This is a genomic window from Marinobacter sp. NSM (assembly GCF_052380025.1).
Taxonomy (GTDB): Bacteria; Pseudomonadota; Gammaproteobacteria; order Pseudomonadales; family Oleiphilaceae; genus Marinobacter.
This window is the reverse complement of sequence record NZ_JBQTCK010000012.1, coordinates 1-41,992: the sequence shown is the minus strand read 5'-3', so window position 1 is coordinate 41,992 and position 41,992 is coordinate 1. Positions and strand designations below refer to the sequence as shown.

General features: G+C 56.6%; 39 protein-coding genes and 1 pseudogene. 20 read left to right on the top strand and 20 right to left on the bottom strand.

Translation table 11 applies throughout. The features are described 5' to 3' along the window. The 7 genes and pseudogenes from ACTZWX_RS17185 to ACTZWX_RS17155 all read left to right on the top strand — a co-directional run. A pseudogene (locus ACTZWX_RS17185) lies at positions 1-1,538 on the top strand (type VI secretion system Vgr family protein); the annotation flags it as partial. Then, positions 1,535-2,332 (top strand): DUF4123 domain-containing protein, encoded by a 798-nt coding sequence (locus tag ACTZWX_RS17180; protein WP_444714949.1) that lies wholly within the window; start codon positions 1,535-1,537, stop codon positions 2,330-2,332. The pseudogene ACTZWX_RS17185 and the gene ACTZWX_RS17180, both read left to right, overlap by 4 nt. Next, on the top strand, positions 2,329-4,446 hold the full coding sequence (locus tag ACTZWX_RS17175) for a LysM peptidoglycan-binding domain-containing protein (protein WP_444714948.1): 2,118 nt from the start codon (positions 2,329-2,331) through the stop codon (positions 4,444-4,446). Before ACTZWX_RS17180 ends, ACTZWX_RS17175 begins: the two co-directional genes overlap by 4 nt. A gap of 13 nt (positions 4,447-4,459) precedes the next feature. Next, entirely contained in the window at positions 4,460-5,398 is a 939-nt protein-coding gene (locus tag ACTZWX_RS17170) for a formylglycine-generating enzyme family protein (RefSeq protein WP_444714947.1), read from the top strand. 127 nt (positions 5,399-5,525) lie between these two features. Beyond that, entirely contained in the window at positions 5,526-6,371 is an 846-nt protein-coding gene (locus tag ACTZWX_RS17165; protein ID WP_444714946.1) for a hypothetical protein, read from the top strand. A gap of 86 nt (positions 6,372-6,457) precedes the next feature. Next, on the top strand, positions 6,458-7,156 hold the full coding sequence (locus tag ACTZWX_RS17160; protein WP_444714945.1) for a DUF3592 domain-containing protein: 699 nt from the start codon (positions 6,458-6,460) through the stop codon (positions 7,154-7,156). Between the two features lie 26 nt (positions 7,157-7,182). Then, positions 7,183-7,794 (top strand): DUF3592 domain-containing protein, encoded by a 612-nt coding sequence (locus ACTZWX_RS17155; RefSeq protein WP_444714944.1) that lies wholly within the window; start codon positions 7,183-7,185, stop codon positions 7,792-7,794. A 140-nt stretch (positions 7,795-7,934) separates the two neighbouring features. On the opposite strand, the gene ACTZWX_RS17150 is transcribed toward ACTZWX_RS17155, so the two are convergent. Continuing rightward, positions 7,935-8,300 carry a thiol-disulfide oxidoreductase DCC family protein gene (locus ACTZWX_RS17150; protein WP_072677803.1) on the bottom strand — a complete coding sequence of 122 codons (366 nt, stop codon included), beginning with the start codon at positions 8,298-8,300 and terminating at the stop codon, positions 7,935-7,937. A gap of 215 nt (positions 8,301-8,515) precedes the next feature. Here ACTZWX_RS17150 and ACTZWX_RS17145 point away from each other — a divergent pair, with 215 nt between their 5' ends. The 3 genes from ACTZWX_RS17145 (at position 8,516) to ACTZWX_RS17135 (ending at position 12,082) form a co-directional block, all read left to right on the top strand. Further along, positions 8,516-9,619 (top strand): AI-2E family transporter, encoded by a 1,104-nt coding sequence (locus tag ACTZWX_RS17145; protein ID WP_444714943.1) that lies wholly within the window; start codon positions 8,516-8,518, stop codon positions 9,617-9,619. Positions 9,620-9,890: 271 nt separating this feature from the next. After that, positions 9,891-11,042 carry an alcohol dehydrogenase catalytic domain-containing protein gene (locus ACTZWX_RS17140; protein WP_444714942.1) on the top strand — a complete coding sequence of 384 codons (1,152 nt, stop codon included), beginning with the start codon at positions 9,891-9,893 and terminating at the stop codon, positions 11,040-11,042. Continuing rightward, a complete protein-coding gene (locus ACTZWX_RS17135; RefSeq protein ID WP_444714941.1) occupies positions 11,039-12,082 on the top strand; it encodes a proline racemase family protein in 1,044 nt (347 codons plus the stop codon). Before ACTZWX_RS17140 ends, ACTZWX_RS17135 begins: the two co-directional genes overlap by 4 nt. 78 nt (positions 12,083-12,160) lie before the next feature. Here the strand turns inward: ACTZWX_RS17135 and ACTZWX_RS17130 are convergent, their stop codons facing one another. Beyond that, complete coding sequence (locus ACTZWX_RS17130; protein ID WP_444714940.1) at positions 12,161-12,790, bottom strand: hypothetical protein; 630 nt, start codon at positions 12,788-12,790, stop codon at positions 12,161-12,163. A 237-nt stretch (positions 12,791-13,027) separates the two neighbouring features. Between ACTZWX_RS17130 and ACTZWX_RS17125 the strand changes: the two genes are divergently transcribed. The 3 genes from ACTZWX_RS17125 to ACTZWX_RS17115 all read left to right on the top strand — a co-directional run bounded on the left by ACTZWX_RS17125 (position 13,028) and on the right by ACTZWX_RS17115 (position 18,002). Continuing rightward, complete coding sequence (locus tag ACTZWX_RS17125) at positions 13,028-13,453, top strand: ion channel (RefSeq protein WP_444714939.1); 426 nt, start codon at positions 13,028-13,030, stop codon at positions 13,451-13,453. Between the two features lie 323 nt (positions 13,454-13,776). Beyond that, positions 13,777-14,901 carry an efflux RND transporter periplasmic adaptor subunit gene (locus ACTZWX_RS17120; RefSeq protein ID WP_444714952.1) on the top strand — a complete coding sequence of 375 codons (1,125 nt, stop codon included), beginning with the start codon at positions 13,777-13,779 and terminating at the stop codon, positions 14,899-14,901. After that, a complete protein-coding gene (locus tag ACTZWX_RS17115; protein ID WP_444714938.1) occupies positions 14,898-18,002 on the top strand; it encodes an efflux RND transporter permease subunit in 3,105 nt (1,034 codons plus the stop codon). Before ACTZWX_RS17120 ends, ACTZWX_RS17115 begins: the two co-directional genes overlap by 4 nt. A gap of 70 nt (positions 18,003-18,072) precedes the next feature. Here the strand turns inward: ACTZWX_RS17115 and ACTZWX_RS17110 are convergent, their stop codons facing one another. From ACTZWX_RS17110 to ACTZWX_RS17095, 4 genes are read right to left on the bottom strand one after another with little or no spacing between them, the layout of a single operon-like run. Then, positions 18,073-18,897 (bottom strand): ABC transporter permease subunit, encoded by an 825-nt coding sequence (locus ACTZWX_RS17110; RefSeq protein WP_444714937.1) that lies wholly within the window; start codon positions 18,895-18,897, stop codon positions 18,073-18,075. Continuing rightward, complete coding sequence (locus ACTZWX_RS17105; protein WP_444714936.1) at positions 18,890-19,819, bottom strand: ABC transporter permease subunit; 930 nt, start codon at positions 19,817-19,819, stop codon at positions 18,890-18,892. Before ACTZWX_RS17105 ends, ACTZWX_RS17110 begins: the two co-directional genes overlap by 8 nt. Before the next feature lie 4 nt (positions 19,820-19,823). Beyond that, positions 19,824-20,906 (bottom strand): polyamine ABC transporter ATP-binding protein, encoded by a 1,083-nt coding sequence (gene potA, locus ACTZWX_RS17100; RefSeq protein ID WP_444714951.1) that lies wholly within the window; start codon positions 20,904-20,906, stop codon positions 19,824-19,826. Positions 20,907-20,944: 38 nt separating this feature from the next. Further along, positions 20,945-22,051: a polyamine ABC transporter substrate-binding protein gene (locus tag ACTZWX_RS17095; protein ID WP_444714935.1), complete on the bottom strand. Its 1,107-nt coding sequence runs from the start codon at positions 22,049-22,051 to the stop codon at positions 20,945-20,947. 266 nt (positions 22,052-22,317) lie between these two features. Here ACTZWX_RS17095 and ACTZWX_RS17090 point away from each other — a divergent pair, with 266 nt between their 5' ends. After that, the gene (locus ACTZWX_RS17090) at positions 22,318-23,283 is read left to right on the top strand and encodes a hypothetical protein (RefSeq protein WP_444714934.1); all 966 of its coding nucleotides are present in this window, start codon (positions 22,318-22,320) and stop codon (positions 23,281-23,283) included. Here ACTZWX_RS17090 and ACTZWX_RS17085 read toward each other — a convergent pair. The 9 genes from ACTZWX_RS17085 to ACTZWX_RS17045 form a co-directional block, all read right to left on the bottom strand. Further along, positions 23,263-24,450 (bottom strand): ABC transporter permease, encoded by a 1,188-nt coding sequence (locus ACTZWX_RS17085; RefSeq protein WP_444714933.1) that lies wholly within the window; start codon positions 24,448-24,450, stop codon positions 23,263-23,265. The two genes, ACTZWX_RS17090 and ACTZWX_RS17085, sit on opposite strands and share 21 nt — an antisense overlap. Beyond that, on the bottom strand, positions 24,450-25,595 hold the full coding sequence (locus ACTZWX_RS17080; RefSeq protein ID WP_444714932.1) for an ABC transporter permease: 1,146 nt from the start codon (positions 25,593-25,595) through the stop codon (positions 24,450-24,452). The genes ACTZWX_RS17085 and ACTZWX_RS17080 overlap by 1 nt, the downstream gene beginning before the upstream one ends. A 25-nt stretch (positions 25,596-25,620) precedes the next feature. Continuing rightward, the gene (locus ACTZWX_RS17075) at positions 25,621-26,598 is read right to left on the bottom strand and encodes an HlyD family secretion protein (RefSeq protein ID WP_444714931.1); all 978 of its coding nucleotides are present in this window, start codon (positions 26,596-26,598) and stop codon (positions 25,621-25,623) included. Beyond that, entirely contained in the window at positions 26,595-28,028 is a 1,434-nt protein-coding gene (locus ACTZWX_RS17070; protein ID WP_444714930.1) for a TolC family protein, read from the bottom strand. The genes ACTZWX_RS17075 and ACTZWX_RS17070 overlap by 4 nt, the downstream gene beginning before the upstream one ends. A 230-nt stretch (positions 28,029-28,258) precedes the next feature. Next, positions 28,259-28,696: a DUF7282 domain-containing protein gene (locus ACTZWX_RS17065; protein ID WP_444714929.1), complete on the bottom strand. Its 438-nt coding sequence runs from the start codon at positions 28,694-28,696 to the stop codon at positions 28,259-28,261. Between the two features lie 104 nt (positions 28,697-28,800). Next, entirely contained in the window at positions 28,801-29,547 is a 747-nt protein-coding gene (locus ACTZWX_RS17060; RefSeq protein WP_444714928.1) for an anti-sigma factor, read from the bottom strand. Beyond that, entirely contained in the window at positions 29,544-30,152 is a 609-nt protein-coding gene (locus ACTZWX_RS17055; RefSeq protein WP_444714927.1) for a sigma-70 family RNA polymerase sigma factor, read from the bottom strand. The genes ACTZWX_RS17060 and ACTZWX_RS17055 overlap by 4 nt, the downstream gene beginning before the upstream one ends. Positions 30,153-30,159: 7 nt before the next feature. Beyond that, positions 30,160-30,693, bottom strand: a complete 534-nt coding sequence (locus ACTZWX_RS17050; protein WP_444714926.1) for a hypothetical protein — start codon at positions 30,691-30,693, stop codon at positions 30,160-30,162. Positions 30,694-30,775: 82 nt separating this feature from the next. Continuing rightward, positions 30,776-31,756 carry an XdhC family protein gene (locus ACTZWX_RS17045; protein ID WP_444714925.1) on the bottom strand — a complete coding sequence of 327 codons (981 nt, stop codon included), beginning with the start codon at positions 31,754-31,756 and terminating at the stop codon, positions 30,776-30,778. 99 nt (positions 31,757-31,855) lie between these two features. Here ACTZWX_RS17045 and ACTZWX_RS17040 point away from each other — a divergent pair, with 99 nt between their 5' ends. Next, positions 31,856-33,328, top strand: coding sequence for an amidohydrolase family protein (locus ACTZWX_RS17040; RefSeq protein ID WP_444714924.1), 1,473 nt, complete (start codon positions 31,856-31,858; stop codon positions 33,326-33,328). Positions 33,329-33,349: 21 nt separating this feature from the next. Here the strand turns inward: ACTZWX_RS17040 and ACTZWX_RS17035 are convergent, their stop codons facing one another. Continuing rightward, positions 33,350-34,270: an AraC family transcriptional regulator gene (locus ACTZWX_RS17035; RefSeq protein ID WP_444714923.1), complete on the bottom strand. Its 921-nt coding sequence runs from the start codon at positions 34,268-34,270 to the stop codon at positions 33,350-33,352. A 115-nt stretch (positions 34,271-34,385) separates the two neighbouring features. On the opposite strand from ACTZWX_RS17035, the gene ACTZWX_RS17030 reads away from it, so the two are divergent. Genes ACTZWX_RS17030 through mmsB form a run of 5 tightly spaced genes read left to right on the top strand, consistent with a single transcriptional unit; the run spans position 34,386 to position 39,900 of the window. Further along, positions 34,386-35,879 (top strand): CoA-acylating methylmalonate-semialdehyde dehydrogenase, encoded by a 1,494-nt coding sequence (locus tag ACTZWX_RS17030; protein WP_444714922.1) that lies wholly within the window; start codon positions 34,386-34,388, stop codon positions 35,877-35,879. Positions 35,880-35,894: 15 nt separating this feature from the next. Continuing rightward, positions 35,895-37,061: an acyl-CoA dehydrogenase family protein gene (locus tag ACTZWX_RS17025; RefSeq protein WP_444714921.1), complete on the top strand. Its 1,167-nt coding sequence runs from the start codon at positions 35,895-35,897 to the stop codon at positions 37,059-37,061. Between the two features lie 29 nt (positions 37,062-37,090). Beyond that, complete coding sequence (locus tag ACTZWX_RS17020) at positions 37,091-37,870, top strand: enoyl-CoA hydratase (protein ID WP_354447485.1); 780 nt, start codon at positions 37,091-37,093, stop codon at positions 37,868-37,870. Positions 37,871-37,884: 14 nt separating this feature from the next. Next, the gene (locus ACTZWX_RS17015) at positions 37,885-38,970 is read left to right on the top strand and encodes an enoyl-CoA hydratase/isomerase family protein (RefSeq protein WP_444714920.1); all 1,086 of its coding nucleotides are present in this window, start codon (positions 37,885-37,887) and stop codon (positions 38,968-38,970) included. Between the two features lie 42 nt (positions 38,971-39,012). Continuing rightward, a complete protein-coding gene (gene mmsB / locus ACTZWX_RS17010; RefSeq protein ID WP_444714919.1) occupies positions 39,013-39,900 on the top strand; it encodes a 3-hydroxyisobutyrate dehydrogenase in 888 nt (295 codons plus the stop codon). Between the two features lie 106 nt (positions 39,901-40,006). Here mmsB and ACTZWX_RS17005 read toward each other — a convergent pair whose 3' ends face one another. The 4 genes from ACTZWX_RS17005 to ACTZWX_RS16990 form a co-directional block, all read right to left on the bottom strand. Beyond that, on the bottom strand, positions 40,007-40,327 hold the full coding sequence (locus ACTZWX_RS17005) for a hypothetical protein (protein WP_444714918.1): 321 nt from the start codon (positions 40,325-40,327) through the stop codon (positions 40,007-40,009). After that, positions 40,312-40,830 carry a hypothetical protein gene (locus tag ACTZWX_RS17000; protein WP_444714917.1) on the bottom strand — a complete coding sequence of 173 codons (519 nt, stop codon included), beginning with the start codon at positions 40,828-40,830 and terminating at the stop codon, positions 40,312-40,314. The genes ACTZWX_RS17005 and ACTZWX_RS17000 overlap by 16 nt, the downstream gene beginning before the upstream one ends. Further along, positions 40,821-41,204, bottom strand: a complete 384-nt coding sequence (locus ACTZWX_RS16995) for an acyltransferase family protein (protein ID WP_444714950.1) — start codon at positions 41,202-41,204, stop codon at positions 40,821-40,823. The genes ACTZWX_RS17000 and ACTZWX_RS16995 overlap by 10 nt, the downstream gene beginning before the upstream one ends. A 73-nt stretch (positions 41,205-41,277) precedes the next feature. Further along, positions 41,278-41,992 (bottom strand): SGNH/GDSL hydrolase family protein (locus ACTZWX_RS16990; RefSeq protein ID WP_444714916.1); only part of this gene is annotated, 715 nt, incomplete at its 5' end.

The following is a 41,992-nucleotide window of genomic DNA, read 5'->3' as shown; positions in this document are numbered from 1 at the left end:
AACTGGACCCGGTCCCCTGCAACACCCGGGCCGGCGGCAGCAGCAAACAAGCCTGTGTGTTCAGCTTCGCCTTCGAAGAGCGCATCAAAGCCGCGTCCGTGGCCATGAAGGACTACACCTTCAAAAACCCCGCCTACGCCCTGATGCACGAGCACAGTGCAGGTGAGGTAAGTCACCTTGAAGATTACCAGCACTACGACTACCCCGGCCGCTACAAAGCTGACGCCAGCGGCCAACCCTTCACCCAGGCCAGATTGGACGCCCTGAGAAACGATGCCTCCCTGGCCAGGGGCGAAAGCAACCGCCCGGACTTCACCCCCGGCGCCAAAGTGGAATTGCAGGAACACGACAGCCAGAGCCTGAACCGGGAATGGCTGCTGACCGCCGTCACCCACACCGGCAAACAGCCCCAGGCCCTGGAAGAAGAGGGTGGCAGCGAACCCACCAGCTACCACAACGACTTCACCGCCATTCCGGCCGATAAAATCTGGCGGCCCCTGTGCGAACACAAACCGATGATGGACGGCCCCCAGATGGCCATCGTCACCGGCCCCGAGGGTGAAGAGATTCACTGCGACCAGTATGGACGAGTGAAAGTAAGGTTCCCGTGGGACCGCTATTCAAAGAACGACGAACACTCCAGCGCCTGGCTACGCGTCGCCCAGGGCTGGGCCGGTGGCCAGTAGGGTTTTATGGCCCTACCCAGAATCGGCAATGAAGTGATTGTGTCCTTCCTGGACGGTGACCCGGACCAGCCCATTATTACCGGCAGGACTTACCACGCCACCAACACACCGCCGTACGCGCTGCCGGAACACAAAACCAGAACCACCCTGAAAACCAAAACCCACAAGGGTGAGGGCAGCAACGAACTCCGGTTTGAAGACGAAGCGGACCAGGAGCAAATCTACGTCCACGCCCAGAAAGACCTGGACCTGCTGACCGAAAACAACCGCACCGAAGTCATCAAGAACGACAGCCACCTGACGGTGGAAAACAACCGCTTCAGCCACACGAAAGGCAACAGCCACCACACCACCGAAGGCGAACACCGCGAGAGCATCGGCGCCGACTACAGCCTCACCGTCAACGGCAGCCACCATAGCAAGCAGGGCAAAAAACAGCTGGTGGAAGCTGGCACCGAAATCCACCACAAGGCCGGTATGAAAATTGTGATTGAAGCCGGCGCTGAGGTGACACTGAAGGCCGGTGGCAGCTTTGTGAGGCTGGACCCGAGTGGGGTGACTATTTCCGGACCGCTGGTGCGGATGAATTCCGGGGGTGGGCCGGGGAGTGGTAGTGGGGTTGGGGTTACGGGGCCGTTGTTGCCCGAGAGGTTGAACGAATTAACGGCCAACGATGAACCTGTGCAGGTGGCGGAAAATGGCACCAGAGCGACAGCGGGGCCTTCTGCAGCCTCGGTGCCCGCGTTGAAGTCCGCAGCTAAAAAGGATGTTGCTCTTGTAAAGCAATGCGGCCGCCAACCGGATGGTTCTTGTGCCATGGAAGCCTGTGCATGTGAGGGCGACATTGCATGATGGGCTTGGATGAGAAGGCCATTGAGCGAGCGTGGATACTGATTGATGGTGCGGTATTTGATGCTCCCAGGTTTATCTATGAATACGATGATCAGCCGGAACTCGAATACCTGTACCTTGGCACACCCCATGAGTCGGTCATCGAGGTGAGCCCCTGCCTTGTAAAGCCTTCGCCATCATCACGAATATGGTCAGAGCAGGTAAGATGGCAAGACCATGCCGTTGTCCTGATGGCAGACGAGATCCTGCCCGTATTGGCCGATCATTTACGAAGCCTGTTGAGCGTCAAGTTGCCTGATGGTGGCTATTCCTACCTCAGGTTCTATTCCCCAAAACAGCTGGTCAGGTTGATGGGAGCGTTCAGTGATCTGGAGCGAGACCAATTCAGTGGCCCGATAACAGACTGGCTGGCGTTCCAAAATAATGGTCAATGGCGGCGATTCAGTGCAGATGGCCAGAGACCAGCCAGGCAGGCTTCTGAGGAAGGCTGGTTTGTTCTTGCTGATCACCATATTGAGGCCCTGGCGGCTATGGCCAAAGACGAGTTCGTGACCCGGTTGGCCCAATACCTTTCCCTAAACGATGCATCCAGGCTGAACGCACTGATTCAGCAGGCCAACTCGTTTGGGTTCCGCACAGAGAAAGACGTAAGCCGATTTGCAGAGCTAGCTGTAGTGCACGGAGAGCGCATTGAGCATCCAGAATTTCAGGCTATTTTGTCCAGTTCTGAATTGCCAGCAGGTATGCGCTTGAGTGAACTGGATAAACGTTTGGCATATGGAGTTGCCCCATGAGTTCCGAGTACACCGTCAAGTCCGGCGACACCCTTAGTGCAATTGCACAGCGACACCAAACAACTTTAAGCAGCCTTCTGAGACTGAATCCGGATATCGACAATCCCGATCGGATCTTTCCTGGGCAGCGGCTCAAACTACCCGCTGCGAACGACGCAAATTTCTCCAGCTGCGAGGTCGGACAGGTTGCTCAGGAACCATCATGTGCAGATGAAATTGTGGAAGTTGTCCATGTCACGGGCTCTGATGAGTTGATCTTGTTGACGGAAGAGGAACTTTCTGAGTGGCTTGAGGAGGAAGAGTTCGTTTGCGGCCCGATGAACGCGTTTTATGCAAGGCTGGACGAGCTCGACGACGGCGACGAGGATTCCGAATTGAATCCGACTGATGGTGAAGGCCAGTCGCTGTCAGAAGTGCAGGAAGAGAAAGAGCGCCTAATTGAAGAACTGGAAGCTCGCTCCGTCCTTACTAACGATATGCAGAGCATACCGCCGATCACTGAGATCAAAAGATTGGCCGGTAATAAACATGTCACGTTTGTGCGCTCTGACAAAATGAAGAATCACCCGCGACGTTATTCCATAGCTGCAAGAGACCGAGCGCGGAGTTATGGATGGTTAACCGAGAATGGTGTTGATCCGGCAAAGCTTCGAGATGCTATTCGAAGTGAGCTGAACATCAAGTTCAACGCAAAATTGTGGGAGCCTGATCAGAATGGTGCCCTCATGACGACATTGAACAAGTTCTACGATGAGGCGTCCTGGTCGATCTGGGGTGATGCCGAGGCAAGACAACAAGCGGTTGACGAAACCGGCTTTGATGCTTCGGCAGAGGCCCAGTTTATGCGCTTTGCCGCGGGTTCAAGTGCTTCTGGTGAGTTTGATCCGAGAAAAGGCAAGGTCCACTTTCAAGCGAAGTTAGAAGGGCAGTTTGCTCTGGCTCAAGGCAAAGTGGGTATAGAGCAGGCATTTCCTGTGAATAATCGGTCGGAAATCCAGATCCCTTACCGGGTTGGCGGTTGGGACGGCGAGCGGAGAATTGCTTCGCTGGGGTATTTTCAGGCGGCGATCATGGCTTCCCTTTCGGGATTTGCCGGTGCCTCAGCACTTGTTGCCGGTAACGTTCATGTATCTACTACCGATGGCCTCCCAACTATAAAAGGAATTGCTGCTAGGCAGAACGGGCAGAAAGCAGAGATAGAAGGTGGTGTATTTGCGGGTGTCCGCGGCGGGTGTGAAGTTGCAGGTGAGCTGCGCTGGAGAGATGTTCTAACTGAAGCGCGAGAGTGGGATAGGCTCTGCAGTATCGGAAAGAAGGTCGAGGCTGCGTTTGGTGCAGGAGCGGAGTTTAATATTCGATTGCACTTCAGTGAAACCACGGGAAAGTTTTATTGCAATGCCCACGCAGGGCTCGTTTTGGGTGCCGGAGCCGCGGGGAGTTTTCTTCTCGAAGTAGAAACACAGAAAATTATGCGTATGCTTCATTTTGTTTATAACGCATTGCTTGATGTGGACTTCAGGTATTTGGAGTTATTTGATCCTGATACGGAAGCGTTCGGTTGGTATAAACGAATGAGTTTGTTCGCATTAGGACGTGGGATCAGTGCTGCTGCGGCAGCTCATGAGTTTGCAACGAGCGTGGTGACCGGGCTTGCAGAGTTTGTGGATGATGTATTCGTTGGACGAAAGCGCGAGCTGGGAGGGGCTGAGCTTGCCCAAAATGTTGTCAATGATCTAGCTCTTAAGGAAGACGCCGTGTTCTTGCATTCCCCTCCTGAAGTCAAAGGCACTGTCTTGGACAATATTCTCTATGATTGGTGGGTTACACCTGATATCTGGAGTAGTAACGATATAAAGATTCAGGCTGTGAGTGAGATCCTTGCTTCATTTCAGAGTTGGCGTGATTTCGAAGAAACGGTATTTCGGATGAATCCTGAGGGTGTTGCCAATCGGGGGGATTTTCAAGAGAACCTTGATCGCCTATTTGAGTTCGTTGGAAAAGGTGAAGCTGATCAGAGGTTATTTATTTATGAGCTGAGGAGTAAAGTCGCGATCGCGGGTAGACCAGTGCAAATGGACCCATTTAATGCCTGTCGAATATGCGGGATAGCTTAGGAGGCTTTGATAGATGTCGGGTGTTGATCCACTAAAAGTAGCTTGTTTGGTAGTAGTGCAAGCGTTTATTTCGGGCTGTGACGAAGATGAAGTGGTGTCCCAAGTCCTAACGCAAGCTATAGATAATCAGGTGTTCGTGCAAGGTGGTGAGTTTGTTCTTGGAGATGTTGGGAAACCTGATGGCACACCTTACGTGACTCTGACAGATCATAGCCGCCCCGTGGTTAACGTTAGGATCGATAGTTACTCGATATCGCGGTTCGAAACGACTTGGGGTGAAATAGCTGTTTATTACGAAGATCTTGAGCGATCTGACCTTTATGCAGACCAATTCAGCTTAAAAAAGTACCTGATGGTTTCGGATGACCCCTTGTCACCGAACTATTACCGGAAGCCCGCCCGAGTACCAAACTACGGAGAGGCTGAGGGGTATTGCGCTTGGCTCGCAGAACGTACCGGGCTGCCTTTTGCTTTGCCTACGGAGGCTCAGTGGGAGTATGCGGCTCGAAGCCGGGGGAGAGAGGTACCCTATGCCACCGATACAGGAGATATCGAGAGGGATCCCTACCTTCGCCGCCCGAAAGAGTATGTTGACCCTTCGACACCGCCTTCTGGCAACACTCTGATGCACTCTTCGCTGAAGTTCGAGCGGCGCCCGGTTGGAAGCTACCCACCAAATCCGCTAGGCCTTTACGACATGACTGGAAACGTAGCGGAATGGACGCAGGATTGGTTTCAAAGCGACTATTACAGGCACGCCCCCAGGGAAAATCCAAAGGGTCCTGATGGTCCGCTCGATACCGAGAGGCCTGAAAAAACCGTAAGGGACTGGGCCGGTGTAGGGGAGCACATTGGCGGTGGGGGCACGGTGTTTGCCCGAAGTGGTCGGCACATTGATTCGTCGGGGAATGGTTTCCGCTGTGTAGTTAACCGCTCTGAGCCTATTAACTGAGTATCGGGGTGCAATACGTTCATGCTGTACGACAAGTAATTCCGACTATAAGCATGTGAGGTATTCAAACTCAAAGGAAGAGCTCAGCACTTTCATAAGAGTTAATAAAACAGGGACGTTACTATTAATGCAGTATATTTCAGCGTTTCTCCCCTTACCCTCAACGCTCCTTCTTCTCAGCTATGTAGCGACAACATTGGCCGGCGGCTCTGGGTATTCTCTTCTGGAAATCGAGAACGGGATCCTGGATGTCGGGTTTTTGATTGTCTTCTTTGTGAGCAGCTTGGCAGGATGGTTGACGGTTGTTTTCAATGTGCCTTTTCGAGATGGAGACCGTATTACTCTCTTGGGTAAAGGCTTGCTGATTGGGCTTCTGACGTGGCCTTTCGAATTTGTCACCCTTTTTTTCGAGGGTAGGATTGTTCTCGCAAGTTGCTTGCTAATGGGTTGGTTCGGTCTAGCTTTTCAGTTACTTCCCGCGCTGAGTGCTGCATGGAATCGCCGGCTGCCGATGTTTGGCGCTCTTGCCGCTGCACTTGCAATCCCGGTTCTTATCAACCCGGCCGTGTGGACCAGCTCCAAATCGACTCCGATTCCCGAGGCTCATTGGGGTGTCTATTACCCAGACTATGCAGTGGAACAGGGAGCAAGTTTTGTAGCCCACTATCACGATCATGAGCGGCGCTTCAACAAACCTGCACGGGTAATTATTTCCAAAACGGGGATGTTCATGGTTAACGTCCTGGGCCGCCCGCTTTCTAACACATTCAGCCATTGTGGGGTTGGAGATCGGTTCCACGTATTTGCCAGTAGTTTCGTGGATGGATGTGGTTCGGATAAAGCGGATATTTCAGGACATACCCTTGAAATAGAGTTTTACGCACCGGGCAAGCTGAGTTGCGTTAACTGCCGTGAGTTCGGTAAGCCAGAACATTGGATGTGGATCGAATCTCTGAAGGATTTCTACGATTAGTCTAATTGTGCGAAAGAAACGGGTCAGGATGCTTGATTCAAGCCGATGTTCAACATAGTCGACAATGAGTTTCAAGGAACGAAAAAATGAAAACCCTGAAAATCCTAAAGTACACTTTTACCCTCATCGGCGTAGCTATGCTGTTCGGCGCTTTTGCTAGCTACAACAGCACCTCCGCCTTTATCGACCGGGCGACCGAAACCAGCGGGATAGTGACTGAGCTTGTATATTCCCGCTCCAGTGATTCCAGCAGCTATTACCCGGTCGTGGCATTTCAGGATGCCAGTGGCCGAGAGATCGTGTTTCAGTCCCGTTCCGGCTCAAACCCTCCCTCCTTCAGGCGCGGTGAGCGAGTTTCTGTGTTGTATGAGCCCTCAGCGCCGGAGAACGCGCAGATCAACGGTTTCTTTTCCCTGTGGGGGCTGTCATTGATCGTTGGCGGGCTCGGCCTGGTGTTTGCGTTGGTCGGTGGCGGGATGGTGCTGTTTGGTGTTCTGAAGGAGCGATCAAAAGCCTATCTGGAACAGCATGGCACCGAAGTACTCGCAAAATTTGCGTCGGTTGAGCAGAACACCAGTCTCACGGTCAACGGCCGGAATCCTTTTCGCATTGTCTGCCAGTGGCAACATCCGCAAACGGGGGAGCTGCATGTGTTCCGAAGCGACAACCTGTGGTTTGATCCCAGCGACCACATCCATCAGGAGACAGTGCCGGTTCTGGTTGATGAATCCAACCTCAAACGTTACTGGGTGAATACGTCATTTCTGCCGAAATTAGCGAGTTAGTCTTTTCGACCCTGACGGAGACCAACATGCGCAGAAAAGGCACCACCGACTGGCCGCTTCTAAGGGCAGCGGTAGAAGATCATCTCGACTTCTTTTTCATGTTGCTGGGCATGGGGCTTGTTTTCGGAATTGTTGGGGGAGGCGTTTTCTACCTGGGCTTTGGCGAGTGGGGTGCCATGATCTTCGGAGCCTTTTTCGCGTTGATAGGTTTGGCCCTGTTCATTTCTTCGTTTGTCACTGCCTACTCAAGCATCAGCTATTACTACGAACAGGCCCTGTTGCGTAAACACGGTGTGGAGGTAGATGGCGTTCTGACCAGAAAAGAGGCGGACTGCCAGTTTCACCAGGAGTATGACAAACACAACCGGCCATTGGGCGAGGGACACTACCAGTGCAATCTGTTGGTTGAGTTTGATTTTCAGTTTAACGGTCGAAATTGCAGTGGCGCTTTCTATCTCAATAAAGCGGAGCTGTTCGACAAACTCAAGGAAGGGGATCCTCTGCCACTGAAAGTTCTGAGGCTTGACCCTTCCGTTCATACGGTTCGTGAGCGGCGCCTCGCGAATATGCTTAAGGGCCGGGAGCCACAGACGCCGTCTCTGATTCCGGAAGGGGCAGAGATCAGCCAGTTGGCGTAGGTGTACTGTCGCTATACCGGTGGACCCTGCTAATCTGGTTAAATGTCGGTAACTCCCGCCAGCCAAAGTAGCTGGCGGGCACTCCCCATCAAAGATTCACTCTCACCAGAAAATTCAATGCCTACTGCAATAAATGTTGTTTACGATGGACCAACGGAGCAGGCGTACTTCTGTTCGAACCGGCGATCAGCCCAGCCTTCATACACCCGTTTTGCGACCGGGTAAACCACTGGCCACAACAGGGGCTTGAGCAACCAGCCAAACGGTGTGTGAGACCATGCACGAACATTGGCCGGCAAGCCGATTACCCATTCCCCGTTCCAGGTCATCAGGTGCAATCGCTTGAGAAGTTCCTCACGCGTTGGTAACTGTGCGTTGTGCGCATTCTGCTCGTGGATATCGGCAAATATCAGATCGCCACGTTGTAACTTCCTGAGCGTGCGGATTTCCTTAGCGCACAGTGGGCAGCGTCCGTCGTAGAAAAGGGTGTCATAACGCGGTGGCATCTGGTTCTCCGGTTCAACTCAGGCTTCGTGCCTTTGTATACGCAGTTGGCAATGCCCCCGGTTCAGTTTTGTGCTTGGGCGAATGGTAATTGTTTGATAATGCAAGCAAGATGCTGGAACGCTACACTAGCAACTCACCCGCAACCCGCCTGTGCGGGCCTAATCGGCGTTGTGGATGACACGGCGCCATCCTGATCTGAAGGTACTGAAACAGCATGGATGATTCCCCAACAGAAAACCGCTCTCCCGAGAACCAGCCCGGGAAGAGTGTGCTGGCTGAGCTCTCTACGCCCATCTATGGCCTGTTTATCCTGGGCATCCTGTATACCCTCTATCTTGCTCACCAGATTATCCTGCCTATTGTTCTGGCCGTACTGACCAGCTTGCTGCTCTCGCCGTTAGTGAAGAAAGCCTATATCAATTGGCGGTTGCCAAAAGTGGTGAGCTCGCTGGTACTGGTGTTGGTTGTGCTTGCAGGTATCGTGGGTATTGGCGCTGCGGTTGCAACCCCGGCCCTTGAGTGGGCCCAGAAAGCACCTGAGGGCATATCCAGGCTGTTGGTGGGTGACAGCGAAATCATGCGCCAGCTCGATAAGGTCAGCCAGTCAGCGGAGCAGGTGGAAAAGTCCGTGGATGAGCTGTCGGAGACCAATCAGTCGAAGCCCACAACAGTGGTTTTGCAAACGGATTCCTGGCGGAGCCAGCTGATGTCCAAAGCCCGTAACGGAGTAGCAGGCCTGGCGTTGGCACTGGCGTTAACCTATTTCCTGTTGGTGAGCGGTGACAGGTTGATCTTTAACTTTGTCAAACAGCTGCCACGGCTGCAGCGCAAGACTGTTCTGAGAATCACCCACGACTCCCAGCAACAGATTGCCCAGTATCTCGCCGTGCTGGGGTTGAGTAACCTATCCGTTGGCGTGCTTACCGGACTCATCTGTTGGGCCATCGGTTTGCCAGACCCAGCCATGTGGGGTCTGATCGCTGGCCTTGCCCGGTTTATCCCATATCTCGGCAATATGCTCACGATTGCGTTGCTGGCAGTGGTTTCCGCCATTACTCTGGATACGCTTTGGATGATGGCCATCGCGCCGCTGAGTTTTATCCTGCTGACCACCATTGTTGGCTTTTTCCTGGAACCCTGGATTCACGGCTTTCGCATGGCCATCAACCCGGTCATCATCTTCGTATCCATCTTCTTCTGGGGCTGGCTCTGGGGCCCGGTGGGCGTTCTGCTGGCGGTGCCGCTCATGACCGTCATTCAGGTAGTCCTCAAACAAATACCCCGACTACGCCCGGTGTACAAAGTGATTGCACGATAAGTGGCGTCAAACTCAACCGCCAGGTTACGAACTACGCTTCCTTTCCAACAAGGTTTAGTCGGCGGGAAGTGGGGCGTGTTTTTCTGGCAGGAAAAAAGATGTTTGAGCGAAGCGAGTTGTTTTTTCCAGAAGAAAAACACGCCCCACCTCCCAGCCCGCCCCCAAACCCAACGGATGGGCAATAAAAGCACGAACCAACGCCCCCTGACACAACCCCAGATCTCTCCTATGCTCTGAAGATCACTAAAACCACCAGAACAGGGAGGAGCCAATGTCCGAGATCCCGGCTTCCATGAAAGCCATGGTCCTCACCGGCCATGGCGGCATCGACAAACTTGAATACCAGAACATACCAGTGCCCAAACCGGCTGCCGGCCAGGTACTGGTGCAGGTAACCGCCACCGCCAAAAACAACACCGATCGCAAAGCCCGGGAAGGACTCTACCCCACCAAAAAAGGCGAGATGACGTCGTTCCAGATGGGGGGCAAACCCACGTTGACGTTTCCGCGTATTCAGGGCGCCGACATCGCCGGTAAGGTTGTGGCGGTGGGCGAGGGCGTCAGTGAAGCCCGTATCGGAGAGCGGGGCCTCCTGGACTTTAACATCTACGCCAACGACCGCACCGATATCAATCTCACTCCGGACTACTATGGTCATGGCGCCGATGGCGGTTATGCCGAATACGTGGCTCTGCCGTCTGAACAGTTTCACAATATCCCCAACCCTGAGCTGGCCGATGCCGAACTAGCGGCCATGGGCATGTGTTCCTACCAGACCGCCTACCACATGCTCACCTCCGCCAACGTTCAGGCCGGTGAGCGGGTGCTGGTGACCGGTGCCAGCGGCGGCGTGGGCACTGCACTGATCCAGCTTTGCCGCATCATCGGCGCTGTCCCTTACGCATTGAGCCAGAAAGACAAAGCCCAACCCCTGCTCGATCTGGGCGCCGAAGCGGTGTTGGATCGTAGCGACATGGGTACCTTTGTAGACCGGGTCAAGAAAGAAACCGGCGGCAAACCCCTCGATGCGGTGATGGATTTGGTGGGCGGCGAAATGACGGACATGTTCATCGACGCCATGATCTTCGACATGAACGCCCGCAGCACCTACCCGCGCATGAGCATCGCAGGAGCCAGTGGCGGCAACATCAGTGAAATTCTCTGGACCCGAATCTACCTGTATCAGGTGCATATTTTCGGGGTATCCCATGGCACCCGTGAAGAAGCAAACCAGCTGATGACCTGGATACGCGATGGCCATCTAAAACCCGTGCTACACGGCGCTTTCAAACTGTCGGAGTTGCACTGGGCGGAGGAGTACTTCGTCAATCGGGGTGGTAATTATCTGGGCAAGATCGTCATCGTGCCGGATGCCCAATGGCCGGTACACGGCCAACCTTTTGCGCTGGAGGCAGGCGGATGAAACCGGAACTCACCATTCAGTTGATGGATACCCACGCCGGCGGCGATGTCAGCCGTATTGTGACCGGTGGCATTACCGCTTTGCCCGGCGATACCGTACGAGCCCAGATGGAATATCTGCGGGATGACGCCGACGGCCTGCGCCGGCTGCTGTTGGAAGAACCCTACGGCATCCCCGAAATGTCTGTCGACTTGCTGGTGCCCGCCACCGATCCGGAAGCGGCCGCCGGATATATCATCATGGAAGTCATGGGCTACCCAATCTACTCCGGTTCTAACACCATCTGCACGGCAACGGCGGTTCTGGAAGCCGGAATCGTCCGCAAACAGGAAGGTAAACAACACTTCAAACTGGAATCCCCCGCCGGCCTGGTGAGCATTGAGGCCACCGTGCATGACGGGGTGGTGGAAGCCATCACCTGCGAAGGCCTGCCCAGTTACATCCACACCCACAACGCCAGTATCAATGTGCCCGGCATCGGCCAGGTCCGCTACAGCGTGGCCTACAGTGGCGGCTTTTACGCCCTGGTCGACGCCAAATCACTGGGCTTCGATCTTACCCTGGACGAAGAACGCCACCTGGCCGAAACCGCCCATGCCATCGTTGAGGCTATCCAAGCTGAACGGGGTTTCTCCCATTACACTCTGGGCGACGTGGGCCCGCTGCCGTTCCTGCACTTCATGGGCCCGGTAGAACAAGTGGCCGAAGGCTACTACCGCTCCCGCTCCGCCACCTACGTGCACCCCGGCGTCATCTGCCGAAGCACCACGGGTACCGGCACCTCGGCGCGGCTGGCGTTGATGAATCTCGAAGGCCGAATCAAACCCGGCGATAAGCTGGAAACCGTCTCTTTGAGAGAGACGGGATTCATCGGTGAATTCACAGCGGTCGAGCAAGAAGGGGAATATGCGGTCGTCAAAAACACCACCACCGGCAAAGCCTATGTCATTGCCAGGTCAGACATTGTGGTGAACTGTGACGACCCGATGGTGGAGTGCAACGGTCTGATTCACATCCTCTCGACAGGAAATGGCTCCTGAACAAGAAAAACATACCTATTGGTCAACCGGAGTTTACGGCAGAGGGGTTCAGGGTCTCGCAGGTGGTCATGTGTTGGCTCATTCAGCGAACGATTTTTGAAGCTCCTGCACCGCGAGGCTGGCAAATTCACGGGTTGCCTGTTTGAGCGATTTTGGATCAATGGTGCTGGAAAACATTTGCCAGATAGCCTCGCCCGACTCCGTATCGAACAGCGTTGTTCTGAGTATGTATTCTGTGGATTCCTCATAATGCTTCGGAATTGTCATGGTTTCCATATAGGTGACGGAAGCAAGAGCGCCGATATTTGTGGTTACGGGATTAAAGACAACTTGGTTGGGCACATAATTAATCTGGCGGTTTTTTCTGACTAGAGAGACGGTTAGAACGCCATCGGCAGTTTGTGCTTGCAAACGCTCTTTTATTGTCTCCCGCAGCGCGTCTGGATCTTCCCAGGGCAGGTTGGGTGCGGAGCCGTATTCGATGGCTTTAAAGCCCGAATTGTTGAGGCGAGTTACCAGCGCAGTCTCCATTGCGGTCCTGTTTAATTCCTTTGGGCTTATAGCCAGTACCAGAACCTTCTCTGGCGACTGAACATTGCCCTGCACCTTCGTGATACTTTTCACTTCCGGACTGGTGGAGCAGCCGGAAAACGCTCCAAAACCAAGAAAAAACATCAGAAAGCTTACCACCAGTTTGGAACTATTCATCTTCATTTCCCCAATTTATAGCCTTTAGGTTGGATGTGCAGCTAGTAGTCTTATACATTATTGAACCATAGCTTCAAGTGAAATAGCTGCTGTTGTCCTTCCGAAATCCGAGACAACACAGGCCACGTCCGTTTTCGGTTCGAAAGGGTTGCGCTCTATTAAGCTCTCTATTCCAGCATCGGATCGTTCAGTGACAGATTCGTTTTTCCTGAAACACACAACAGGCGAACAATAAAGATGACATCGATCCTGGTGCTGACATTTGGCCTGGTGGCTGCGACCGTGCTGATTCATACCGCCTTTTTAACCCTGTCGATGAAATGGCTGTCAGGTCTTAATACTGGGCATGAGCGTAATTTCAATTTCTGGCCGCTTACATGGCTTTTTGTAAGGTTGGTATGGATTCTCCTTGTCAGTCACACGGCCCAGATAGTCATCTGGGCCTGCTTTTATTATTGGGGCGGCGCCATCTCTTATTTTGAATCTGCGGTGTACTTCTCCGGCGTTACTTATACAACTATCGGGTATGGCGATCTGGTGGTTCCGCCACCCTGGCGCATTATCGCGACGGTTGAGGGGCTGACGGGCATTGTCATGTGCAGCCTTTCTGCAGCTTTTTTCTTCTCGGTAATGACCCGTTTATTCCTTGATCGCCAACCTTAATTTGCCAGTGCTTCAACGGAGTCTGCTACGGAGTCAATCGTCCTGACTCAGAACACAGCATACGGAAACAGAACAGCCAATTTTTCTATACTCTGTTTTTGCTTTCAGTTTTGTTTCCCAGATTCGTCTTGTTTAGGTAGGATAAACATTAATTAGCTTTTCAGAAGAGCGAATGATGGGGCCATGCAAAAGCGCGCCCCTCGATCATATCAAAAAGCCCAGATACACAGGCCTTCAGAGAACAACAAGGAAAACCAATGTTGAAAATCCGGCAGCACCAGAAACCTTTCATTATTAATGCCTCATGGTTTTTTGGGCTGTTTGTGTGTGTGTCTTCTATTGTTGGCTGTTCGGAGCCAGTTGAGACGATCCAAAGCGCACCGGTCGCGGTTTCCGTGGTGACGGTAAACAGCTCTGAAGTAAGGCCGTCCCGGGACTTTGTCGCCAGAACCGCCCCCTCCGCGAGGGCAGATATTTCTGCCCGAATCGAGGGGGAAATAATGGAAATCAATTTTAAAGAGGGCGCCCGGGTTCAAAAAAATCAACTGCTGGTTCGTCTGGAGGACAATGTCGCCAGTGCAACCCTCAGTCAGGCTCAAGCGGAGCTGACTGCATCTCGTTCGGAGCTGGCCTCGGCAACCAGAAACCTGGAGCGAGGTAAAGAGGTTTCTGAGAAGGGGTTTCTATCAGCGGCGGATCTGGACAAACTCCAGGATCGTTTCAGCGCTGCTCAAGGGCGCCTGCAAAGTGCAGAAGCCGCTTTGCAGAAAGCCCAAAATAACCTGGGTTATACCGAAATTCGGGCGCCATTCGACGGCTGGATTGGCAAACTTAATTTCGATGTGGGCGCTGTTGTCAGCCCCTCTAGCGGGCCGATTACCGAGGTCTTGGTGACAGACCCCATCTATGTAAGTTTCCAGGTTAACGAGGCGGATTACGTCGGTTATCGCCGCGCCGGGCAAGCCGCTGCCAACCTTGCCGGCAATCTTGGGCTTTACCTGACCTTACCGGACGGACAGCGATATGCTGCCGCTGGCGCCCTGGACTTCGCGGATGTCCAGACTGACGCTTCCACCGGCACCGTTGCCATGCGCGCGGTCTTCCCTAATTCAGCTTCGGTTCTGGTGCCAGGGCTTTATGTCACCCTGCATATTGAGGGCCAGGCCGGTGAAGACCGGATCCTGGTACCCCAGGTCGCTTTGCAGGAAACGCTCGAAGGCAAATTCGTGCTGGTGGTCAATGACCAGGAGCAGGTGGCGCAACGCTTCATCACCACAGGCCCTCGTAGAGGCGCCATGATCGTTGCCGAGACGGGCCTGGAAGTCGGTGACCGGGTCATCGTCGAAGGCACGCAGAAAGTCCGTTCCGGCGCAACTGTGGCACCGCTACAGAAACAGATCGACCCCAAAACAGGCGTACTCACCACTGGTGATGAGGCCGCGAAATGATAAGCAGTGTCTTTATTCAGCGACCGAAGTTTGCGTTTGTCATTTCCATTCTGATAACCCTTGCGGGTCTGCTGGCCCTTCGTGGGCTGCCGGTCAATATGTATCCGGATATGGCGCCACCCCAGATCCAGGTGTCGGCTTCTCTGCCGGGTGCCAGTTCGCAGGTTGTGGAGGAGTCGGTTATCCGACCGATTGAGCAACAGCTCAACGGTGTGGAAGGAATGATCTACATCGAGTCGACCGCATCCAGTGATGGTGCTGCCAAGATAACGCTAACCTTTGAAAGCGGCACTGATACAGATATTGCGCAGGTAAACGTGCAGAACCGTGTTGCACTGGCCGAACCCTTCTTGCCGGATGAAGTTCGGCGGCAGGGTGTGGTTGTCAGAAAACAGGCCGGCAACATGTTGATGGGTATTAACCTCACCTCTGAGCGGCCGGATCTGGACGGTGTTTTTCTCAGTAATTTTGCGTCCAATAATCTGGTCGAGACCCTGGGGCGTGTGCCTGGTGTTGGCTCCGCTGAAGTGATGGGCGCAAAAGATTACAGTATGCGGATCTGGCTGGACCCCCAGCGTATGTCTGCGCTTGATATTACCGTTGCCGAAGTAGCCGCGGCATTGAGGGAACAGAACCAGATTGTGGCTGCCGGCAAGCTGGGGCAGTCGCCAGTGCCCGCTGGTCAGCAATTTGTGTACAGCATACAGAGCAGCGAGCGGCTATCAGACCCGGAGGAATTCGCCCAGACCATTCTGCGCGCAAAACCCGACGGCGGATTTGTGCGCCTGCAGGACATCGGTCGCATCGAGCTGGGTTCTCGCTCCTACGCGTCAACCGCCAAGCTGAACAATCGTGATACCGCATTCGTCGTGATTTATCAGCTACCGGATGCCAACGCACTGGAAGTCGCAGAGAAGGTCAAAAAGGTTGTCAATAGCGCAGCCCCTGCGTTTCCGGACGGTGTAAAGCACAGCATCCTTTTCGACAGCACCGATTTTATCAGCCGCTCCATCGACGAGGTCGTCATCACTCTGTTACAGGCCGTTGGGCTCGTCATACTAGTGGTTTTCCTGTTCCTGCAGAACTGGCGGGCTACCCTTATTCCCAGTATCGCCATTCCGGTCTCGCTCATTGGCACCTTTGCCGTCATGGCGGCACTCGGATATTCCATCAATACCATCACCTTGTTCGGGCTGGTGCTCGCCATCGGCATTGTGGTGGATGATGCCATCGTGGTTATCGAAAACGTTGAACGGCTGCTGAAAGAAGAGAAATTGCCGATTCGCGAGGCGGTCACAAAGGCCATGGCCGAAGTGACTGGCCCGGTCATCGCCACCACGCTGGTTCTTTTGGCGGTGTTTGTACCGGTTGGTTTCATGCCTGGTATCACCGGCGAATTATATAAACAGTTTTCCGTAACCATTTCCGTCGCAGTAATCATTTCATCCATTAACGCCTTAACCCTGAGCCCGGCGCTTTGTGTTGCGTTGTTAGGTCGCAGTGACAGCAAACCCATAAGGTGGTTAAGCCCAGTCGAGAAGGCGATTACCAGCAGCACCAGAGGCTACGACAGATTGGTCACGCAGCTGCTTCGTAAGGGTGCCCTGATGGGGGTGGCATTGGTAGCAATCCTGGTGGCAAGCGCGGGCCTGTTCAAGGCCGTACCCGCTGCCTTTGTGCCACCGGAGGACCAGGGATTCCTGTTTGTGGATGTTCAGTTGCCGGATGCAGCAGCTCTTGAGCGCACAGACGCTGTTCTTGAAAAGGTGACAGAACTGGTTCTGCAGGACCCTGCGGTGACCGACTTTATTACGGTATCGGGGTTTTCCCTGTTGGGGGGCGCAAACTCGAACAATGGTCTCGGTATCGTCACCCTGAAAGACTGGGAGGAGCGTGAAGACAAAGCTCTTGGTCTGAGGCAGGTGATTCCCCGCCTTTCGTCGAGCTTGTGGTCAATTGCGGAAGCGCAAGTCATGGTATTTAATCCTCCTCCTATTCCGGGGCTTGGCACATCCTCAGGTTTCGACTTCCGGCTTCAGGATAACCAGGGAAGGGACGTAGCGGAGCTTTCCCAGGTAATGAACGGACTGATTTTCGAGGCCAACCAACATGAGGCGCTGTCTCGGGTTTACAGCACCTACCGCGCCAATATTCCACAATACCTGCTGCACGTAGACCGAAATAAAGCCAAGGCAATGGGCATCCAGTTGTCAGACATTTTCTCCACCCTTCAGACACAGATGGGCTCTTTGTACGTGAACGACTTCACCCGTTTTGGTAAGAACTACCGGGTATTGTTACAGGCAGAAGGCCGCTACCGACAAGAACCCGAAGACCTCTCCTACTACAGGGTCCGTAATCAGCAGGGTGACATGGTGCCACTTACGACACTGGCTTCCCTTGAACCTGTTCTCGGCCCATCTTCTATCCAGCATTTCAATCTCCAGCGCTCCGTAACCATTTCCGGTGAAGCGGCCCCTGGTTATGCCAGTGGTGATGCAATTCAGGCGATGGAGAGTCTGGCGGAAAGTTTACCTCAGGGTTATGGGTTCAGCTGGGCAGGACAAAGCCTGCAGGAGATACAGGCTGGTAGCCTGGCAGCGGTGATCTTCCTGCTGGCCATAGTGCTCGTCTACCTGTTTCTGGTTGCCCAGTACGAAAGCTGGACCTTGCCATTAGCGGTTATTGGTGCTGTGCCACTGGCCATGTTTGGTGCCATGGGCGGGCTCTGGGTACTGGGTATGGCGAACAACATATACGCCCAGGTGGGCTTGGTACTGTTGATTGGGCTCTCTACCAAAACTGCCATCCTGATCGTGGAGTTTGCCATGCAATTGCGGCAATCCGGCATGCCTACCGCCGAAGCAGCCCAAAAAGCGGCCGTGCTGCGCTTCCGGGCGGTTTTGATGACGGCCCTGTCTTTCGTGCTTGGCGTGCTGCCATTGGTCTTTGCCAGCGGTGCCGGGGCGGCAAGCCGGGTTAGCCTCGGTGTCACAGTTCTTTTTGGTATGGTTTCCGCTACCGTTCTCGGCACGTTGCTGGTGCCATTGTTTTACAAGTGGGTTCAGTCCGTCCGTGACCGCCGCCAAGCGGCGCTATAGTTCGTTGGCACTTCAGTCCGGAAAAGTAGAACGGTCATGATAAGAGCTCTATTTTCAACGCAGCCATCAATCAGCGTGCCTTGTTGTTTTTAGTCAGTTGCGCCCGCCGCATCAGATACCAAGCAATAAAAGCGATCACCGACACTACGGCAATAGTGATCGTCGCCAGAGCGTTGATCTCCGGCGACACTCCCATCCGTACGGATGAAAACACCACCATCGGCAACGTCGTCGCCCCGGGCCCGGAGACAAAGCTGGCAATCACCAGGTCATCCAGAGACAGGGTGAACGCCAGCAGCCAACCCGACACCAGGGCCGGTGCAATCACCGGCAAGGTGATCACAAAGAAGGTCTTCAGCGGCGTACAGCCCAGATCCATGGCGGCTTCCTCAATGGAGAGGTCTACCTCACGCAGCCGCGCGCTCACCACCACCGCCACGTAGGCGCTGCAGAAGGTGGTGTGGGCAATCCAGATGGTGGCCATGCCACGGTCGGTTGGCCAGCCGATCAACTGGGCCATCTGCACAAACAGCAGCAACAGTGACAGACCGGTGATCACTTCCGGCATCACCAGGGGGGCGGTGATCATGCTGGACAGCAGGGTGCGGCCGCGCATCTTCTTGAATCGGGTGATCACAAACGCACACAGGGTGCCCAGGCACACCGCCATGCTGGCGGAGTAGAAGGCGATGCGCAGGCTTATCCACACCGCAGACAGGATTTGCTCGTTGGCGAACAGAGCCCCGTACCACTTGGTGGAAAAACCGGCCCATACGGATACCAGCCGAGAGGCGTTGAACGAGTACACGATCAATACCACCATCGGCAGGTACAAGAACAGCATGCCCAGCACCAGCATGATTTTGGAGAAACCGGGCGCTCTTAGCTTAACCATTTTTTTCCATCTCCCGTGCCTGGAAGCGGTGGAACAGCACGATGGGCACCAGCAGCAGTGCCAGCATCACAATCGCCAGGGCGGAAGCCACCGGCCAGTCGCGGTTGTTGAAGAACTCTTCCCATAGCACCTTGCCGATCATCAGGGTATCGGGCCCGCCCAGCAGTTCCGGAATTACAAACTCGCCCACGGCGGGTATAAACACCAGCATGGAGCCCGCCAGAATGCCGGCCTTGGACAGCGGCAAGGTGATGGCCCAGAAGGTGGTCAGGCTGCGGCAGCCCAGATCCGAGGCCGCCTCCAGCAGGCGCACGTCCAGCTTCACCAGGTTGGTGTAGATGGGCAGGATCATGAACGGCAGGTAGGCGTAGACGATGCCCAGAATCACCGCGAAGTTGGTGTTCAGTATCTTCAATGGCGATTTGATCACCCCCAGCCAAAGCAGAAAATTGTTGAGCAGGCCCTGATTGCCGAGGATGCCCATCCAGGCGTACACCCGAATCAGGAATGAAGTCCAGGACGGCAGCATTACCATCAGCAGGAACACTAGCTGCCAGTGCTTGGGCGCGCGGGCCATGGCATAGGCCATGGGATAGCCGATCAGCAGGCAGAACAGGGTGGCCAGGAAGGCAGTCTTCACCGAGCCCCAGTAGGCGGCCACGTAGAGGCTGTCGGAGACCAGGAACAGGTAGTTGCCGAAATTCACCACCACCGACAGGGTGTTATCTACCCACCGGAACACCGGCTCATAAGGCGGAATCGCCATCACCGCCGAGGTCAGGCTGATTTTTAGCACCAGGGCAAATGGCAGCAGGAAGAACAGCAGCAGCCAGGCGAAAGGCACGCCGAACACCACCCGACGATGGAACAGCACCGCACGCACCCGCTCCACGACCGGGGCGGGAAAGAGCTTTCGATTCATTGCGTCAGTTCCAGAGCAGAATGGGGCTGGAGGCTTCCCAGGACACATAGACCCGGTCGCCCCAGGTGGGCCGCTCACCACGGCGTTCCACGTTGGCCATGGTGGCCTGAACCCGCTTGCCACTGGCCAGCTTCACGTAATAAGACGTGATGTCGCCCAGGTAGGCAATGTTGTCTACGGTACCGCAGCTCCAGTTGGTATCACCCTCGGGTTTCTCCGTGGTCAGGTAGATTTTCTCCGGGCGCAGCGCAATCAGGGTTTCGGTGGTTTCTGCGGGCGTGGTTACGCCCCGGTCAATAAACACCGGTGCATCCAGCAGATCACTGGTGAGTGAAATGCTGTCAGAGTTGTCTTCCAGGATGTTCGACTCAAAGATATTCACTGAGCCGATGAACTCCGCCGTCATCCGGCTGTTCGGGCTCTCGTAGATATCAATGGGTGAGCCCACTTGGGCAATCTGGCCATGAGACATAATAGCAATGCGGCTGGCCATGGTCATGGCTTCTTCCTGGTCGTGGGTGACCATCAGGCAGGTGACGCCCACCTTTTCCAGGATATCCACCAGCTCCAGCTGCATTTCCGTGCGCAGTTTTTTGTCGAGCGCGCCCATGGGCTCGTCCAGCAACAACAGTTTGGGGCGTTTGGCCAGGGATCTGGCCAAGGCCACGCGCTGTTGCTGTCCGCCAGACAACTGTTGTGGCCGGCGCTTGCCGTAGGCTTCCATCTTCACCAGTTTGAGCATGGCCGCTACGCGGTCGGCGATTTCGTTCTTCGGTAGCTTGTCCTGTTTCAGGCCCATGGCAATGTTCTGCTCTACCGTCATGTGCGGGAACAGGGCATAGGATTGGAACATCATGTTGGTGGGCCGCAGGTACGGGGGCAGGGCAGTGATATCCTGGCCGTCCAGCACGATGCGACCGGAATCCGGAGTTTCAAAGCCTGCCAGCATGCGCAATAGGGTGGATTTGCCGGAGCCGGAACCACCCAGCAGAGCAAAGATCTCACCCTTGTGGATGTCCAGGCTCACATCGTCCACCGCCAGGGTGCTGTCAAAGTTCTTGGAAATACCCTTGATGCTGAGAAGCACCTCCGCTTGCGCGGAGGTGCTGTTGGTTACGGCCACCGTCAGCGACCAGACTTCACGCTGGTCCAGGTACGGGTCATCAGGCGCTGGGCGTCCTGGGGCCGACCTTCCATGATGTAGAGATTCTTCATCACGTCATCAGTGGGGTAGATGCTGGTGTCTTCCAGGATTTCCGGATTCACAAACTCGTCTGCCGCCTTGTTCGGGTTGGCGTACCACACGTAGTTGGTGACTTCTGCGATGATCTCCGGGCGCATCAGGAAGTTCATCAGCTTGTGGGCGTTGTCTGCGTTCGGGGCACCGGCCGGAATGGTCATCATGTCAAACCACAGCACCGCACCCTCTTTTGGGATGGTGTAGCGGATGACATTGCCGTTTTTGGCTTCGTCAGCGCGGGCAGCGGCCTGCAGGATGTCGCCGGAATAGCCAGCAGCCACACACAGGTCACCGTTGGCCAGATCGCCAATGTAGCGGGACGAATGGAAGTAGGTGATGTTGGGGCGCACGGCCCGGATCACATCGCCGCCTTTTTTGATGTCGTCTGCGCTGTTGCTGTTAGGGTCCAGGCCAATGTAAGCCATGGCGGCGCGCACCATCTCTTCACCGGAGTCCAGCATGGCAATGCCACAGCCGCCAGCAGCCAGTTTTTTGGTCACTTCCGGATCAAACACCATGGCCCAGGAGTCTACAGGTGCATCGTCACCCAGGATTTTCTGGATGCGGCCTTCGTTGTAGCCATAGCCGTTGGTGCCCCACAAGTAAGGCAGGGAGAACTGGCTGCCCGGGTCGACCTTTTCGAGGTCGTCCATTAGGTCCGGGTTCAGGTTGGCCATATTCCGCAGTTTGCTGTGGTCCAGCGCCACGAAGGCCTTGGCAGTAATCTGCTTGGCTACGTAGTGGTTGGAAGGCACCACCAGGTCATATCCGGAACGGCCAGACAGCAAAGCTGCTTCGAGCACTTCGTTGCTGTCGTAAACGTCGTAGATAACCTTGATGCCGGTCTCTTCCGTGAACTTCGCCAGGGTGTCCTCGGCGATGTAGTCAGACCAGTTATAAACACGCACTTCTCCGGCGGCAAAAACCGAAGAGGCACCCAGAGACAACGCAACAACGGCGGCAAGCGCCTGTGGCTTACACAACTTGAACATTGGATGGTGTCCCTCACTGAAAAGGGATGGATACAAAGCGCGCAGGACGCACGCAGTTCTTGGTGGGATTCGAGCGATTTTTAACACGAGAATCCGGTGCGCGCTACAAAAATTTCAACGTTGGGATTGGGGGTTATACCTATCTGATTTCACTCTTCGCAAACGCCTGGTTCAGTATGCCTTTACCCGGTCTTTACATGGGTTGACGGACACCAAGCGCGGCCTGACGAATAATAGAGGCAAACAACAGGTCGCGGAGTAAAAACATGGAAAAATCGAGGAGGTTGTGGACGGTGGGGTTGCTGACGCTTGCAGCCATAACGCTGTCTGGCTGCAAGGTGAGCGCCACATCCGGGGATCGCTACTACGACCGGGATGAACAGCAGTTTAGCCGTGGCTATTTCCTGGATGCCCGAGACACCGGGCGCTACTTCCCCGGGGGCAGATGGAGCCTGAATGACGAGACGGAAGTGTGCATTGGCGACACACTGTATTTTGAAACGGCGGACCGGCGGGTACGTGTCTACGGCTCGCACGCCTACAGCGAAAATGCCTTTCGTGCCGCCGCCACAGAGGTGAGCACCCGCATAGACGGCGTGCTCAAACGGTTCAGAATGAGCTGGCGGGATTTTGTAGATGAGCGCAGCTCGGCCGTGCCATACCCGGAGAAGGTGATCGCCTGTTTGAGTCCGAGGGTCAGCAACAGCAATCTTGCAGCGGGCACGCTCGCAGCGGTGGCGGTTGCACCCTACCACCGAAGCTGGCCCTATGAGGCCGGGCAGATATTCACCCATGAACTGGCCCACTACGTTCAGGAAAACCTGAGCCGGTACAACGCCGTTGCATCTCTGCTGCCCTACTGGTTTGCGGAAGGCCAGGCCGCCCTGGTGGCCGGCGACCCCGTAGCACCTGCCTACCGGCATTACGACTATGATCCCCTGCGATACGCCACCAGAAACGACGCCAGCAATGTCAGCTACCGTTTCGAACATTACGCACTGGCCTACCGCTATCTTGAGCGGGCCAACGGCGCCCTCGAGATGACGCTGCTACTGGATCTGGTCCAGTTTATGGACTGGACGGGTGATTACCGCGGGGTGATCAGCACGGGTGAATCACGGGCCTTTGTGGAGGCGTTTGATGCCATGGAGCTGGTGGATCATCGGGGGCGGTATTTGAGCTTTGCCCGGTTTCGGGCGGACTACCATTCCCTAGTAGGAGCGGGGGGTTGATTCGGCGTCCATTCGGCTCCTGCTGCGTCTTCTCTCCGACATTGCGAGCAGCAGGATGCCCAGCCCAAAAAACAACGAGAGGCCGAACAGGTACGCAATCTCCGACGTCAGGCTTTGTATTGGGGCTCCCATCTGATTGAGAGAGAGAAATCCTTGAATACCGGGTTTGGCGGGAATCATCATGGTGATTGTGTCTAACCACGCCGGAAGGTTAGACGCCGGCCAGGCAAAACCCGCTGTAAAGACGATGGGCAGCGACGACAGCAGAACAATAACGGTCGTCAGTTCGGGCCTGGGCAAGAGGTAACCGAGCAGGATTGCAAAGAGTGTTGTTGAGGTGAGAAACAACAGGCTAAAACCGATTAATGCGAACTGCGGTGCAGCGTGTGGGACGCCATAAAGCTGAAAGAAAAAGCCGAAATACAAAAGCGCCAGGATCAGGTAGGCGAACACAAACGTTACTAATCTGATCGGAAGTGCCTGCCTGAGCGGGGTTGTGACAAGCCCTGACAACCGGCGGGCCCGATCTTTAACGGTGACCGTGCCGGCTGCAATCAACAGGGTCTGGTGCAGGATCAGAACAAAGACGGCCGGAACAATATAGTTGATGTATCCGCCGGTTGGGTTGAACACCCCATGCGGAGATATCTTGAACGGCATAATTTCACCGGGGATGTTGGCCGGACTGCTGCCTTTTCTGAGGCTACTGATGATCTGAGTTTCAACGGACAAAGTGGTTGTGGCCTTCAGCAAGCCTTCGACGATATTTCCATAAATCAAAAAGTAACTGGCATCGCCGGCGAAGGCGATATTCACCGGGCGCCCGAGATAAACGTCTCGCTCAAAGTTAGCCGGGATGACCAACAGCCCGTGAACGACATCGTTCTCCAACAGGACGGTTGCCTCATCCATGCTTTGTGGGACCGCAGCCACGCGCAACTGGGGCGTTGCGTCGGCCATGCGTATCAATTGCCGGGCGAGCGCTGAGCGGTCCTGATCCAGAACCGCGAGGGCCTGTTGCCCCGGAACGTTCTTCTGGTAGGGCAGCGGGTAAAGCAGTGCGTAGAACAAAATGCCACCGATCATCACCAGCATCACCGATTTGTCGTGGATGATATTCGACAGTTCTGCTTTCCAGGCACCCCACAGACTGGTATTGCGGATCATCAGCTCACCTGCTCTGCAAGTTTGGGGTCGAGCTTTGTCGGAAGTAGCTTCAGCGCTATTGGCAAGACGAAGAGGAAAAGCAGCAACGCAATCAGTGAGTTGAAAATGACAGGCAGGGAGGCGCCGTGGTCGGCAATGTCCACCTGCAATTTGATGTAGTGAGTGGATGGCATCAAGCCTCCCCAGGCCCATGCGATCACGTTCATATCACCTCGGGGGAAGGTAATGCCCATAAATGCAAACGCAGGGGCGAGGTACGCAGCGCTAACACTTATTGCTTTTACCCGGTCCCGAACGAGAGCAACAATGAGGACTGCCATGGCCTGAACGCTGAAGATGGTCAGGGCCAAACCAAGAAGAAGCCAGACGATGTTGCCGGATGGCTGCCAACCCAGAAAGAGACGGAACAGCAAAAGCATCAGCAGCCCCTGGAGCCATAGGAGCAGGCTGACAGGCGCAAGCGCGGCCGTGATCGCTTTGCTCCGCTCAATCAATGGTGCCGGGATGGTTTGTTTTTCGAGTCGCCAGCTTAACGCTAGAACCGTTGAGATAACGATGATGATTTGCCAGAGAGCCGGCGATATTGACGTCACCAGAAAGCGTGCGTAGCTCATGTTGGGGTTATAGAGCGATGTGACTTGTGGGCGCACGGGCACTGCCGAGGTGATGGCTTCAGGGGCGGTCTGGCCATGGCTGATCTTAAGGCCAACACCCGTGCGTGCGGCCAGATCCATGGAGGCGCTTATTAACGATGAATTGATGAATTTGCCGGACAACAGATATTGATTGTTGTAAAAGGCGGTCACCGTAGGGCTGATCGAAAGCCGAAGATCCCGGCCAAAGTTTTCCGGAATGATGACAAGGGCAAGGATCTCCGATTGCTGAAGGGCATCTGCGCCAGCGGACGTCGAGGCGTATGACCTTAACAGGCTCAGGCCCGGGCTTGCGTCCAACTGACGTTCAACCGTATAGGATTCATGACTATGGTCCAGATTGACGACACCGACCGGAAGAGATTGCGGTGTGCCAATCTGGAAGATACTGATCAACAACACGAACAGAACCGGCGGCAGCCATACGACAACCGCAAGCAGCCAGGGTTGCTCCTGCAGAGCTTTCCAGCCAGTTAGATGCTCACGACCCATTGAGCTCTCCGGTCTGTTGCCGAGCTTACGGTGCCATTTCAAGAAGAACGCTCATGCCCGCCCTCAATCCAGCGATTGGCTCCACAGGTTGCATTTCAACCTCGAACGTTCTCATGTCAAATCCGCGCCCTGGCGTTGTTGCACGCCATGTTGCGTAATCTCCGAGAACAGAAATGTGACTGACACGGAATCGTGCGGATTGATCAAGGGCGGGGATTTCCAGGTCAAATTCACTGCCTTCGGTGACTCGGCTGAGTAAATCTTCCCTGACGTTGAACAATGCCCAAGAATCATCAAGATCGGTGACAATAATGACCGGGAAACCCTGGGGAGCAAGCTCTCCTTCGTTCAGCAGCACATTACTGACAATGCCACCTCTGTGGGCCCGCGCCACAGTATCATCCAGCAGTTCAGCAACTTCGTCTCTCAAACTTGAGGTAGCTATTTCACCGGCTTGAGCTGCTGTGCGGGCCTCCTGCCGTGGGCCTGCTTCGGCCAGTTTCAATATCTCAGATGCCGTTACCCGTGTTTTCTCGGCCACCTTCCACAGTGTGAACGTATCGTCGGCTCTTTGCCTGGCAACTAGCCCCTCATCGGCAAGCGCACGAATACGTTCAAAGGTGGTTTTAGCCAGTGCCTCGGCGGCCAGGGCTTTTTCGTACTCGCTGCGAGCTGCGGCAATACGTTCTTCACGCGTGCCGCCCTCAACGGCCTGAGCGAGTGATCGGCTTATGGTTTCAAGCGCTTCTATCTGAGTCAGTTTGGCCTCAAGCTCCGGGCTGTCGATGCGGAAAACCTCAGTGCCTGCCTCTACGCGATCCCCGCGGCGGACGCTAATGTCAGCAACCCGCCCCGGAATTTTGGACGCCACCATATGTTGCCTGGCCTCAATCTGCCCCTGTAACTGGATGGGTGCAGGTGCGTAGGCTTTCCAGAAGACGATGACAATGCCCAACAGGATGACAGCAACGACAAGCGGAATGGCAATTCGTTTTGCATTCACTGAATTTCATCTCCTTCAAGCACGTAGGAAAACATGTTTTCATGCTGTCCGCTCAGGGTCAGCAACTGCGAAAATGCCAGTACGAAACGGAGAGCCGCTGCATCACGACGGGTCTGGGTGGTCGCCAGGAAAGTTTGGGCGTCAATGACATCAAGCGAGCGCCCCAGACCTTCAGCGAATGCGCGTTCCTGCAATCTTAACGTCTGCTCTGCCAGGGCCACGGTCGATGCCAGGTCCCTGTGCTCAGCAAGCGCTTGCCGGGCTTCACGGTAGTTCCGGTCGAGTAGCAACTCCAGCCTTCGTTGAGTGGCCTTTTGCAGTGAATCGACCTCACGAACGGTGTTGTCGGCTGCGCCTACCTTGCCTTTGCGGCCACTGCGATCCATCAGCGCGATTCGGACGCCTACGCCAACCAGCCAATCCGGCGTGAGATCGCTCGCCAAAGAATCGTTCTCGTACACGTTGTAGCTGCCGAACAGAAAAACGTCCGGGCGGTACAGGCCCCGGCTCGCTTCGGCAATGTTCTTTGCCTGGTCATGCTTGGTGGACAGAATCCGCAGGCTCGGGTGTTCGCTTAACCCTGCCTCGAACGTATCCCGCGGAGGTAATTGCGGGAGGGTGAACAGGGGCGTCGTTGGAGCCAGACGGTGCGATTCGACACGGTGCCCGTTATCCTGGAAATCCATATGTATCAACGACGCAAACGCGTTGTGCGCCGTGTCTCTTTGTTCCTCAACCGCTCGGGTGGTAATCCTGGCTCTGTCATAAGCGGCTTCCGCAGCCAGGCGCTCCACGCTGGAAATCTGTGCCTGATCCTCCAGGGCCTTTGCCACATGCAGGTGCCTGGCAAGAGCGCTCTCTACCTGTTGCTGAGTGTTCAACGCCCGCTCCGCCATCACTAAACCGAAGTAGGTCGCAACCAGCTCCGTAAACCGGGCCCGCCGGACTTCCTCCAGGACATGTGATGCTTCGGACTGCTCGAGTTGAAGCAGATTTTTCCTGGCCGTGATTTTTCCGCCGGTATAAATCGGCCACAGAGTGTTTATTGAGCTTCGCGTTATGTTGCGGCTTGTGACGGGTGTCTGGAAAGCTCCCGGGCCGCCAATCAAGTCGATCAGCAATTGCCCTGGTATGGTTTCTGATGCGCTGTTCAGTGGGTTCAGAGACAGCGCATCCAGTTCTATCTGGGAGTCGAGCCGCGTGTAAGACCCCACTAGGTCAACTTGGGGCAGATACAAGCTGTTCGCCGTTGATGCCAGGGCTTCGGCCCGAAGGCTGGCTGACTGATTTGCCGACAGCAGATCGTCGTTTTCGAGAAGTGCTTGCCAGGATTCAGATAAGTTCAGAGAGGACGGTCTGTTCTCACCATACGCGCTGACACTCAAGCAGACAGCTAATATGAACGGCAAAAATGTTACCTTTTCCCGCACGTTGACCTCGTGTTCTGGAGCGAAAGCGGTTTATATCGATGTACGCCAAGTCTAGTCTAATTGCCTTCATGCGTGCTCAGGGTTTTGCGGTTTTTAGGATTTTCTTAAATTTCTTAATCCTGTTGATGACCCCCCGGTGACACAATTACCTCACCATACACTCAGAAACCACCTTGACAGGAGATGCTGCCAGGGTGTTGTTGAAAGACCATCACAAAAGCTTGAATAGACTACTTAGCGGTAATAACCGTCATCACCAGCTTGCCGTCTTTGCGAATGGGGCCATCTTCCTTGGCGCCCAGAGTGTATTCAAAGATACCGGTCTTGCTGCCGCCTTCCTCGTTGTGAATCATCAGCATCAGCTTATCGCCACTGGCCACTTCCTCGGTCAGGATGGCTGCAACGTCCATATTCTTGCCCTTCTGTAGGGGCGCATGGGCCACGACCGGGCCGGGCTTCATGGCCTCGTCGGTGCGGTGAACCACCAGCCAGCCGTTTTCCTCAGTCACCACTTTCTTGGCGGTCACCGTGCCTTCGGAGACAGACTGGTCATCGCCCCAGACACCTACTTTATTGCCATGCTCCATCGCCAGTGCTGAGCCGGATGCCAGTGCACCGGAAACCAGGGCTGCGGTCAGGAATGCGGTGGTTTTGATGTGATTTTTCATTGTGTGCTCCTTAGGTTCGGTTTTACCCATCCATCACCTTGTTTTTGATGGGAGTACAAGCAGCTACGGAGCGGCGCCTGAAAAGTTTCAGGCGCGATCACGATTTAGTTGCGACCTTTGCCTTGGTCGGCAGAAGTGGGGTAAAGGAAGCCGTGAATGGCCGGGCCAGTCGGTTGTCCGGTGGGTGAACCACCCTTTGGCTCCAGGCTGATGCCGAAGGTGGCGCCACGCAGAGTCTCTGGGTCGTAATCACGCAGTGCAGCCTGGTCCAGGGTGAAGTTTTCGCCCATCACGCCCACCGATCGCGGGTTGGGGCCATACTCCTCTGCCACCATCCAGAGCTGGTAAGATTTGTCTGGTTGAGGTTCGGCGGTTACCGGCTGGATATTCAGCTGGCGGCTGTTCAGATCCACGGTCAACAGGAACGCAGGCTGCTCATCGTTGTGTTGGAACGCCGCCACGAAGGATTGGGCTTGCGGCTCGGGCTCCGGCTGAGTCGCCAGCACGGCAACCAGTACCAGCGCCGCTGCCGAAGCAATGGCCGTGCTCCAGCGCCAGCGGGTCAGCTGTTTCCGGAGACTGATCACATTGTCTGGCACCGCACTCGGGGATTTGGGAGCGGATGGTTGCTGCTCGATCGTTCGCTGAATTCGTGCAAACAGCTCGGGGCCGGGCTCTACAGGTTCAACCCCATCAAGCATGCCAGCCAGCCGGGCCTCCCATTGCTGAATTAACGCTTCCAGCTCAGGTTCGCGGGCACGGCGAGCCTGCAAGGCATCCCGCTCTTCTTCTGGCAGAGTTCCCAGAACGAACTCTGCAACCATCATATCCAGGTCGTCACGTTCGCTCATGGTTCAAGACACCTCTTGACCTGTTTCAGGGCTCGGTGCAACCAGGTTTTCACAGTGTTGATCGGCTGGTCAAAATGCCTCGCCAGCTGATCCCGGGACCAACCGTTCAGATACGCCAGACGAACCATGTCCTGGCGATCTTTTTCGAGTTGGTCAATGCAATGGTTCAAGTGCTTTACCGTTTGTTGATCTGAGATTTGTTCATGGGCTGCCGGCGAATGGTCCGCAATACTGTCCAGTTCGTCGCTTGCGGTCTCCCGCCTTGCCGGATGCCGCCGCAGTTCGTCGATAGCGCCGTGCCTGGCAATCGCTGCAAGCCAGGTGATCGGTGAGGAACGTTCCGCATCGAACTGGTCGGCCTTATGCCAGACTTTGACATAGGTGTCGTGAATCACATCATCTGCCCAAGCCCTGTCCTTGAGGATACGCAGCACGGTGGCCAGAAGTTTCGGAGCGGTGGCTTCGTATAACTCGGCAAACGCGTTTCTGTCCTGCTGGGCAACCCGGTGCAGGAGCCGGGTGATACCGGAGCTGCCTTCCTGATCAGTGCTCAGGTAGTCAGTGGCGCCGGGAGGCGCGTCTGGCTGGTGTGAATCAGAGTACATGCGCGCCTCAGTCGGTCTGTTGCGGGGAGCGGGCGTTGGTCCCGATGAACAGGTACACGGAATGTCGGCGGTGGTCTTCTACCCGGTGCAAGGCGACAGCCGGTGCCTTGGCCTCGGCGCTCGTAAACTGAATTCGCTCGCCCGCGGGCTTGCCATCACGCTCCCGAGGGCCCTTTTCGGCCTGCCAATTCGGCCCAAGGCACTCAGACAACTCGCTTGCGGCGCGGGCATGCATGGTTTCCGCAACCTCTTGATCCGGAGCAGCCACTGTGCAGGTGTAGGCAGAGTCTCCGTTGCCCCAGGCCCAGATTTCGCAATGGCCCTTGATCAGTTGCTCTTTTGCCCGGTAGATGGTCACCGAATTGAAATTGCTGCTGCTTCCCCGAAATTCGGCAAAGCCGGTCGGGTAATCTGCCACTATGTTCTGGAGAGTTGCGCAGGGATCTTCTGTACCGCTGGTGACAGGCTGATAAATGCTGCAGCCGGCAAGTGCCGCGCTCGCCATAGTAATAACGAGAGCCGAGGTTGTGTTTCTGACCATCAATCGGTTCCTTCGCTGAATAGGGGGTCAAAGAGCATCTGAGCTTAACTGTAGAAGCGATGCAAAGGCCAGACAAGCAAGATCAAAGTTGTTGGCGCGAGATGCCTTGCCGCACTCGGATAATATCTGCCATCACTGCCAAAGCAATTTCTGCGGGCGTTTTGCTGCCAATATTCAAACCTACGGGCATATGGATCCTGTGGATCTGTTGCTCGGTCAGCCCGCCAATACGCGCCAGCCGTTCCCGCCGCTTTTCCGAAGTTTTCATGGACCCCATCACGCCGATGTAAAACGCCTCGGTTTTGACCGCCTCCATCATGGCGGTATCGTCAATGCGCGGGTCATGGGTGAGAGCGACGACCGCGGTAGCGCGATGGCAGCCCTCACGGGCAATAAACACCGAGGGCAACTCCTGTTGGAGTGTTACGTCCGCCAGGTTGAAGTGCCGAACTTCCTCGGGCCTTGGGTCGCACACAATCACCTCAAAGCCCAGGCTGTGCGCAAAGCTGGCGCAGGCGGTGGCAACCGGTGACAGCCCTGCAATCACCAGCCGGGAGACCGGGCCAACGCGCAATCTCAGTCGGGCCTGGTCAGCCTCCTCGGTAACCCGGGCGCCCAGCTCGCTCTCTGGCTCCAGGCAAATGTCTCCGGTTTCCAGTGAGACCACCCGGGCAACGGGCCCCTCGCCCGATAACGCGGATTGAAGCGCCAGGAAATGTTCGCGTGTAGCGGAGGATGCAGGCCAGTGCTCTATCAGAACATCCAGTACTCCGCCGCAGGGGAGGGTTACGCGGGTATTATCCGGGCTGTCCGGAGCGCCGTAGCGAATGCGATTGATGCGCCCCTTGAAGGCGTTGTCCTGCAAACGGGCCAGGAAATCTTCTTCCACACACCCGCCAGAGAGCGAGCCACAGTGGGCACCATCCTGCCGGGCGATTAGCCAGGAACCCGGCGCTCGGGGCGAGGAACCAAAGGTGCCCACTACCGTACAGAACCAGAAACCATGCCCTTCATCACACCAGTGCAGGGCTTGTTCAACAACTTTACTATCCAGTGGCTGCATGCAGAGATCGCTGTGTAGATGGGTTCAAAGGCGGCCAGGCCGGCTCGCAGCATAGCCCAAATTGTCTATAATCGGGTACAAATCAAAAGGAGCTCTCTGATGCCTGCGATACCCCACGTCGTTAAATTTCATCCGTCGCATCACCACCACGCCCATGGCGCCTGCCAGTGTGGCTCGCCTCTGCTAACACAATTCCATGAACGCATGATGGCGGACATCAGTCGCCGCCGATTCATCGGAGGTATGGCGGGTGTGATGGCGATGTTTGCGGCATTGCACGCCCCGAGCGTACTGAGTCAGCAGCCAAAGGATGATAACCGGCCGATACTGCTGAAAAACCTGAGGTTGTTTGATGGCAGCGGCGGGCCACTGCGTGACGGCGTAGCCATTCGCATTGAGGGTGGCCGAATCCAGGCCCTGGAGACCAACGGTGCAGACGCCGGTGATGCAGAGGTCATTGATTGCGGCGGCCGTGTTGTAATGCCGGGGCTGATTGACGCCCACTGGCACACCACGCTGGCCGGCATCAGCCAGCTGGAAGCCATGACCGCAGACCCGGGCTACGTGCATCTGGTTGCAGCCAAAGAGGCCGAACGCACCCTGATGCGCGGCGTTACCTCGGTTCGAGACGTGGGCGGGCCTTCCTTTGCCCTCAAGCGCGCCATTGACAAGGGCATTGTGGATGGCCCGCGAATTTTCCCCGCCGGTGCCATGATTTCCCAGACCTCCGGCCACGGCGATTTCCGCATGAGACATGAAGTGCCTAGGGGCACAGCCTCGCCCCTGAGTGAGCAGGAAAAACAGGGCGTTGCCGTAATTGCCGATGGCGAGGCCGAGGTACTCCGGCGCACCCGCGAACAGCTGATGCTGGGTGCCTCCCAGATCAAACTGATGGCGGGCGGTGGCGTGGCCTCAACTTACGACCCGCTGGATAGCACCCAGTTTACCGAGCGCGAACTGCGCGCCGCTGTTGAGGCGGCAGAGGATTGGGGCACCTATGTGGCAGTGCATGTATACACATCCAAGGGAATTCAACGATCCCTGCGGGCGGGTGTTAAGTCTATCGAGCATGGCCAGCTGGCCGATGAGGAAAGTGTGCGGATGATGGCGGGTGAGGGCGCCTGGTGGAGCCTGCAACCCTTCCTGCAGGATGAAGATTCTAACGTCTACCCGGATGCCGCGCGTCGCGAGTCACAACGCATGGTGGCCGAGGGCACCGTGCGGGCTTACGAGATGGCTCAACGTTTTGACGTTAAAACTGCCTGGGGCACCGATATCCTGTTCAGCCCACAGAACACCCACAATCAGCTGCGCCATCTGACCAAACTCACGCGCTTCTACGACTCGCTCACCACGCTGGCCATGGCAACTGGCCGCAATGGCGAACTACTCGCCATGTCTGGCCCAAGAAGCCCCTATCAGGGCAAACTCGGCACTCTGGAGCCGGAGGCTCTGGCAGATCTGTTGGTGGTGGATGGCAATCCGGAGCAGGGGCTGAAATTTCTGAATGATCCGAATACCAATCTGCGGCTAATCATGAAGGGCGGGCGAGTCCACAAGAACACTCTGTAGCGCCCCTTTCCCCGGTGGCTATCAATGCCGCGCAGTATGGCGATAGTCACTGGGGGACTTGCCCATCACCTTCTTGAACAACCGGGAAAAGTAATAGGCGTCGTCATAACCCAGCTGCCGGCTGATGTCGGCAAAGCTCTGGCTGGTGGTGTCCAGCAGTTGGCAAGCCAGCTCTACTTTCAGGTGCAGGAAGTGCTGGATTGGTGAGGTGCCGGTTTGTTCCCGGTAACGGGTGGCAAAGTGCGCGGGCGACAGGCCAGACAGCTCCGCCAGCTGTCGCAGTGTTAGCCGCTCCTCCAGGTGTTCCCGCATGAAGTTGTGAATGGTCTCCAGTTCCGCCTGCTGTGCCAGCCCGGTTTCGTCCGCATTCAGGGGCACGGCAGCCAGCAGCTGTCGCAAACGATTACTGGCGTGAATCAGCCCGCGGGCGCGAAAGCCGGTCTGGCGAACCGACAACAGGCCGTTGAAATCCACCAGCAGCCTCGGTTGCCGGCCCAGGTGGCGAACGTGGTTGTTGCCATCAAACCCCATGTAGTTTCTGAACTCCTCGGCCAGTGGACCGGTGTAGTGCACCCAGTGAATGGTCCATGGATTATCCGGCGCGGCGGTGTATCGGTGGCTGGCGCCGGCCGGAAGCAGCAGGAGGTCGCCTGCCTGCACGGTCAGAGGCTCGCCCGCCACATTCAGAAAGGCCTTCCCTTCCGTGCAATAGATCAAAAGATTGTCACGATGGTGTTCCCGGTGCATGTGGTGGCCCGCGGCCCTGCGGTAATGCCCGAAGGCCAGTGGATACAGCTCGCGGGTCAGCGGATGGTGTGCCAATAGCCGAACGATGGGTTCCGGCACCACATAGCGCACGCTGTCTGGCGGTACGGGCCACTGCGAGGTTTGCGTGGTTTTGGGAGGCCTGGAATCGTTGGTCATCGAAAAATAATCCATCATGGGCGAAATTTAGTCAATCACCCTTTGCCGAACCCCGTGCTACGCTCTTTCCATATCCTGCCGGTTCCAGATGGGAAACGGCGCTCCCGCATAACAACAAACAGGGATTATCAGCATGAAGAAGATACCTCAGTACATCGCCGGTGAATTTGCTCAGAGCCAGACCCAGAACTGGATTGACGTCACCAACCCTGCCACCAACGAAGTGATCGCCCAGGTGCCCTGTGCCACCGAAGCCGAAATGCGCCGGGCCATTGATAACGCAGCCGAAGTGTTCAAGAGCTGGAAAGAAACCCCGGTTTCCGAGCGGGCCCGGGTGATGCTGCGTTACCAGGCGCTGCTGAAAGAGCACCATGACGAGATTGCCGAAATCCTGTCCCAGGAAACCGGCAAGACCTTTGACGACGCCAAGGGCGATGTCTGGCGGGGTATTGAAGTGGTGGAGCACGCTGCCAACGTGGCCTCGATGATGATGGGGGAGACCGTTGAGAACGTCGCCCGCGAAGTAGACACCCACTCCTGGATTCAGCCCCTGGGCGTGTGCGCGGGCATCACTCCGTTTAACTTCCCGGCGATGATTCCCCTGTGGATGTTCCCCATGGCTATTGCCTGCGGTAACACCTTTATCCTGAAACCCTCCGAGCAAGACCCGATGACCCCCATGCGCCTGGCTGAACTGTTCGAGCAGGCGGGTGCGCCGAAGGGCGTTCTGCAGGTAGTGCATGGCGCGAAAGAGCAAGTGGATACTCTGCTTACTGACCCGGCCATCAAAGCCATTTCCTTCGTCGGCTCGGTGCCGGTAGGGCGCTACATTTATGAAACCGGCACCAGCCACATGAAGCGCGTACAGAGCTTTGCCGGCGCCAAGAACCACATGGTGATCATGCCGGATGCCGACAAACAGCAAGTGATCAACGCCCTGGTGGGCGCCTCCGTGGGTGCCGCCGGCCAGCGTTGCATGGCGATTTCCGTCGCGGTGTTTGTGGGCGCGGCCCAGGAGTGGATTCCGGAGCTGAAAGAGGCCATGGCCAAAGTCCGCCCCGGTGCCTGGAACGATTCCGGTGCCAGCTACGGCCCGGTCATCAGCCCCAAGGCCAAGGAGCGCATTGAACAACTGATTGCCACCGGCGAGAAGCAGGGTGCGCAACTCCTGTTGGACGGCCGGAACTGCACTGTGGATGGCCTGCCCGATGGCAACTGGGTTGGGCCCACCCTGTTCGGCAACGTGACTCCGGAGATGGACATCTACAAGGAAGAAATCTTCGGTCCCGTGCTGACCTGCATGAATGCCAACGACCTGGGCGAAGCCATCGCGCTGATCAACAACAGCCCCTACGGCAACGGTACCTCCATCTTCACCAATCACGGTGGCGCGGCACGCCGGTTCCAGCACGAGATCGACGTAGGCCAGGTGGGTGTTAACGTACCCATTCCGGTGCCCCTGCCGTTCTTCTCCTTCACCGGTTGGAAAGGTTCGTTCTACGGCGATCAGCATGCCTACGGCAAGCAGGCGGTGCGCTTCTACACCGAAACCAAAACCGTGACATCCCGGTGGTTCTCCAGCGAAGCCACCTCATCCGAGGCGAACTTCTCAATTCAGCTTCGCTAACGGAGGAGCCGGGTAATGGACTTCAATCTGACCGAAGACCAGCTGGCCTTCCGGGATGCCGCCCGTGCCTTCGCCGAGAAATCCATGGCACCGCACGCGGCCCAATGGGATGCCGAACACATCTTTCCGATGGAGGTGATGAAGCAGGCGGGTGAGATGGGCTTTATGGGCATGTACACGCCCGAGGGCCTGGGCGGTATGGGGCTGTCGCGCCTCGACACCTCGGTGATTGTGGAAGAGCTGTCCATGGCTTGCCCCTCTACCGCTGCGTTTATCACCATCCACAACATGGCCACCTGGATGGTGGCCAGTTTTGCCTCGGATGATCTGAAGCAGGCGTTTGTGCCAAAACTGGCCAGCGGCGAATGGCTGGCCAGCTACTGCCTGACCGAACCGGGGGCCGGCTCCGATGCCGCCAGCCTGCGTACTCGCGCGGTGCGTGACGGCGACAGCTATGTGATCAACGGCAGCAAGATGTTTATCTCCGGCGCCGGCGCCACCGATGTGCTGGTACTGATGGCCCGCACCGGCGATGCTGACAGCGGCGCCAAAGGTATCTCGACCTTTGTGATCCCTGCCAATGCCGACGGCATCTCCTACGGTAAGAACGAAGAGAAAATGGGCTGGCACAGTCAGCCGACCCGCCTGGTCACCCTGGAAGAGGTGCGTATTCCTGCCGGCAACCGGGTAGGCGAGGAGGGCGACGGCTTTGCCATTGCCATGAAGGGGCTGGACGGTGGTCGCCTGAACATTGCCACCTGTTCCCTGGGTGGAGCCCAGGCGGCCCTGTTGCGGGCCCGCAATTACATGCATGAGCGCCAGCAATTCGGCAAACCGTTAGCGGCATTCCAGGCCTTGCAGTTCAAGCTGGCGGATATGGCCACCAACCTGGTAGCGGCCCGCCAAATGGTACGGCTGGGGGCCTTCAAGCTGGACAGCGCAGACCCGGAAGCCACCCTGCATTGCGCCATGGCCAAACGCTTCGCCACCGACGCCTGTTTTGACGTAGCCAACGAAGCCCTGCAGCTGCACGGCGGCTATGGTTACATCCGTGAGTACCCGCTGGAACGCTACCTGCGGGATTTGCGGGTGCACCAGATCCTGGAAGGCACCAACGAAATCATGCGCCTGATTATCGCCCGCCGGCTGCTGGAGGATGGCGTGGTAGAAGCCATCCAGTAACCGGCCAGAGACAAAACAAGGAACCGATCATGAGTGACCTGATTCAACTTGAGAAACGCGACCACATTGCCATCCTGACCATCGCCAATCCACCTGCCAACACCTGGACGGCGGATTCCCTGGCAGCGCTGGCGAAACTGGTGGAAGAACTCAACCAGGACCGCAACATCTTTGCCCTGGTGGTTACCGGCCAGGGCGAAAAGTTCTTCTCCGCCGGGGCGGACCTGAAAACCTTTGCCGACGGTGACCGCGCCCGCGCCAACGACATGGCCCAGCGCTTTGGTGAAGCCTTTGCCGCGCTTACCGCTTTCCGGGGCGTCTCTATCGCAGCGATCAACGGCTACGCCATGGGCGGTGGCCTGGAGTGTGCGTTGTCCTGCGATATCCGCATTGCCGAGGAGCACGCCCAGATGGCCCTGCCGGAAGCCAGCGTTGGCCTGTTGCCGTGTGCTGGCGGCACCCAGAACCTGCCCTGGCTGGTGGGTGAAGGCTGGGCCAAGCGCATGATTCTGTGCGGCGAACGGGTGGATGCCCAGAAAGCCCTGCAGATTGGCCTGGTGGAAGAAGTTGTGCCCTCCGGTGAGGGGCTGGCAGCCGCCCTGAAGCTGGCGGAAGGTGCCTGCAAGCAGAGCCCGTCTTCCATTGCCCGCTGCAAACAGCTGGTGATGAGTGCCCGGGATGGTCGCAGCCACAGCGATGGCTGGCGGATGGAGCGGGAACTGTTCGTAGAACTGTTTCACACCGAAGACCAGAAAGAAGGTGTGAATGCCTTCCTCGAGAAGCGCAAACCGGCCTGGAAGAACCAATAACCGTCGAGACTGCTATGAGTGAGCAACCCATTATTTTTGAAGAGTGGACAACCAGCGGTGATGAGCTGATTGCCGTTGCGCGGCTGAACACACCGCGCAACCTCAACTCGTTGTCTATGGAGATGATCCGCCTGCTCAAACCCCAACTGACCCGCTGGGCAGAAGACGAAAGGGTTTGCGCGGTCTGGCTGGAGGCCGAGGGCGACAAGGCTTTCTGCGCTGGCGGAGACATAGTGTCTCTGTACCGCAGCATGACCGAGCCGGGAAAACTCGGCGAGGGCGACCAGTTCTTCACAGAAGAATACGAGCTGGACTACCAGATTCACACTTTCCCGAAACCGATCATTTGCTGGGGCCACGGCATAGTGATGGGCGGTGGCATCGGCCTGATGGTGGGCGCTTCCCACCGGGTGGTTACCGAGCATTCCAAGCTGGCCATGCCGGAAGTCAGCATCGGCCTGTACCCGGATATCGGCGCTGGCTGGTTCCTCAACCGTATGCCCGGGCGTACCGGCTTGTTTCTGGGCCTGACCGGAGCCCGAATGAACGCCGCCGATGCCCTGTATACCGGCATGGCTGACCGGTTTGTAAGCCACGGGCTCAAGGGCCGGGTCATTGAGGCACTGGTGTCTTCGAATTGGCAAGACGCCCCGGCGGCTTCGGTGGTGAACAGCGTGCTCCGGCAGTTTGAGCAACAAAGCCAGGACGCCCTGCCGGAGTCACTCGTGCGCCAGCATTTCAATGAGATACAGCAGGCAACGGATGCGGATAGCCTGGAACAGGTGGTCAGTCGCCTTCAGGAACTTGGCAGCCGGGGTGACTGGCTGGGTAAATCCGTTAAAGGCCTGGCCTCTGCAAGCCCGACGTCGCTGGCCCTGCATTGGCAGCATTATCACCGTAGCCGGCTGCATGGCCTGGCCCAGGTATTGGACAACGAACTGGTCATGGCGAAGCACTGCCTCAGAAAAGGCGAGTTTGCCGAAGGCATCCGCGCCTTGCTGATCGACAAAGACATGCAACCGCGCTGGCGTTATGCGTCGCTGGCGGAAATCAGCAGCGACTGGATAAACGAATTTCTCAGCCAGGAAGCACAGGGCTAACGATTAACTCTTGGCTTCAGTACAACAACAAGGAGAAGCAACATGGCGAAGATTACCTTTATCGGTCTGGGCAACATGGGCGCACCTATGGCCTCTAACCTGCTCAAGGCCGGGCATGATGTGACCGTATTCGATCTGTCACAGCCCGCCGTTGAGGCGCTGGTGGCCGAAGGCGCCAGCACTGCGGATTCCGGCAAGGCTGCGGCTGAGGGTGCGGAATGCATTATTACCATGCTGCCGGCCGGCAAACATGTAGAAGCGGTGTACCTGGGCGACGAGGGCCTGCTCTCAGCCTTGCCGGAAGGCACCCTGGTGATTGATTCCTCCACCATCGCCCCGGAAACCGCCCGTACCGTGGCGGAAACCGCTGCAGCGCGGCGCCTCGCGTTCATCGATGCCCCGGTGTCCGGCGGCGTAGGCGGTGCCAGAGCCGGAACCCTCACCTTCATCTGCGGCGGCGAGGAAGACACCTTCAATCGCGCCAAACCTGTCCTGGAAGGCATGGGTAAAAACATCTTCCACGCGGGCCCCCATGGTGCCGGGCAGGTGGCCAAGATCTGCAACAACATGATGCTGGCCATCCTGATGGCAGGTACCAGCGAGGCCCTGGCTCTGGGCGCCAAGAACGGCCTGGACCCTGCGGTGCTGTCGGAAATCATGAAGCAGAGCTCCGGTGGCAACTGGGCGCTGAACGTGTACAACCCCTGGCCAGGGGTGATGGAGGGCGTGCCGGCATCGCGGGAGTACCAGGGTGGCTTCCTGGTGAACCTGATGACGAAAGACCTGGGCCTGGCGTTTGATAACGCGGTGAAGAACCAGGCGTCTATCCCCATGGGCTCGATGGCACGCAACCTGTTCCAGCTGCATGCGGGGCAGGGCAATGGTGAGCTCGACTTTTCCAGTATCCTCAGGCTTTACAAGGCCGACTGAGCGGCCCTGTTGCGCAAGGCGGTAGCGCTATAAGAATCGGGTTATCGTCCTGGCTGCGGATGCACTCGTAACAGCCAGGACGCTGCCGCAACTCCGAGCAGACCAATCAGGGCGCCGGCAATGCGCCCAGGGCAAGGCTTACGACCAGCCCGGCCATCAGCGAGAAGCCGCCGGCAAGGATGATTCGGGGCCTGGAGGTTGTCACAACGCCTTGCTTGCGCCGCATTTCAAAAGCGACCACCAGCGTGATCACCGGCACCACCAACAGGCTGCAGAGCACAATCCACCACAAGCGCCCCGTCCAGAAGCCGGGTTCACCGGGTAATCCGGCGTCTACAGGCAACCCGAAACGATCACCCAGCCAGGCGGCTGGCAGTTCTGCCAGTTTGTGCCAGAGGTACAGCGGCATGCTCAAGGCGCTGAGCATGGTGACCGCCCCGCTGATTCTGCGCCTGTCCAGCAGCCAACGCCCTGGCCGCTCGAAGAACAAACCGCGCCAACCTGAAGCCACATCACGCCCACCAAGGCCAGGGTGGGAGGCAACATGTTGCTGTCACCATGAAAATCCCGGCCCACCATGCCGATGGGATAACCACTGGCCAGCGCGGCCACCAGCCAGACTGCGCCCAGAACCAGGAAAAACAGACCTGTCCACGCACCCCTGAAGCGGCCCCGCTTCCAGGCAATGCCCAATTGCTGGGGTAACAGCCAAACCAGCACGGCATTGATCCAGCCGATGCCGTCTGCCGAATCCGTTACCCGTTGGCCCAGGCGCAGAATATCCCCCGCTGAGCCGGGCATGGCCCGCACAACATCCACCACCGCGGCAGCCAGAACCAGGCCAACGATTGCACCCAAGAACCAGCGCCTGTCGGCTTCAACGCTCAGGGGCAACAGTGCCTGCACGGCCAGCAGCATGATCAGAAACATAAATGTATGGTGAGCGACTGGTTAAACGGCCCCAACACCCGGCCGCCGGTATAGAGTGAGAGCAGGGCAATCAGGGTAATGGCAGCAAGATACGTCACCGTAGGCCGGGCCAGCGCCAGAGCTCGCCCTGCCCACCAATGCATCTGCCGGTGCCCCTGAGCCATCCGGTGCGCCACACCATCGGCACTGACGGTGGCAGATACAAACACGAACAGAGGCACCACCTGTACAAGCCAGGTGATAAACCCTGATGGCTCCCAGATCTTTAGCAGGTGTTCGGTTTGAGTTTCCAGGCCACCATCAAACCGGGGCAGGGTGGCAATCCAGTGCCCGAATACCACCACCAGCAAGGCACCGGCGCGTAGGGCATCCAGGTACAGGTCACGCTCGGAAGGTGATTTGGTGTGTTTGTCGGATGACGGCGAGGGTTATTTTGCCATGAAACTCCTAAGGAAGGGCTGCCAGGGCTTCCGCGATATAACGGTAGCCTTTAGCCCCGGGATGATAGCCGTCACTGGCCAGCAATTCCGGGTCTGAAATCACAGGGTAGTGAGCGTACGAGAATCGCGCTGGCGCCTCGCTGGCGAGTTTCTTGTACAGGTTATCCAACAACCGCGCCCGCCATCCGATTACCTGCCGCAACGGCGCGGGCAGGGCGGTAAACAGATGCATGGGCGGAACACTCAGCAGCACCAACGGCGCCGGGTAACGTGCACCGAGTAAATCCCGTAACTCCAGTAACTGCTGGCGAAAACGATACCTTGGGGTAAACCCGGTGGTGTCGTTCACCCCCATGCTCAGGATCACCAGGTCTGCCTCTGGCAGGTCCGCCTTTGCTAGCTGCTTGTTCAAGGCACCCAGGCGAATACCGTTCACCCCAAAGGTGTGCCAGGCAATGGTCTGGCCGGTACGCTCATGGATCTGCCTGGCCAATTGGCTGGCCAGCCCTTGCACATGCTTTTCAACGCCCACTCCGGCGGCTGTGGATTCTCCGATCACGAGAACGCGCCTGGCGGCTTCGCCTTCGCCATACTGGCCAGATGGCGAACCGGAGGCCTCCGGTAGCCGAGGAGTGGTTCGCTGGGTGCGCTTACCCTGGTAAAGCAACACCGGAAACAGCAGGGCCGTTGTTAGCCAGAATGGAAGATGCATTGTGTAGATC

What these genes read in the sequence shown, in the direction of transcription:
- ACTZWX_RS17065 (WP_444714929.1), bottom strand. Translation starts at nt 28,696, where the DNA reads ATGAAAAATCACATCAAAACCACCGCATTCCTGACCGCAGCCCTGGTT.
- ACTZWX_RS17090 (WP_444714934.1), top strand. Translation starts at nt 22,318, where the DNA reads ATGGAAAAATCGAGGAGGTTGTGGACGGTGGGGTTGCTGACGCTTGCA.
- ACTZWX_RS17155 (WP_444714944.1), top strand. Translation starts at nt 7,183, where the DNA reads ATGCGCAGAAAAGGCACCACCGACTGGCCGCTTCTAAGGGCAGCGGTA.
- ACTZWX_RS17055 (WP_444714927.1), bottom strand. Translation starts at nt 30,152, where the DNA reads ATGTACTCTGATTCACACCAGCCAGACGCGCCTCCCGGCGCCACTGAC.
- ACTZWX_RS17000 (WP_444714917.1), bottom strand. Translation starts at nt 40,830, where the DNA reads ATGTTTCTGATCATGCTGCTGGCCGTGCAGGCACTGTTGCCCCTGAGC.
- ACTZWX_RS17050 (WP_444714926.1), bottom strand. Translation starts at nt 30,693, where the DNA reads ATGGTCAGAAACACAACCTCGGCTCTCGTTATTACTATGGCGAGCGCG.
- ACTZWX_RS17165 (WP_444714946.1), top strand. Translation starts at nt 5,526, where the DNA reads ATGCAGTATATTTCAGCGTTTCTCCCCTTACCCTCAACGCTCCTTCTT.
- ACTZWX_RS17040 (WP_444714924.1), top strand. Translation starts at nt 31,856, where the DNA reads ATGCCTGCGATACCCCACGTCGTTAAATTTCATCCGTCGCATCACCAC.
- ACTZWX_RS17095 (WP_444714935.1), bottom strand. Translation starts at nt 22,051, where the DNA reads ATGTTCAAGTTGTGTAAGCCACAGGCGCTTGCCGCCGTTGTTGCGTTG.
- ACTZWX_RS17145 (WP_444714943.1), top strand. Translation starts at nt 8,516, where the DNA reads ATGGATGATTCCCCAACAGAAAACCGCTCTCCCGAGAACCAGCCCGGG.
- ACTZWX_RS17045 (WP_444714925.1), bottom strand. Translation starts at nt 31,756, where the DNA reads ATGCAGCCACTGGATAGTAAAGTTGTTGAACAAGCCCTGCACTGGTGT.
- mmsB (WP_444714919.1), top strand. Translation starts at nt 39,013, where the DNA reads ATGGCGAAGATTACCTTTATCGGTCTGGGCAACATGGGCGCACCTATG.
- ACTZWX_RS17030 (WP_444714922.1), top strand. Translation starts at nt 34,386, where the DNA reads ATGAAGAAGATACCTCAGTACATCGCCGGTGAATTTGCTCAGAGCCAG.
- ACTZWX_RS17105 (WP_444714936.1), bottom strand. Translation starts at nt 19,819, where the DNA reads ATGAATCGAAAGCTCTTTCCCGCCCCGGTCGTGGAGCGGGTGCGTGCG.
- ACTZWX_RS17015 (WP_444714920.1), top strand. Translation starts at nt 37,885, where the DNA reads ATGAGTGAGCAACCCATTATTTTTGAAGAGTGGACAACCAGCGGTGAT.
- ACTZWX_RS17080 (WP_444714932.1), bottom strand. Translation starts at nt 25,595, where the DNA reads ATGGGTCGTGAGCATCTAACTGGCTGGAAAGCTCTGCAGGAGCAACCC.
- ACTZWX_RS17020 (WP_354447485.1), top strand. Translation starts at nt 37,091, where the DNA reads ATGAGTGACCTGATTCAACTTGAGAAACGCGACCACATTGCCATCCTG.
- ACTZWX_RS17175 (WP_444714948.1), top strand. Translation starts at nt 2,329, where the DNA reads ATGAGTTCCGAGTACACCGTCAAGTCCGGCGACACCCTTAGTGCAATT.
- ACTZWX_RS17005 (WP_444714918.1), bottom strand. Translation starts at nt 40,327, where the DNA reads ATGCTCAGCGCCTTGAGCATGCCGCTGTACCTCTGGCACAAACTGGCA.
- ACTZWX_RS17035 (WP_444714923.1), bottom strand. Translation starts at nt 34,270, where the DNA reads ATGATGGATTATTTTTCGATGACCAACGATTCCAGGCCTCCCAAAACC.
- ACTZWX_RS17160 (WP_444714945.1), top strand. Translation starts at nt 6,458, where the DNA reads ATGAAAACCCTGAAAATCCTAAAGTACACTTTTACCCTCATCGGCGTA.
- ACTZWX_RS17115 (WP_444714938.1), top strand. Translation starts at nt 14,898, where the DNA reads ATGATAAGCAGTGTCTTTATTCAGCGACCGAAGTTTGCGTTTGTCATT.
- ACTZWX_RS17085 (WP_444714933.1), bottom strand. Translation starts at nt 24,450, where the DNA reads ATGATCCGCAATACCAGTCTGTGGGGTGCCTGGAAAGCAGAACTGTCG.
- ACTZWX_RS17170 (WP_444714947.1), top strand. Translation starts at nt 4,460, where the DNA reads ATGTCGGGTGTTGATCCACTAAAAGTAGCTTGTTTGGTAGTAGTGCAA.
- ACTZWX_RS17150 (WP_072677803.1), bottom strand. Translation starts at nt 8,300, where the DNA reads ATGCCACCGCGTTATGACACCCTTTTCTACGACGGACGCTGCCCACTG.
- ACTZWX_RS17025 (WP_444714921.1), top strand. Translation starts at nt 35,895, where the DNA reads ATGGACTTCAATCTGACCGAAGACCAGCTGGCCTTCCGGGATGCCGCC.
- ACTZWX_RS17180 (WP_444714949.1), top strand. Translation starts at nt 1,535, where the DNA reads ATGATGGGCTTGGATGAGAAGGCCATTGAGCGAGCGTGGATACTGATT.
- ACTZWX_RS17140 (WP_444714942.1), top strand. Translation starts at nt 9,891, where the DNA reads ATGTCCGAGATCCCGGCTTCCATGAAAGCCATGGTCCTCACCGGCCAT.
- ACTZWX_RS17060 (WP_444714928.1), bottom strand. Translation starts at nt 29,547, where the DNA reads ATGAGCGAACGTGACGACCTGGATATGATGGTTGCAGAGTTCGTTCTG.
- ACTZWX_RS17130 (WP_444714940.1), bottom strand. Translation starts at nt 12,790, where the DNA reads ATGAATAGTTCCAAACTGGTGGTAAGCTTTCTGATGTTTTTTCTTGGT.
- ACTZWX_RS17125 (WP_444714939.1), top strand. Translation starts at nt 13,028, where the DNA reads ATGACATCGATCCTGGTGCTGACATTTGGCCTGGTGGCTGCGACCGTG.
- ACTZWX_RS17110 (WP_444714937.1), bottom strand. Translation starts at nt 18,897, where the DNA reads ATGGTTAAGCTAAGAGCGCCCGGTTTCTCCAAAATCATGCTGGTGCTG.
- ACTZWX_RS17135 (WP_444714941.1), top strand. Translation starts at nt 11,039, where the DNA reads ATGAAACCGGAACTCACCATTCAGTTGATGGATACCCACGCCGGCGGC.